Source organism: Amycolatopsis marina (genome assembly GCF_900111885.1).
Classification (GTDB): Bacteria; Actinomycetota; Actinomycetes; order Mycobacteriales; family Pseudonocardiaceae; genus Amycolatopsis; species Amycolatopsis marina.
In genome coordinates this window covers 68,025-125,695 of the sequence record NZ_FOKG01000016.1, presented here as the reverse complement: position 1 = coordinate 125,695, position 57,671 = coordinate 68,025, and the positions used below count along the sequence as shown (strand labels likewise).

Here is a 57,671-nt window from a genome sequence, read left to right as displayed (position 1 = left end):
TGGCCATCGCCCCCACTGGTGATCGAGGTGCCGACAAGTTCGGTGGCCACGGTGGCCGAGGCGGGATCGTTGAAGTCCGCCTTGACGTCGCAGACGTAGCTGGCGTGTACGTCGCCGGTGAGCACGACCGGGTTGGAGGTTCCCGAGGCGGCGAGGTGGTCGCGCACCTCGTTGCGCTCGACGAAGTATCCGTCCCAGGCGTCGTTGCTGAAGTTGGTTTCCGGTCCTGCGACGAAATCGCGCTGGGAGAAGAACACCTGCTGCGCGAGGACGTTCCACCTGGCTGTCGGGCCTGCCACCGCCTGACGTAGCCAGGACTTCTGCTCGTCGCCGAGAATGGTGCGCGACGGGTCGGTCCGCCGGGCGTCACCCACCTGGTCACTGCGGTACTGCCGGGTGTCGAGCAGGTAGAAGTCCATGAGGTCGCCGAATGTGAGGCGGCGGTAAATCTGTACGTCCGGGCCGTTGGGGCGCTGCGTGCGGCGCAGCGGCATGTGCTCGTAGTAGGCCTGGAAGGCACGCGCCCGGCGTTGACGGAACACCTGTGGGTCGGAGTCCGGCTCGCCGTCTCGCTGTGAGATCTCGTCGGCCCAGTTGTTCTCCACCTCGTGATCGTCGAACACGACCGCCCAAGGGAATGCGGCGTGCGCGGCCTGCAGGTCCGTGTCGGACTTGTACTGGGCGTGCCGAAGCCGGTAGTCGGACAGGGACCGGATCTCTCCGACGGGGTAGTGCCCCCGGCCCAGTTCGCCCTGAGCGCCGCCTTCGTAGATGTAGTCGCCCAGGAAGGCCACCAGGTCGAGGTCCTCCTCTGCCATGTGGGCATAGGCGTTGAAGAACCCGGACGGGTAGTTCTGGCAACTGGCGAAGGCGAAGGCGAAGCGGTCCAGCCGGGAATTCACTGCCGGTGCTGTCTTGGTGCGACCGACGGGGCTGAGGTCCGATTCGGTACGGAAGCGGTAGAAGTACTCGGCGCCCGGGCGCAGCCCGGTCAACTCGACGTGCGCGGAGTGCGCTTCTTCCGGCAGGGTGAGCTCGCTGCCTGCGGCGACGACACGACGGAAGTGCTCGTCCTCGGCTACCTGCCACTGGACCGGGACCGGTCGATCCGGCATCCCACCCCGGCCGTCCTCGGCGAGCGGGTTCGGCGCAAGCCGGGTCCACAGCACGACACCATCGGGGAGTGGATCACCCGAAGCCACTCCCAGGCTGAACGGACCGGTCGGCACCTGTTGCCGGATCGGATCGCTCGCCCACACCGGAAGGGAACCCAGCGCCGACGACGCGCCGAGTGCGGCCACTCCGGCCGCACCGCCCAGCAGCACCCGGCGGCGGGATACCGACCCGGAAGACGACGACGAACCGACCGGGTCTGACATGTGGGCACCTTTCTCGTGGAAATCACAGCTGTCCCACCGAGTAGGGGACGTGACCCATCAAGCCACACTGATCGTGACTCTCCAACCACCAATGAGTGAACGTTTGGATCACTCGTACGGGTGGTCGACCTGATCACATCGTGACACCGGCGACGCACGCAGTTCACCGAGTGCTGCGCCGGCATTCATGCCGGAGGGCTTAGGTGTGCGCTGTACGTTTCAGCGAGCAGAGGAGTGGTTCCCCAATGACGAAACCGCAGGCGGAGACCGGCGACGGGGTCGGGCGACGCGCGTTTCTCCGGGGCAGTGCGGCGGCCGGAGCGGCCTCGGCGTTCCTGGGGTTGATGGGGCACACTGCCCAGGCCGCACCGGCAGGCCGGGCACAGGCCCGTCCGGAGCAGGCGGCCGACAACGGCGGCTACGGGCCGCTGCAGCCCGCACCGGGCGGTGAACTCCTGCTCCCGGCGGGATTCACCTACGTCGCATTCGGACACACCGGGACCCCGATGAGCGACGGCACACCGACCCCGGGTCGGCATGACGGCATGGCCGCCTTCGACGGTGACGACGGCATGATCCGGCTGGTCCGCAACCACGAGCAGAGCGAAGGACCGGCCTTCACCACCCCCAGCTATGACCCCCTTGCCGCGGGCGGTACCACGACCATGGTCTTCGATCCGAAGGAGATGGCGCTGGTCAACACCCATCCGAGCCTGAGCGGAACGATTCGCAACTGCGCGGGCGGGCCCACCCCCTCGGGCACCTGGCTCACGTGTGAGGAAACCTTCACCGGTCTGAACCAGCCCACGCCGCACGGGTACGTGTTCGAAGTTCCCGCAGACGCCGACGGCCCGGTCGACCCCGTTCCGTACAAGCAGATGGGCCGCTTCGTGCACGAGGCGGTGGCTGTCGATCCGGCCACCGGAATCGTGTACGAGACGGAGGACCGAGGCAGCTCCGGCTTCTACCGATTCCTGCCGAACGACCGGGACGATCTCGGTGCCGGTGGGCGCCTGCAAATGCTGGCGATCAAGGACCGACCTCGTTACGACACGCGAATCGGTCAGCATGTCGGGCGGACACTGCCGGTCGAGTGGGTGGACATCGCCGATCCCGATCCCGACAGCAGTGACTCGCTGGCAGTTTTCTACCAGGGACGAGACGCCGGCGGTGCGACGTTCGCCCGGTTGGAGGGTGCGTGGTACGCGAACGGCTCCATCTTCATCAACTCGACCAGCGGCGGCGACGCGGGCCTCGGCCAGGTCTGGGAGTACCGTCCACGAGGTAACTCCGGTGGCCAGCTGGTGCTGGTGTACGAGTCGACGGATCCCGATCTGTTGCAGAGCCCGGACAACATTTGCGTTTCGCCCAACACCGGCGGACTGGTGCTCTGTGAGGACGGGGGCGGCCGTGACTTGCTACGCGGTGTCACCAACCGAGGGCAGATATTCGACGTCGCTGCGTTGAACAGCTCCAACACGAGCGAGCTCGCCGGTGCCACGTTCAGCTCCGACGGGAAGATCCTCTTCTTCAACGTGCAAAGTCCCGGTGTCACCTACGCCGTGACAGGGCCATGGGAAAAGGGCGCCCTCTAGGCTTCGCCGGGGTCCCCGAGCTGTTGTCACGCCCCCGCGGAGTACGGTCAGGGAACCGTGGGGGCGTGACCGGTGCGGCTGGTGCCGCTGTTCGGCAGTGGCGGTCACGACAGAGGCGCTGCCGTGACCTGTGGTCCAGACAGGACGGACTTCATGGCCGAGTCGTTGGGTTGCACGACATCTTCATCCTGATACACAACACGGATTCGTTCACCGAGGCGCTGAGCGCAGGGACAAGTTGGGTCCCGCGCTCGGCCATGCTCGATCGAACGCACCTCGGATGACTTCGGCACCGGCGCGGACGAGTTCCCTGATTTTTCGGCGCACCCCGTCCGGGCCGTCGACGACGACCGGCGGACGTCCACTCGTCAGGGTGTGCGACAGCGAGACCGACGACGTGGTGGCGCGCTGCTGGTCCACCTGCGTGAGCAGCTTGTTCAGCGTCTTCTCCGCACGCTTGCACGCGGCCTTGTCCGTGCCGTCGATCTTCTCGCGGAGATACGAGCGTCTTCCCGTCACGGGGGCCGTGCCCGCGTAGACCACCACGCGGAGGCCCTTGCCGTGGGGCTCGATGCGGCCACGGGAACGGCCCTCGGACCGCGCAGCAGTCATGGCCGTGAATGTACTCGTACCCACGGCCGCACCCAACGATCAACTGAGTTGATCTCTATTCGGTTATAACGCCTGGTCAGGCGCTGTGCCCCCGGTGCGACTCGAACGCACACTGGACGGATTGGCATTCTTTGAGGCAGGAGCGTCAGGAGGACGCTCTGACGTGCAACGTTAGCAGTCGTCGATGGAAGGTGCATCATCCGTCGAGACTCACTTTCAGTCGTAAGCCATGGGGTAGCTCTGGTCGAGAGTGACTGACAGTTAGCCGCCGCCGCTGCACTGCGCCGGTTCAAGTCTGTGTTCGCCGAACTGCCCAACGTTCGGTGGCGCGGGGTCATGGATGCTGCTCTGCGCGTCAGCGCCCACTGGCGACTCGAGACGCTGCCCGCCGCCGTGGCACCCGCCAACGAAGCTATCCGCACACTTCTCGAGGTTCGAGGCCCGCAGCAACTGCGACCTTCTCCGCCGAACACGTTCATGCGGAATCCCCGTCACCCCGGCGCCGCCACTCCTAACTATTGCGCGCTCCGAGAAGTGGCTCAAGGTCGACACCGTCGGCATCTACCGGTGACCGCGCGGTGAAGGCGCGCCGAGTTGCCAGCTAGGAAAGGGTTCGGTCGGCCGCGTAGACCAACGATCCGGCCAGTCGGCCGACGTCACCGACCTCGAAGTAGGACGGTCAGGGGCCCACGATACGAACTAGTCACCGCGCCATACCCCTGCAACGCTGTCTGAAATGCCGGGTTGCCGGAGAGCAGTCTGCCGCGCACGACGCTCTTACAGGCTGCGGTTAGCTCACGATCGTTCGAGGACAACCCAGTGTAGGGTTCGGACCCTTGGCTGGATCCGGTTCGGCGTCAGCGCTAAACGTTTCTCCAGGTCAGGAAGCTGATTTCAAGATCATCAAGTGGTCGAGATCGTCGCCTGGCTCTCTCGGGGAGTTCTCGTCTCACTGCTGGACGACGACGTTGAGGCGCCAACTGCCTCGGCATGACCAGCTGCCGTCCTCCTAGGGCGGTGTCGGTGTCCGATGGTTGAATCACAGTCGTGTAGTTTGGTCGCCAACTGGACGGCAGTAACTGCGACATCTCGGCTTGATCGGCTCGTGAAGTTTCGGTAGAACGTCCGTCCCGGCAGCGACCCAGTTCTGATTTCGGAGGTGGTAGTGGAGTGAACACGAAGCGGAAGGCAGTGGTCCTGCTGAGCGGCGGCTTGGACTCGGCGACGGTTCTGGCGATCGCCCGGGCCGAGGGTTACGAGTGCTACGCGTTGAGCTTTAGGTACGGGCAGCGCCACGAGGTCGAGTTGGCGGCGGCGGGGCGTGTGGCCGAAGCAGGGGGCGCAGCGGCTCATGTCGTGGCTGACATTGATCTGCGCCTGTTTGGTGGGTCGGCGCTGACTGCGGACATCGCAGTGCCGCATCACGATCGGGTGGAAGACCTGGACATTTCGGAGATCCCGGTAACCTATGTGCCGGCCCGCAACACGATTTTCTTGTCGTTCGCGTTGGCGTGGGCAGAGACGCTGGAGGCCAGCGATGTGTTCATCGGGGTGAACGCACTGGATTATAGCGGCTACCCGGATTGCCGAGCGGAGTACATCTCTGCGTACGAGACGATGGCGAACCTGGCGACGAAGGCGGGGGTCGAGGGTCGACAGCAGTTGCGGATCCACACCCCGCTGATCGAGTTGACGAAGGGACAGACGATCGAGCGCGGGCTCGCGTTGGGAGTGGATTATGCGCTTACCCACAGCTGCTATGACCCGACGGAGGATGGTCGAGCATGCGGTTCATGCGACTCGTGCTTGTTACGGAGCAGGGGTTTCGCTGAGGTCGGGTTGACGGACCCGGCATTAGCAACTTCGGCGGGCGCAGCGCGATGACGTACCAGGTGAAGGAGATCTTCTACACCCTTCAGGGTGAGGGGTCCCATGCTGGTCGACCGGCGGTTTTCTGCCGGTTTGCGGCCTGCAATCTCTGGAGCGGACGAGAGTCGAGTCGGGCGTCGGCGATCTGCCAGTTCTGCGATACCGACTTTGTCGGGACGGACGGGCCCGGAGGGGGCGCGTTCCGAACGTCGGCCGACCTGGTGCAGGCAATCACGACGACCTGGCAGGGTGATGCCCATCCGCGCGCGAAGCCGTTTGTTGTGTGCACCGGGGGTGAGCCTTTGCTGCAGGTCGATGGCGAACTGGTCAACGGCTTGCATGATGCGGGGTTCGAGGTGGCTGTTGAGACCAATGGCACGAAGCCTGCCCCGAAGGGGCTGGACTGGATCTGTGTCAGCCCGAAGGCCAACACCGAGTTGGTGCTCACAGCGGGCGACGAACTGAAGCTGGTGTTTCCGCAGGAAGGCGCCGACCCGGCGGGCTATGAGGAGTTGGACTTTCCATCGTTGCTACTGCAGCCGATGGATGGCCCCCACCTGGAGGAGTATACGAAGCGGGCGATCGAGTATTGCCTTGAACATCCGCAGTGGCGACTGAGCGTGCAGAACCACAAGTTCATCGGGATCCGCTAATGGAGATTTTCCGTGAGTTCACGTTTGAAGCAGCGCATCGGCTGCCGCACGTGCCGGAGGGACACAAGTGCGCCCGGCTCCATGGCCATTCGTATCGTGTAACGGTTCATGTCGCCGGCGAGGTCGGCACGGAATCGGGTTGGGTGATGGATTTCGCCGACGTCAAGGCCGCGATCGTGCCCCTGATGGAACAACTCGATCATCACTACCTGAACGAGGTGCCGGGGTTGGATAACCCGACCAGCGAGGTGCTGGCGCGCTGGATCTGGCAACGACTGATCGACGCGTTGCCGCTGTCCCAGGTGATTGTCCGAGAGACGTGCACCTCTGGATGTGTGTACCGGGGCGAGGAGGACTAATGCTGAAGGACGTTCAGGCTGAACCCGACTTCCGGGGTGTCGCCCTCAACGAGGTTGGTATCGACGAGTTGCGGTACCCGCTGTTGGTCGCTGATGGTCAGGGCGGTAAGCGGGAGGTCGTTGCCAGCGTCACCATGTCGGTTAGCCTCGACGCCGATGTCAAGGGTGCACATCTGAGCAGGTTCGTCGACGTCCTGCACACATGGCGTGACCAACTTGGCCCGGACACGGCGCTGGCCATGGTTGATGACTTGCGTCGGCGGATGGGCAGCGCGATCGCCCGGGCTTCACTCACGTTTCCGTATTTCTTGGAGCGACGTGCACCGGTTACTGGCAGTGTCGCGTTCATGGACTACGCCTGCACGCTCAGCATCTCCGCTGAAGCCGACGGCCAGGACCTGATTGAACAAGTCCGGGTTCCGGTTACCAGCGTTTGTCCGTGCAGCAAGGCGATCAGCGATCGCGGCGCCCACAATCAGCGCGGTTGGGTCACTATCCACGCGCGCCCGCGCGATCTGTGTGGAGATCTGTGGTTCGACGACCTGATCGACGTGGCTGAAGCCGCAGGATCCTCACCGGTTTACGCACTGCTGAAACGGCCCGATGAGCGGCACGTCACGATGGCTGGCTACGACAACCCGGTCTTCGTGGAAGACATCGCTCGCGATGCTGCTGGCGCGCTGCACAGTGACGCGCGAATCGCCAGTTACAAGGTGCGCGTAGTCAACGACGAGAGCATTCACAACCACAACGCCTACGCGCAGATCCCATGGACGAATGCGGCCCAACCAAAGAATGGGAGCGCCTCATGACTGCCACGGGGAAAGCTTCGCCGTCAACAGTGCACATCGTGGTGACCTGCACGAACCGCAAACAGGTGCCTGTTCCTGAGCACCTACGCCTTGGGGACCTGCGCGACCGCCAGCCTGGCCCCCGGTTTGCCGCATGGACGCGACGACTCAGCGCCGACGAGCCAGCCATCGCCGCGCGCGACCTGTATGGCGGCGAGCACTGGCGGGCCGCGGCTGGTCTTCCGTCGGTAGTTGGTGATTCGGCGCAGTTGTGGGTGTGCTCGGCAGGGTACGGCCTGGTCAGCGTGGACACTTTGCTGCACCCGTACGCGGCAACCTTCTCAGCCGGAACGCCGGATTCGGTCGGACGCGGAGTTGGTGAGTTGCAGCGGTGGTGGCAGCGGCTGGCCGACTGGCCGGGCCCGATGAGGGGTCAACCCCGATCGTTTGTTGAGCTCGCCCGGCGAGATCCGGAGGCATCGATTGTCGCCGTCATGTCTGAGGCATATCTGCGGGCTTGCGCCGAGGACCTTCGCGCGGCGGCCGCGAAATTATCCGATCCCGATCGGTTTGCCGTTATCGGACCGCCGCGGCTGCGTAGCGATCTTGAGGATCTCCTTGTTCCGGTCACCGCGCGGTTGCGCCCGATGGTGGGGGGTAGTCTGCACGCCTTGCACGCCAAGGCCGCGACGTATTTGATGGCACGCGCTGGCGGTGATGTGACGAGCCGGAAGCGCTTGCGGGAGATTGCACAGCAGGCCGCCGAGGCTGCGCCGGCCGATGGGAGCCGGAAACCGGGAGTGCGGCTGTCGGACGAGGAGGTGCGCGAGTACATCCGGCGCCGGGCCAGCCATGGTCGGCCGAGCGCCACCGTCTTGCTGCGAAGTTTGCGTGATGACGGTATGTCGTGCGAACAGTCTCGGTTCAAACGTCTCTATGAGAACGCGGTCAGTCGGGCGGTGTTGGCCTGATGGGTGTGGGGAAGGGCGCGCAGTTGCTGCGGAGGCGCGCGCTCTGCTTGGCTCAGACCGAGGAGTTCCCGCTGTACGTGTTCACGCTGAAGGCAGAGGAGATCCTCCAGATCGCAGACATTTCCCGCGTCAGCCGGGACGAGGCCGGCACGTTGATCGGCTATCAGCGTCCCGAGGTACGCAACCACATCAAGGAGATCGTGGACTATCTCGACAGCGACTCGCCGGTCTTTCCCAACCCGATCATCATGGCGCTGTCGTCGCGGGTCCAGTTTCAAGCCATCCGCGGCAACCGTATGCCGGGAGACGAACTCGGGATCACGGGAACGGTGACCATTCCGCTGCCGCCCTCGGGAGGCCCGAAGCCAGCGTGGATTGTCGATGGTCAGCAGCGTGCGCTCGCCTTGTCGCGGGTGAAACGGCGCGACTTTCCGGTTGCTGTCACCGCGTTCGTGGCGGACTCGGTCAACCTTCAGCGCGACCAGTTCATCCGGGTCAACAACACGCGACCCTTACCGCGTGGCTTGGTCACCGAACTGCTCCCTGAAGTCGACAGTCCCCTGCCGCCACGCCTGGCGCTGCGCAAGGCACCGTCGGCGTTGTGCGACGTCCTCAACACCGATGAGAAATCGCCTCTGTACGGCATGATAAAGCGGTCATCCACACCGAAGGAGCGGAATTCCAAGGCGGTCATCACCGACACCGGAGTAGTCGCCATGATCCAGGAAAGCCTCTCCAACTCATCTGGCTGCCTCTACCCGTATCGCGACGTCACCCGCAACGAGACCGACTTCGACGGCATCGTGCACGCGCTGACCACCTACTGGGCGGCGGTCCGCGACACGTTCCCCGAGGCGTGGGGCAAGCCAGCCAAGCGCAGCCGCCTCATGCACGGCGCCGGCATCCGTGCAATGGGCCGGTTGATGGATCACATTCTCGCGACCGTTCCTCCCCGCAAGCCCGACGCACCGGAACTCATCCGCAAGCACCTCGAATTGATCGCGTCGCATTGCCACTGGACGTCGGGCGTGTGGGACGGCATCGGGATGCGGTGGAACGAGATCGAGAACGTCAACCGGCACATCCAGGAGTTGTCGAACTACCTCATCCGCCTGTACCTCAACGCCCGGGCGGAGCTGTAATGAAGTTCTTCTTCCCGGACAGCCAAGATCAGGTCGATCCCAGCTTCGACTTCATTACGGAGGAGCGTGATCCGCGGCGGGTGCGTCAACGCGACGACCGTTATGCCCACGAAGTGCTGGCGCCCGCGCCCTATGACGGGGTGCTGGTGTCGAAGACCATTGTGGATGGCACCGCCCGGTCGACGACCGGCAAGTACACGAGCGCGCAGCGGCAACGGCTCTACAGTGAAGGTGCGGAAGCGTTCTTCCGTCTATACAACGGGGCCGATCAACTGACCATCATGGGTGATTGCGGCGCATTCTCCTACCACGCCGAGGCCTACCCGCCCTACACCGTCGATGAGGTCATTGACTTCTACGACGGCTGCGGATTCGACTTCGGCATCTCCGTCGACCATCTGATCTTCGACTATGACCAGGCGATTCCGCGCGAGGACAGCCGTGCCGAGGAGTGGGTGCGACGCCAAGACATTACGCTGGAGTTGGCCGCCGAGTTCAAGGCCCGGTGCCGTACGCGACGGGTCGACTTCACCCCGGTCGGGGTCGCACAAGGCTGGAGTCCTACCTCGTATGCCGACGCGGTGACCAAGCTCCAACAGATTGGGTATCGTCGCATCGCACTCGGCGGAATGGTGCCGCTCAGGACCCGGGACATCCTCAACTGCTTGCGCGCGATCGACGACGTCCGGTACGCCAACACGCAACTGCATCTGCTGGGGATCAGCCGGTGTGACGATGTACGAGCCTTCGCCAGCCACGGAGTGACGAGCTTCGACAGCACTTCGCCGTTCCGGCAGGCCTTCAAGGACGAGCGCGACAACTACTATGCGCCCAACCGCACCTATGTGGCCGTGCGTGTACCGCAAGTCGGCGGCAACACCAAACTCAAGAACCGCATCCAAGCTGGCGAGGTCGACCAAGGCCAAGCAATCAAACTGGAACGCGCGGCTCTGGAGTTATTGCGTCGCTACGACCGCGAGGAGATCGATGTCGAGTCGGTGCTCCAAGCCCTGCACGACTACAGTCTGCTCTGGAACGGCAAAGTCGACCGCACCGAGCAATATCGAACGACCCTCATCGACCGTCCATGGCGGCAGTGCCCCTGCACGATCTGCCGAACGGTCGGTGTCGAAGTCATTCTGTTCCGCGGTTCGGAACGTAACAAACGCCGCGGCTTTCACAACCTCTACGTCTTCGAACAACAGCTTCGGCAGGAACTCGGAAGGGAAGACACGTGACGCGCGCCAAGACCGCCGTACAGGAGACCGCAACAGGGGAGGTCACCGAACTCCGGTTGCCCGCGCTGGAGATCCAACAAGGACCCGGTCGCCGCCTGTATACGTTCGGCATCGACGGCAAACTGATCCCCGAGATAGCCACGGTCTCCCGTGTACGTCGCAACTCGAACACGGAACTACACGGCTACCAGCGCCCCGAGAACCTTGCCCACATCGCAGCCATCCGCCGTTACATCGATACCGACGACAGTCCCATGCTGCCAAACGCGATCGTGATCGCGTTCGACCAGCGCGTACGATTCGAGCGTGGCGACAACGGTGACGCATCCGTCGGCTATGCGATGCAGGGTCACCTCGTCATTCCGATTGCCCCCACGCTCGACGACGTTGACAAGCCAGGTTTCATCGTCGACGGACAGCAGCGATCCGCCGCCATCCGGGACGCACGCAGGGAGTCGTTCCCAATCTGTGTGAGCGGCTTCATCACCGATGAACCCAGCGATCAGCGCTCGCAGTTCATCTTGGTCAACTCCACCAAAGCCTTGCCGAAGGGCCTGATCCACGAGTTGCTGCCCGGCACTGTCGGAACGCTGCCGACGCCGCTCATGGTCCGCCAACTGCCTGCGACACTTCTCGAACGGCTGAACTTCGACATCGGCTCACCGCTATACCGACGGATACAAACCCCGACCAACCCCAGTGGGGTGATCAAGGACAACTCCATCCTGCGGATGCTGGAGAACAGCCTCAGCGACGGTGCGCTCTATAAGTTCCGTGGCGACAACGACCTTCCCAATGTCGGGTTCATGACGACGTTCGTATCCCACTTTTGGACAGCCGTCGCCGAGGTGTTCAGCGAAGCATGGAACAAGAAGCGGCCGCGCGACTCGCGGCTGCTGCACGGCGCTGGCATCGTGGCCATGGGGTTCCTGATGGACGAGATCGCCCGTCGTTTGCCTGAGAACCTTCCCGCCCCCGAGGACTTCGCCGCCGAACTGAAGACGATCAAGGATGACTGTGCCTGGACCGAGGGAGCGTGGCACTTCGCCGATGATAATGTCCGTAAATGGAACGACATCCAAAACACCGCCAAGGATGTCAAACGCCTCACGGATTACCTCCTGAGCAGATACCGTGCCAGAACACAGCAAGCGAGCGGGCGGGGCCGGGCTCGCCGGAACCGGAGCAGGTCGGCGTAGCCAGCCAGGTCCCACTGTGTTGCCGCCGCAGGGCCGCCATGGCAGCGTGGGTGAGCGAAGCTGATCCGCTGCCCGTCGTATGCCGTGATGACGTCGGGCGACTTGCTTCAACCGCGGTTGTCGGACTTGCCACGGCAGATGGACCCGCTTGGTCAGATGTCGGTTACCTGAGGATGCGGATCACGGGTCCGACACCGCTACTGCATGCTCAAGGGCACGCAGGAACGCGCTGGTGCCCCGTCCGGCCGGAAAGATCTGCCTGCCGCGAGGTCGGACCGCGTCAATCGCGTTTGTGGCGGCGTGTGCCGCGTGCTGTGTGTCGACGATCATGAAGTCGGCACGGGTCGCGAGCGAACTCAGGGCGGCTGTGGCAACGGTGTCAGCATTGCCTTCGATGGAGTGAGGCGAGCAGAGTAGCGAAATTCGGCGACGCAATGAGTCTGCTGCCCTCGGCAGGAGCGAATAGAGCCCGATGACTTTGCCATCGAGCGCTCGCCATATCGACTCCGTTGAGTCCGGCTCCGGTGGCACACTTGGATGCGCGAGACCGCATTCCTCACCAATGGCCGCCAATTCGGAGATTTGACGCGGGCTGAGTCGCCGATGAAACTCCTGGCAGCGGGTGAGGACCTCGGAGATGACCGAGATCCGGGCTCCAGGATCTGGGCACGGCGCGTCGAGCAGCATGTCGGCGAGGCCGGTGCCCCAATCGGCGGCGATCGGAGCGGCGATCCGCCGCCACAGCACCGCCGCGCCCCTGATGGTTTCTCCGTAGCGGGTCGCCGCCGGGCCGGCTTCGAGAATCCGTTCGAGCAGCAACAAGTAAGCGTCGCGGACCGGGGCGTTCAGGTTGTGTTGCTCGGCGAGGGTGAGCAACACGGCCTCACAAAACTCTTCTGCGCGACCGATACCAGCGGTTTCGGCGGCTGCTTGGCACAGGATGTCCAGGCCCGTGACGATCTGGTCCTGGTTGGCTCCTGTCCAGCCATTGATTAGTCCGGAAGCGGCTTCTGTCAGTTCTTCGGCGGACAGCAATGAAAGGTCGGCCCATTGTGCGCTCTGGGCGCGGAGAATCCGTTCCGCGTCCGCCCAACGCTGCGTCTGACCAACGCGTGAACACCACTCCAGCCAACCGTCGCAGGAACCGTCGACTAGCCGGGTTAGATCCGCCAGATCCCGCCGCAGTCGTCTGCCAACACGCAGCCGATTATCGGCAATGAGGGCGTTTACGACGGCGAGCACCTGGGCCGCAAATCGCGGATCATCGCTGTCCAGAACGGACTCTACCGCTAACTCGGCTGCAACTGGGTTAGGAGCATCGAGAAATGCGTCGACAACGGCCACATGCTGCCCTCTCTCAAAGAGGGTCTGTATGTCGGCGCCGACTGTTGGTTCGGGTCGCTCCCTCGCGAGGAACCGATTGAGACGGTCGACTTCCACATCGCTGGCGGCAGCGCGCACCAAACGTTCGAACCTGGGTTCGTCGCCGAGGGCTCGTGCCGCGATAGCGCCGACCGCCCTGCCCGCTTCGCTCGATGGCACATCGACCGCACCGACCAGTCCGCCGTAGCGCGCGCCGAGATCGGCGTCCTCGTAGATCTCGTGAGGAGCCCGTCCGGCGGTGACAAGAGCAGCCACCTCGGTGTGCCAGACCATCTCGAGCAAGATCTCGTTGACCGCCCGCGGCCGCCGCGCGCGCAGGAGCTCGCTCATATAGGGAAGATCCTGCAGTTCCTGCCATCGGTGGAGACGACCGAGCATCTCAACGGTTAGGAACCTTAGGTTCTCGGCGCTAAGCCGTCCAGTGAGCTGGATGGCCCCGAATACCTGGTCGGCGAGGCGGCCTTCCCGTTGCAGTAACGCCAACCTGAAGTCACGTAGAAGGTCGACGTGCGATGGTCGCACTGGGCGAGCCCTGGCTTCGCTCCCCCGAATGGTCGCCATTGCGTCCTCGAGCCGGGCAAGCATTTCTTCTGGCCCCGTTTGATCCTTTCTGCGCACCAGCGACAGATGCGTCAAGCCAGCGAGTTCGAGCAGTCGATCGATACGGTTGTCTTCCGGCATGAGGCGAGCAGTCTCAATCTGCGTCGTCGCCGGCCCGAGAAAGGCCGCGAGTACCTCGCGTCCGCGACGTTGTCCTTCCCGATCCTCCGACAACACGTAGAAGCCTTGGGGGGAGCGCTGTACGGGGATGACAAGCCAATCGCTTGAGCCGCTGACCCACGTCCGCACCTGTTCATCGAACAAGAACTCGATCCGCTCCGCCAGTCGCCCGAAGCGTGTCAGGTCGCCGAGACACTGTTGTAGCGACTCCACGTGGGTCACAGCACACCGCCGAACCTGTCGTAGGCATCCATCCGTGCCTGCGCCACATAGGAGCGTTCGGTGTGTAACTCGATCTGCTCCTCACGCAGGTTGATACCGTTCTGGGTGATGTTCATACTGCCGGCCAACGCGTAGTCATCGGCGATCATGGCCTTGGTGTGCAGCTTGCCGGTGCTGTCCACGGTGATCCTTATGCGGTCCCTCACTCGCAGGTCCATTCCAAGTTGGGACAATCGGCGAACAAAGGTGTTGTTGTGATTGTCTGGAGTGGTGGCAACAACCACGTCAACGCCGCTGGCCGCCAGCGTCACTAGCACTTCGGTCAGTCGGATTGGCCTGCGTCCGAAACGGACGAGCGCGCCATATGTGCCGACACTGTTATTGAGCACTTCAACATCGGACACCCATGGAGACACCATCCACAAGCACACGCTCGGATGGGCAAGCTCGGCAGAGAAGAGCGCGCCGAGCAGGTCCAACGCCTCGGTGGCGCTCTGTGCGTGCGACTTCCGGATGACCCTGTTCACAACGCCTCCCTTAGCAGCACCCGGCACTCAACGAACCGGGCCGAGGAACCCTGACCGACGACGACCGGGTGACACAGCAGCACCCCCACCTCGATCGGCCGCACCTGCAGATCCACAACGGCCGCGCGAAGGTCTGCGTGATCACCGTGGCCAGCACGCAATTCCACCTCACCGTGCTCCCGCAGGACGTTGTGGAGTTCCTCGCGACGCTCTTCGTCCCACGGAACCACATCGAACGTGAACGGGCCGATGTCGGCGTGCGCCCGGATCGCTTCGAACGACGGCTCGAGGTACGGCCGATACAGACTGACCGATGCGTTGGACTCGCCCCATGGCCACAGAACGTTCGCAACCGCCCGGGCCCGCCGGGGCACACTCGTGGCGCCGTCGAGGCGTAGGATCTCGTCAACGCGCTCCTCGTGCGCGAGCAGCGCGCCGACCGTCCTTGCTCCCACACCAAGCCGAGCCACGTCGGCAACACGGTCGCGCAGATCGAGCCATGTCAGCACCTCGTCGAGAAGGCGAGGGTGTGCACCAGGGCCAGCGAGTCTGGTGCTCAGAGCCGAACGGGCCGGACTGCGGAGGCTCAGACCCATCGCTCCTACGGCCTGGTCAACCAGGCGTACGGCCTCGGTGACCGCCGCGTGCCCTGCCGTCCACGCACCCCGAAGACTGTCGATCGCCTCCCGGACCGACGGAGACTCCGACCGGAGCAGCAACACGAGTTCTTCGTCCATCGTGTCCGCAGCTGTCGGCCTCAGCGCGTCCTCAAGCGCACGAGCGAACGCCTCGGATTCTTGTGCCAACACGCGAAGAAACGTCTCTACCTGGCCGGTGCCGCCGGGTGACGGCTCTGACACCCAGAACCGATCCTGATTACCGGGCGCCACGTCAACCATCAGTTCGTCGACGTCGACACCTGGGCAGAGTGCGGAAAGGGCCGCAACCACTAAATGCGCCACCGACAGCGTGTAACGCCGGCGCCACCAAGACAGCCACTCTTGTGTGCGATCGTCGGAGGAAACCTCCGCGACAGCCGCTGTCACGGCTGCCAGCAAGTCATGGTCGTGGCACCAGTCTTCCCAACGCAGGCGATTCTCGGGTGCCTGATGATCGTCGGCGTCGGCGGTGAGGCCAAGCGTTACGGCTGCATCAAGCAGAGCATCGGCCCACTCGCCTTGATTGGCGAACTCGATTCCATCAACCCGTGCCCGCGTGACCGCCAGGAACACGACCTCAGACAGCGACTCCCGGTCAAACGACGAGAGTTCTACCGGTAGGTCCGCCTCCACCAACAGGTTATGCCGCAGCCGGCTCGTCCGTTCCGCGGGCGTTGGGGCGGCGATCGATTCGGGTATCTGCGCTACACCAGCCAACGCGTCGCAGTGCACGTCAACGCCGACAGCGGCCGGTCGCCAGGAGTCACCACTGCCCACCCCGTACTGCAGTTGGACTGGTCGGCCCGTCGGATCCCATACAGTACCGCTGGCGGTGCGGGCGAACCGCATTATCCGTGCGCCACCGCCCTGTACGTGCACGTGCGCGGTCAAACCCGCCAGAATCCGGTCGGTGCGACGGCCCAAGCGGACATCGGTCCCGGTCCCGAGTTCGACCGCGTCGAACTCCCAGTCCGGCTGAACCGACGAGTAGTCCTTCACTGGTTCAGGAACTGGCTCTAAGGTGGCGGCACGCGGCGGATAGATCTCTACCTGAGTGCCGTTGATGTCCACCGTGTCAGTTGGCGATTCGACGCCGTAGAGCGTTTCCAGGTCGACACGCATCGGCGAACCGTCCGACGGGCGCGGAGGCAACGTGATCCAGTGCCGCTTGTTGGCCGCCCAGATGCCAAAGTGCCGAGTCACGTTGCCTGGGGCGAACTCACGTAATGCACGCAGGGCGGGCAGGTGCTCCACATCCGCCTGTCCCCGTCTGCCCGGAACCAGTAACTCGACATCGGGGACGAGCAGGTCGTCGAACAGGTTGCCGGGCACGAACGACCGCAGTGGCGTGCGAGTGCGCAGACCCAAGTCATCAGCCGCCGGCTCCTCGCCGCGCCACTGCTCCTCCAACTGACGGCGTATCGTCGGCACAACTGCTAGCAGCAGTGGCCTCGGCGGATCCCACAGCACGCTGTCGATGATTGACTCGTCGACCTCGCCCCCACGCAGGCTGAGCGCATTGCGCAGATGACGACGTAATCCCTGCCTCTCGGGTCCAGGGCGGAGCAGTCCCGCCAGCAATTCAGACAGACGTTGCTGACGTTGGCGGGTTTCTAACTGGCGAGCGTTGTTGTCCCGATTCAGCGCTGATGCTGGCCCAGCGAGGTCTCTCCATGTCGAATTCCAACCTGAGTAACGCAGTTCGGCTGCAAGCCAGTCCATGAGCGCGTAAACGGCCTGGATCCGCAGTACGTACAAATTCTCGATGGGCAGGTTTCGAGGCGGCAGGTCGGGATCGAACAGCGCGTCATACGCCTCCCACGCCTGCCGATCCCGGCCCCAGTCACTGAGGACAACGACGGTCCACGGCCGCGTGATCAAGTTTCGGCCCGCTCGCCCCTTGCGCTGCAGGAATTGGGCGGCGTCGTGCGGGGCCTTGTGCTGTACTACAGCACCGACGCGTTCGTCGTCGAAACCGACCTCGAGCGTCGCCGTCGCCACGACGACTTGCGCGTCGCCGGACACGCCACGATCTTGAGAGCTCACGCGGTCCACCTCTACCTGCCGATCGGCCTCTACGCCGTGACCCAGCAACTCAGGTAGCCACCACCATTGGCCATCGGGGTTGCGCGCGGTCGCGTCTTCTCGACGATCGGGCGCCACCCGGTCCTGCATCTCTGCGCGTAGGTGGGACAATGTCAGTGGTCGCTTGGAGTCCGCCGGTACATGCGGCCAACTCCATCCCTCGGCGTCGAGCAGGCTCCAGAACAAACGGTTGGTGCTATCGAGTTTGTCGGTGAAGGCAAACAATCGACTGCCGAAGATGCCTTCCGACAAGGGGGGCGGATCAAATGGGTTCGGCCTAGCGCTGTCCAGACTGCGCGCCAGCACCATGCAGGTTTGGATGCTCGTCGAGAGCGTGCCGGCTTTCGAATACGGATCGCTCCTAACTGCCAGCAAATATTCCGCACCCGAGTCCTCCAACTCTTCGGCGGCTGGCTGGACCACAGTCACTTCGCCGGCCTTAAGGTCGACCAGTCGCGCAAAGAACTCGCCCGCGTTGCGCAGGGTCGCCGAGAGCCCCACCCAGACTGGATTTCGTCTGAGGGCGTGCTTCAAGCGGCGTAGCAGCACGGCATTCTGCGCGCCTGTTGTGCCTTCGTAGGTGTGCACCTCGTCGAGCAACACGGCTTTCAGACTGGACGGCCGAACGCCGAACGCACTGAGGTTGCCTGGAGCGGAGAGTTGACGATTGAGCGACTCGGTGGTGCTCAACATCAGGTGTGCTGGGTTTCGCCGAGCGCTTTCGCGGGTGAGCCTCAGGAAACGGCCATCGACAACGCCGCTACATGATCGCGCGCTGCACACGAGTCGCTCGGCCTCGCGCTCTCGGGCAAGATCGGAATCGAGCCACAGAAGGTCGGAGTCACAGTCCAGGCAACGCAAGTAGGGGCAGACGAATCCACGCCCGCGCTTCACCCATCCCTCCGCCCGTCCCTGGCGGACCGCGTTCGCGTTCAAGGGCGTGGGACCAAACCACGTCGCCAGACTGAGCACAGGGGCCGTCGGCTCCGGAGCGGCGATACGCATGGCGTAGCCGAGCAGCGTACGCAATTGGTCCTTGAGCAACTCGTTTCGTGGATAGAGCGCAAGCGCGATTGTTGAAGCCTGCTGGCTCTGGCTGGCTCGATCGGCCAACCATGCCAGCATCGGCAGGTAGAAGGCCAGGGTCTTGCCGCTGCCGGTGCCCGCTGTGACCATGACTCCGGTCGGCTGGGTCTGTCCCAGCGCGTTCAGGACGCCAATTGCGCTCCGTTTCTGAAAGCCGGATAGCTCTGCCGGCATGAGTCTCTCGGCCGTGGTCAAGCCGATGGTTCCGAGCGAGTGGCGCAACTCCGCCAGGATTTCGCCGACCGGCACGTCACGGCGGGGACGTCGGCGGGTTCGATGCAGGAACCTGTGGTCCAAAACGAGTGGCTTGCCGTCGCTGGCGCGTTGTCCGCGGAACACCTGCCGTAGCGTGGCAATGAGGCGGACGGTCTCGGCGCTGCGGGTGCGATAGCCGCCGCTGGGCGTCTGCACTACGAGCGCCGCATCGACGAGTTGCCGGAGCATTTCGTCCGGTGGCCCGTACTCGGACAGCACGGCGAGGATCTCGCGTTGGTCCCACTCGGCCCCGACCGCGCCCCAGGAGAGCAGGCGCGCCTCGCGTAGTTCGACGGCCGTAAGGGCGTCGAGAATCGTCTCATCCACGCGCCACCTCTGGTGGCGCACCCGCAACGATCTTGAAGTTATCCAACGCGCCGTTGTCGGTCAGCCAGGCGATGACCTCGGCATCCGCGGCCCTGATCGACGCACCGCCGCGCGCTACGGCGGATACGAAAGCATTAACAGCCGGTGGCAACGCGGACTCGAATGCTTCGTATTGCGCCATGGCTTCATTGAGCCTGCGCACCGCATCAGCGTCAGGCAGGCCTCGCTGCAGGCCGTTCAGGGACTCGCGGGCCTGCCTTAGATCCCTGGCGACGTCGGCGGGGCGACTGCCTTCGGTCAGGACTTCGGCCAACTCGTGGAGCTCGGCAATATGTCCGGTACGGGCGCGCACATGATTGCTCCACGCCACTTCGAGTGAGCGCTTGGATTGTTTGACAAACGTGTTCAGCTGTTTGACCGCGGGGTTGAGTTTCCGGCTCGAAAGTTCCCGGCGTGCGACGTCCAGACCGAACCACAGTTCCGAGGGGATGTCGAGGCCAGGCCACCACTCTCCGCGACCTAACGCACTGGCCTGCCGTATTTTGGCAAGTTTCTCGAGGGCAGCGTCGAATTCTTTGAGTGCGTCGCTCAATACTGTGAGTTCCTTGTGCGCCTGCACCGCGTCGCTGGCCCGATCGACAGCAAGCTTTGTCGCGGAGATCCACTCTGGTCCGGCGTTAGGCACGATCAACCTCCGAGCTCAACGCATCGAGGTGTTGACGGATGAGATCGAGCCGGCTGCGGAGCTCCTGGCTGTGCTGCTCGATGTCGCCGGCCGTCGCATCGTTTCGGGCGCATTCGACCCGAGTCGCGGCGAGATCATCGCGCAGTAGGGCGAGCGCTCGCGCTCCACGGATGGCCGCGCGGCCCCAGCCCTGAACCAGAAGTGTTTCGTCGGCCTCGGAGCGATCGTCTCCGCCTCGCCAGCCGAGCGGAAGTCCAGCAGGCAGGCCCGCCACGTCGTCAACCGCCTCCTCGAAGTCCGCCCAGCCATCGGCCGGTCGGAACAGCCCGGTCTCAAGCGCTCGTCGGCCGACGTCGTGGGCAGCACGGGCGACTTGGACGGGTCTGCGCCCGTCCAACTCTGTCTCGAGCAAGGTCACCGCGGCCACCAGTTTGGAATGCTGCGCAGGGGCGGCCTTCTCGATCTCGGCTACCAGGTTGCGTGCCGTCAGTGCTAATGATGCGCTGGCGTCGCCAAACGTCTCGGCCACCCATCGCAGATGGCCGGTCGGGTTGCGTAGGACGTCGCTGAGGCCGCTCTCGAGTTCGACTATGTCAACAAGTTGCGGATCGCCTCCGCCTTGCCGCACAGCTGCGAACTGCCCGATCAATTCCGCCGCGGAGGCTTCGTTCACCGACTCAATCGCTAACTGATCGACGCGCTCCCACACAGCCCCATCGGCTGCCGCGTGAATCTTGGCCTGCAGGACGTCGTTGACGCCCCCGAGCTTGTCCGGTGTCACCGCTCCTGCCGCAAGCAGCGCGACAGCACGGACACCGATGGCGGCGCGTACTAGATCACGTCCGTGTACCCGGCTAACGAAGGCCTTGCGAACTTCGTCAGCCCACTCGTCGAGGCGCTGCTCCAGGGTCAGCATCAACTCGACCGGATCGGAGCCTTCTGGGAACGGCCACATCCCCTCGTTCGATTTCCAATGGCCGTGATCGGCGAACCATTTCGCGGCCATCAGTACCCGCACGTCGTCATGGCCTCGCGTGATATCGAACCGAACGCTCGACTTCGCAGGCTCTCGACCGCGAGCGTCCTCCAGGACAAAGGAATACCCGTGGAACAAGTCCTTCAACAGCACTGATCCGGTGCCACTTGCCGTGTGGAACAGGCCTTGGCTGAGGTCAACCCTGGCCGCGACCATCTTGGTGAGAATTGCCCGGTACATGTCGGCGTCGCTGTTGGGCAGTCGCTCGCCGTTCTGCCACTGAAATAGTGGCTGAAGCGGGGATGACCCGGTCGCCCTGGCCAGCCCGTCTGAGCTGGTTGCTTTCGCGGCGGGCGCTGGACTCGGCGATGGAGCGCGAGCCTTCGTCGCTGTCCGCTGTCCCACCTCAGGCGGCACGCTGAGTGAGAACGCCTCCGCCACAGTCGGTTGAAGGCTCGATTCGTCGCCCCAGACAACCAAGGCACGATAAAGCCGGTCTGCTTCCTCGCCGCTTCGGTCTCCGAGCAAGGCACCCTTCGGCATGAATGCAGTGAAGTCGAAGCGCTCGCGAACACGCGGATGCGGATAGGTGCCGTTGCTGATATGTACATCGGCCTCGATGAGTACCTCCCGGACGGAGACGTCCAAGATGTCGCGCGGCGTAGGCTTTTCCCCGCGCCCGCGCACCGCTCGGCGCAACGCCACTTCGTTGTATGGATACATCCCGACGTGCCCCAATCCGGGGACGTCCACGGCGCCGAACGCGCGGTGGCACTCATCCCGGAACTGGCACGGCAGGCCGTTGGATAAAGTGTCGCAGGCGTTGCGCAGCCAGTGGCCGTCGCGATCTGCGGCGTGGGCCTCAGCCCATGAAGATTCGACGTCAGAGCGTCCGACACGCACAAGGTTCAGGTAGCGCGCCACGAACGTCTCGTGGTCGGTGACCGCGGTCGATTCCACCCGGAACTGGTGTGTGATGCGCGTCGCGACCGTTTGCTCGAGCTTGGCGTAGGGTCCATCCGTCACCGCGAAGAGCACGCGCAGCGGCGCGAAGTCCTCGCCTGGTTGGATGACGAACTGGTCGTACAACTCGCCGTCGATGAGGCCGAACTGCGCGAGATCCTCGAAGAGCAGCACGAGTTCTTTGCCCTGCTGGCGGAGTAGTTGCCGGGACTGCCGGAACAGAATGTCGAGGGTCTCGCCGTGGTGTGTCGTCAACCCTAGTGCGCTCGGTAGCGCGTGCCGCACGGCCTCGTCGAGCAGTGATAGGGCCGGTTGTGGGTCCCGTACGACAATGCTCCACAGGTCGGCGAGTTCGGGGTTCCGGGCGAGCGCCTTACGCAGTCCGGCTTCGCGGATCGGGAGATCCTCCTCGGTGAACTCGTCCTGTTGGCCGTCGCGGCGCGAGATCTGCTCGAACACCGACCCGACGACCCGGTCCAATAGACCGTCGGTCCGCAGCATCGTCCGGTTCACCTGTGGAAGAGCGAGCAGGTCCGCCAATCCGTCGCGTCGCTTGCCCTGGTCGTCCGGGACACCGAGCAGGTTGTTTCGCTCTTCCCGAGCAGACGCCTGGTCTGCGTCCTCACCATCCTGAGGCGGATGGTGGTCCAGGGTCCACGTCAGTGCGAGTCGGATCTCTTCCAGCACGCGGTCTCGCAGTTCGCCTGGAGACTTGCTGCCCACCGCCGCGTCCACACGCTTCATGAACTCCTGCCCGCCGTCTCCGGGCAGGCCGGCGACGATGCGCCTAAGCAGTTCGCGGATCGTCTGCACCGCTCGGGGCACGTATAGAACATGGAATCGCTCGTCGACCTGGTCAAGATGCGCGTGCGCCCACCGCACGACGTGGCTCTTTCCTGCACCTGAATTACCGGTGACTGCGATCAGCGTGTTCCGATCCAGATCGCCTACGCCGGACAGGAGCGCACTGAGCACCTGCTCCTCTCCTGAGCCAGCGTCCGGCAGTTCCTCGCCCCGCAGATGGGACAAGATCATCGGCGTGTGGGCGGCGAGGAACACCGCGTCGGCGTCGGCCGGCAACTGGCCGATGTCGGAGTACACTGTCTTGCTGACCGACTCTAGCGTCCAGCACCGGAAGTTCTTCATCGTGCTGGTCATGCGCTCCCCCGTAGAACTTGGATCTGTCCGATGCGCCGCGGGTTCTTCCCCAGCGACAACACGACCGCGTCTGCGGCGTCATCGGACGCGATCAGTCGCAGCCGCCCCGACCGTTCCAACTTGTGCATCGCCAGCGCCGCAGAATCGGAGACGCCGTCGTCGACATCCTGGCTCATGGGCAGTTCCGCCACCAGGCGTGGGTCGCCGAGCAGCGGCACCATCGAGATCAGTCGCGCGAACCATTGTCTCGCCGCAGCCGTGTCGGGCATCTCATGGAGAACGTTGGCGACGGCCTCGCTGGGGTCGACGAGCACATGTTCCTTGCGGGTTCCTGACGGGATGAACGTGATCAGCCCGAGCGAGCGAGCCCACCGCAAGAACGCTAGCCAGCGCTCAGCGCCTTTGATCGTCGACCCGAGTCCCGCCTGCTTGAATGCGGTCTCCAGGCCGTCATCCCAGGTACGTCCCATGGGAGCCAGCGGATCCTGCCGGAGCAGCCAAATGAGCGCTAACGCCACATCTGGCGGACGCTTTCCTGCCTCGACGGCGGCCAAGGCCGTCGCACCCAGACGTCTCAGCACGAGGCTGCGAAAGGGGCTGGAGTCAATTGATGACGATGCCCGGATCTGGCTCGCGACCGTCTCCCGCAGTGTCCACACGCGACGGTCACCTCGACCGTCCGCCTCGAGGAGTCCGAGATCCACACCGACCTCCAGCGACGCCTTGAGGACGCCAGGTGCCGCATTGTCTTCTCTCGCCGTCACGGCGGCGGGTGCCAAGGCATCCTTCAGCGCTTCCATTGTCTCGCCGCGACGCCGTGTTGCTAGATACCGGCAGATCACGAACAAAGCTGGCACGCTGGCTAGGTTGTGCGTTGTCAAGTAGTCCATGTTCAGCTCCCGAGGATGTCCAGAGCAGTCAGCGCGTCGAGGGCGCGTAGATCGCGTCCGACGTGACGGCCGTTGATGTAACTATCGCGTTCAAGCAGCAGGACGTCGAAGGTCGTTGCAACGACCTTCCGTGGCGCCAGACGCACATTCGGGCTCAGCCATGTGCCCGAGACGCGACTGCCTGGTGGGTAGACGACGAAGGACGAGCACGGCGTCACTTCCGTCGGACCTATCGGCTCGGGGTCTCGGAACAGCCAGTCGTTGTGCGATGTCGCAGCCTCCAACAAGCCGGCGATATGCCGGACGCCCCTCCGGATCAAAGCGTGGGCCAGCGGTACGGCGAGTCGACGATGATGGTCCGTGGTCAGCAGAATCAACCCGTCTTGGGCGGAAGCCGCAGCGGCGAGATCGTCAAGGCGCACGGTCGCTTGGTCGTCTAGCGGCCAAGCCTGCGGCGGCCGCGGTGGCGGATCGTCGGGTGGCCTGATGTTGGCCTGCCGGCAGCCTGGACACCGCCCGCATGGGGTCGACGGCTCCACGCCGGCGGCTACCTGACCGAACAGTTCGTAAATACGTGAGTTAGGCCGGTACGACGCGGCGATTCCAAGGCACGCGGTCGTTGCCTGGTTTGCGAGGGAGTGTGCTGCGTCCAGTGCTTGTTTAGACCGCACGACTTCGGCCTTCTGCCATGGCTGCCATCGTTGTTCCCAGAACGCGATGTCCGACAGGTCGGATCGGCGCTTGTTAAGCGGAACCCAGTCGTGCTTTTGCCCCGCTACGATCTGCAACTCGGCCCGATCCTCGACGTCAGCCTGGACCCGGGTGATCGCATCCAGTTCGACCAGACCCTGGATCAGTTGTGCATTCCACCGACGATTGTAGGACCCGGCGCCGACTCCTCGGGTGCCCTCCAGGTCGACGAACGTCTTGTCCGCCGACTTCTTGCGGTGTGCCCAGAGATCGGCCCAGCGTTCCTGGGCGGTAGTCGGTTTCAGCACCTTCGTGCACAGTTTGGCTGCTTCTGCCCGGTCACCCGGTGCGGTCACCAGCAGCCCCACCGAAACGTCGCCGTCGCGACCGCCGCGTCCCAATTCCTGGTACCAGCGATCGACGGTTTCTGGCAGACAGGCGTGCACCACGGACCGGATGTGCGGGTTGTCAATTCCGAGACCGAAGGCCGATGTCGCCACCACAAGATCCACAGTGGATGGATCGGGTGGTGAGTGTCGCAGCCCGATCAGGGCGCGCGTTCTGTCCTCGGTGCTGGTCTCGCCGGTCACTACCGCCATGCGTTTGTAGCCACGGGCCTTCAGCCGTTGTGCCCAAGTATTGGCAATATCTGGCGAAGTTACGTAGAGCACCGCCGGTCGTGGTAAATGGGCGAGCGCCTCGAGCACGTGCTTTCCCCTGATCTGTTCGTCGGGGGCACTGCAGATCCACAGTTCTGGCTCGGCACGGAGCGCATTGGCCGCGACGAGCGTGCATGGGCCGGGGTTGCCGAACAGGGCGTGGAGATCCTCCAACTCGTAGGACCCCAACGTCGCGCTGAGTAGCAGAGTCTTCGGGCTTGGATGATTGCGGGCGGCGGCCAGGCTGAGCAAGTCACGACGCAGGTCGGCCAACGTGCGGAACTCCGGTCTAAAGTCACGCCCCCACTGGGTAACCAGGTGCGCTTCATCGATGACTAGGCCACCGAACCGTCCGATCGACGCCGATTCGACTAGAAGTGTGCGCAGCGCCCTGGTGACGGACTCCGGCGAGGTGACCAGCAACGGTTGTGTGCCGTCTCGGACAGCGGACATCAGTCGATCCCGCAACTCCGGCGGGGTGCTCGCCGTCCACGCGAAGTGTAGAGCCGACGGGTCGATCTTCGTATTGCGTTTGCCATAGTGTTCGCGGAACCGGCGCTCGAAATCGTAGGCCAGTGCGACCGTGGGCACGATAAGGAGCGTCACCGCGTGTTTGTGTTGTTCGGCCATGCAGAGGGCGACCTCAGTTTTGCCCGAGCCGGTGGGCAGCATCGCGATCACAGTGCTGCTGGCCGGGGCTGACACGACCGCGCGGCAGGCGACCCGCTGGCCGGGAGTGCGATAACGGTCGTAGCCGGTGCACCGCTCGAAGAACGGGTCCGCGGCCAACGCCTCACCGTGAAACCGCCGACCTAACTCGGCGCCGGCGGCAGCGGCCGCATCCGGCGTGCCAGACTCAAGCCAGTCGGGCCGCCACGGGTCGGCCGACCACCGGTCGGCGCGGTCCTCCCTGAGGTGCACCACGTCGGCGACTCGACGCAACCTCGCGGAAATCGTTGGTGCGCAGGTGACGTAGCTGGCGCGGTCGTCGCGCAGCGACCACCTGCGGAGTAGGTGGCGGAAAAGCACCGCGAGGTCGAGGTCGCTACCCGCGCCGGTCACACAAAGGTGCGCGAGCCGGTTGTACAGATCGTCGTCGAACCCGAACCCGGTCGTCGGTTCCTGCAACAGGTGGATGAGCACTTCGTCGTGATCCACTTCGTGATCAGCGCGGATCATGATTCGGGCCATAACACGACGGCTCCACAAGCTACGACTGACACGCTAGGTTGCTCGATGCCTTTCAATAGGGCGTTGCCGAGGCCCTCTTCGCGTGCCAATTCGGCTTGCGCGCTGGTCTTCTCAGCCTCGGTCGGCAAGCGTTGCGCCCTCGCCCGTAGCACGGCCAGTCGCGCCGACACCTCGGCGCGACCTCGCTCGGTCGCAGCCACGGGCGCGGTCGTAAGCGCCGGCATGGTGCGAACCTGGGTGAGCGCGGCCTCACCGCTTTCCGTGCACAACCGTTGCCAGTTTGGCAGTTCGGCGAGAACCTCCTCCCACAATTTTCCGTTGAGCAGGCGGTCGCTCCGGTTGTCGAACGGTCTCTCCAGTTCGACAACCAGTTCGTCGTCTGCGGGGCCGACGGTGTCAGTCCACGTTCGCACGATGACCGGCGGAAGGAGGGCGTCGCCCCTGCGGCGCAACCGTCTGCGAACACCCTCAGTGTCCGCTGGCAGGTGTGTGGCGTCGAATTCGATCAGGAAGTCGCAGGCGAGCCACATCGTCGCGACGGTATTGCCGTGATGTGGTCGCACGACAGCGCGCGCCCGTCCTCGCTCGTCGATGCGGAGGTACTGCTCGAGCCAGTCGACCATTGGGTCACCGAGTCGGAGTGGCGCGATACCGGTACGGCTTGTCGCGACGCTGCGCGCATACGCGCGAGGCTGTGTTAGCAGTGGAAGAACCTCGGCGGCAACATCGTGCGGAGTTCCGAAGATTGATCGCCCAGGCTCGGTAGGAAATCGCACCACGCCAGTGCGTGGATGCTCGGACGGCCGTAAGCCGAGACCACCACGCATCGATGTCAACTGAGTGAAGGCCGCCCGCAATTCGCCAGGGTCCTCTTCAGCTTCACGCAGTTCGGCAAAGCCTGCGTCATCGAAATCTGAAGCGGCCGTCACAGATTCCAATTCTTCCAGAAGGTCGACGTCGATGCGTTCCTCCTCGAGTTCTTTTCGCAGTTCGCCGAGGTCCATTGAGAACGCGAATCGACCCTGCTCGGGCAGTTGCTCGGTCAGGTTGCCCAGCAGTTCAGATAGTTTGCGTTGAAGGGTTGCGACTGAATCTTCAAAAATGCCGATTCCATCGGTGAACAGGCCAATGTGCGACATGACCCATTCGCTTTCGGGTTCGGTCAGCACCACAATCTCGGCAGGTTCGGTCCGGCGCGCGAACCGGTCCAATCGCCCGATCCGCTGTTCGAGTCGGTTCGGATCGAGTGGGAGATCGAGGTTGACAAGCACGTGTGCGTCCTGGAGGTTACGCCCCTCCTCGAGGGTGTGGTCGCCCACCAGCAAACGGCCCCCAAGTCCGGTGAGAAAGCAGTCGAGTTCGTCCTCTCGCTTAGTCGGATTCATGACAGCGAGATGGCGGCTGAGTTGTTCTGGCCAGCGTTCGCGCGCAGCGCCATAGAAGTCCTTGGCAACGTCAGTTGACGTTGCTACCACGACGACCTTGAGTTCATTACTGAGTCTATCGTCCACAAGGTCGAGCACCAGTTGCTGTCGAGTCTCGGTGCCGACCAGGTTCAGTTTGGCGACCGTCGCCTCGATCAGGTATCGATCGGCTGCTGGCGCGGCGGTATCGTTGGCGAGCGCGTCGAGTCGTCGTTGCATGTGACGCAGCAGCGCATGAGGTCCACCCAGTCCGTGCATCACAGTTCGACTGAATGTCATCCGGTCCGGGCATGCGGTGAGGTGGTCGCGGTATTGATCGAGAAATTCGTCGACCACCTCACGCCCCGGATCGACTATAGGAACAAACAGCGCCGACCGACCGGCCACCGGATAATCCTCGGTGGATTCAGTGTTGCGACGGTGCCGGACCATGCGGCGACTGATGCGGTAGGTTTCCCGAACATAGTTGGACAGTTCCGACCACGCTGGTGACGTTTGCAAATCGTCGTTTCGACACGTGTCGATCAATCGCATGACGACCGGATCTTTTCCATGCGAACGCAACAGTTCGTCCAGGACAGTCGACCGCTGTCGGATACTCGCTCGATGTGTGGTCAGTATCTGCAGGCTGACTGCCTCGTTTTCCCTGTCTTGTACGCGCTTCTCGAAGGCAGCGTACCCGTGCAGCGGAAACGCCAGTGGATCAAGTAGATTGAGCAGTCCGAGGAACACGTCGAGGTTCCCCCGCATCGGTGTCGCCGAGAGTAGCAACAGGCCCTTGGTGGCCTGCAGTTCCGTCCGTAACCGCGGTTGTCGTTCGAGTTGAGCCTTCAGTTTGTGCGCCTCGTCGATGACAACTACTGCGTGATCCTGCAGGTGTTCGCCCGTAGCCAACTGATCGTGCGTGATAAGCCGGACCCGTTTTGCCGACAGCGCGTGGCCGAGTAGCAAACGATTACGTAGCTCTGCATTCCATTGCTGAACCAGCGGTGTTGGAACGGAAACGAGTGCTGTCGCATCGGCGTCGTCTAGGATCAACTGGCGCACGATGAGGCCAGCTTCAACCGTCTTGCCAAGGCCTACTTCATCGGCCAGCAAGTAGCGAAGCACGGGATCGGATAATACTCGAGCAACGGTGTCGAGTTGGTGCGGAAAAAGCTCAACGGCCGCGGACAAGACTGCCGTGAATCCACGCGAAGAACTGCGCTGGCGAAGTATCTGATCGCGAAAATTGCGCCGCGCATCGTAGAACTCCGGCGAGTCGCAAAACCCGCTAGCTACAGCCATCATTGGGTCACCCAACGGGCGATTCCACCGAACTATGAACCTGTCACCGGATACCTTAAAATCACGTGAAAGTCCCGGGACGCGAATATGGTACTCACGGAACCCCGCCGCACCTGTGATTTCGCCCGCCCACCAGCCGTACGGGTCGCCTCTCAGCCAGATGCGTGTCCCTTTTGGGAGTCGAGCCGGTTCTACCTCCTCCAGTGGTACTAGCGCTCGCTCTTCCGTCACACCAGGGATATCGTGATACACGACCACCGCCTTATTGGCCGACCTCTCCCGGAAGAAGCCGTAGCCAAGATCATTCGACCGAGATTTCACCCAACTACGAACGTATTTCTGTGACGTTATGTATGTGGTCACGGGTCACACCTGCCCACGGTCGACGCCTACAGTCGAGTAGTTGCGAACTTCAACGCGGCCGAACTCGTGAGCGCGCGAATGCTTAGCCTGGGGCCCCAGATCGGGCAACGGCGAAACGATTACTCCCTCCACGCCCACAAGGTAGCCAGGTGTGCCCCCGGCCGTTGTCGGTTCAGCGGTCGTTCTTTGGCGCCGATCGCGCGACGATGTCGGCCGATTGGCGTATTCCAGTTGAGGAAATTCGCCGCGAGGAACCCCCGCGATGTCAGGCACCCTCGGCTGGTCAACCAGCGACCCTCGATCAACCAACGTCGGCGCCATCACTCCGTTCATACCCACAAGGTATCGAGAACTACTGACATCTGTTACGTAACGCAACCAGATCGATCAGCTAAGATGCCAAAGGGTTACCTCCGAGGTTGCCGCGATCGGACGGTCCGTTCGCGTGGCGACTCACCTTTGGCTGACGGTGCCGTCTCGGAGCAGACGGCATCGCTTCCTCGAGTTCCGCCGGATCGAGGCGAACTTCTCGACCTCTGATAGCCCAGATGCACTAGCCTCGGCGCAGGCATCCGTCGGCTGCTCGACCAGGCGCTGGTGCGCTCGCTAGCACCGACTCCGTCGCTGCTGAACCCGCTCATGAGGGCGTTGCGTGAGTGAGACATTGCCGTGCTCGAGGTAATGAACTTCGGGTCCGGCCGATGTCATTGAGCAGTGGATCCGATGACAAGGAGTCTTGAGTGTCAAATACCGTAGGGCGGTCGGTTCCTCAGTTGGGTCGACTGGCGACGGCGGCCCTGCGCGGGTCCGGGAGCACGAGGCCCTCGAGTTCACTGCTGGATGCTGGCCAACGCGGATGCCCTGAGCGACGCGCTGGATTGGCATTCATTGAGGCAGGAGCGTCAGGAGGACGCTCTGACGTGCAACGTTAGCAGTCGTCGATGGGAGGTGCGTTATCCGTCGAGACTCACTTTCAGCCGTAAGCCATGGGGTAGCTCTGGTCGAGAGTGACGCCGCTAGCTAGCTCGGATCGGCTGGAGAACGCCTCGGCTGGTGATCGGCGCGGGGCATCGTGCCAGACGGGCCGCGGCGGCCGATCGTGGCGGCTGTGGGTTCCCTTGGTGAGGTCCCGGTGTTGGCTGACTGGCCGGTGATGGCGAAGGCGGCCAGGCGAGGTGAGTGGTTCGTAGTGCTGTGCCCATATCTAGAGGAAAGTGCCGCGCTGGAGCGTGGCGCGAGACGCCGGGTCGCATGGCGGCTATCGTGGTTACATGGCTTCGCCCGTCGAGCACCTGCCGATCGGCGACCCGGTCCCGCCCGAGGCGGACCCGGTCGCTATCCGCGCGTGCCTCTCGCCGCGACTGGTCGCCGAGTTCGACGCGGAGTGGGAGCGCGTACTTGACCAGGCCAAGACGACGAAAGACCTCGCCGACGTGCATCGGCTGTTGGCGAAGTGGCGTCACCTGGCCTATGGCGAGCTGCGCGATCCCGGGTCGTACTACCGGGTGCTGGCCAAGGCTGAGCAGATTATGCGGACCGGCGAGAACCCGACCGCCAGCATGGTCGACGACCTGAACGACCTCATTCGGGAGCGGCTGGGCCACTAGTTTGTCGTATCGCATCGTTCCCGATCACGCAGTCCTCGAGCAGGTCGCAGCGCTGCCCGCCGCAGCCCTCGTAGCCTTCTCCGAAGTGCTCGCCGTCTTGGAGCTGACCCCTTGGAACGGCGAGCCCCAGCATGTGGGCAACCCGGACGGTCCGGTCCGGCGCTGGCCTTTCGGCCCGAACCTTGCTGGGCAGGTCGTCTACCTGGTGATGGACGACGATCGCCACGAAGTGCACCTACTGCTGGTGCAGTGGCTCGGCTGACCAGGGCAGACGGCCGCGAGGCCGTCGTCGGGTACACCGGCGACAACGTGATCAACTAGCCCGAGCCGGGGGGTGAGCATCGTGTCCAAGATGCAGCACGACACCACCCTCGCGGACGCGGAGGGCAGGGCCACCTCCGAGGTGCCGACACAGTGCGAACAGGGGTGTTCCTGCTGGAGTTGCATCCGTGGCTGCAGCGGTACCGGACGATCGACGGTGACGTCTACCGTCCATCCGGAACCACCGGTGGGTGACACGGTGTCCTCCGTCGTGACCGCCGCGGCACGCGGCTGGACCAGGGACTGCGAGTGCTGCCACGCCGCCCCGGTGTCCGAGTTGCCTTCCGGTGGCGGTGCGATGGCCCACGGCGCGAGACCGTCCTCGAAACCGCTCTCCTCGATCACCTGGCCATCGATGGTCACGGAGGTGTCGTCGAGGTGCCCATCCCGCCGGTGGAGGGGTCGGTGACGTAGCTGACCGCGATCTCGACCTGCTCTCCCGTGTACTGCGACAGGTCGAACGTGGCCGGTCCCCATCCGGAGTTCTAGCGCGTCGGCGGGGTATATGGCGACTTTCCGCACGGTCACCGGTGGTGCGTGCTGACAGAGCACCAGTTGGCATTCGCGACTGGTGATCTGCACCGGTGGTGTTGGCGTTCTCCGGCCTGCGGTTCAAGTAGGGTGCTGGCGGTGACGCGGCGTCGGGATCGGCAGGGCGGGGAACGGTACGCCGGGCGGGTTCGTGGGTGCCTGCTCGGTGGCGCGATCGGTGACGCGCTGGGCGCGCCGGTGGAGTTCTGGCCGGTCGAGCGGATACTTGCCGAGTACGGCGAGCAGGGCGTGCGGTCCTACCGGAACGGGGATTGGTGGACGATCAGTTCCCCGAGTGGCGACGCCTGCCGATCGCGGCCGTCGCCTCCGTGGGGACGGTCAACGCCATCTTCCGGATCGGTGACCGGTTCGCGGCTCGCTTTCCGCTGGAGTCCAGGGATGTCGAGTCGGTGCGGCGTTGGCTGGGTCGGAGGCGGCAGCGGCGCGCGAACTGTCGGGCCGCACGCGGTTCCCCACACCCGAGCCGGTCGCGATGGGTGAGCCCAGCTCCGCCTACCCGCTTCCGTGGTCGGTGCAGACCTGGCTGCCTGGCGTCGTGGCCGCCGAGGAGGACCCAGGCGAGTCCGTCGCGTTCGGGCACGACTTGGCCGAGTTCGTTGCCGGGGTGCGCGCCATCGACACCCGTGGCCGGACCTTCAGCGGGGATGGCAGGGGAGGGGACCTGAAAGCCCATGATCGGTGGATGCAGACCTGCTTCGCGCGCAGTGAGCAGATCCTGGACGTTTCGCGGCTTCGCCGGATGTGGCACGTGATGCGGGGCTTGCCGCGCGCTGCGAGTGGCGATGTGATGTGCCACGGCGACCTGATTCCCGGCAATGTGCTGGTGTCCGGCGGGCGTCTGGCCGGGGTCCTCGATGTCGGCGGTGTGGGGCCGGCCGACCCGGCCCTGGATTGGTGGGCGCGTGGCACCTGCTCGACGCCGGCCCCCGGCGATCGTTCCGAGACGACCTGGAGTGTGACGACCTGGAGTGGGAGCGCGGCAAGGCGTGGGCCTTCCACCAGGCGATGGGCCTCGTCTGGTACTACGTCGACAGCAACCCGGCCATGAGCCGGATGGGGCAACGCACCCTCAAACGGCTCATGGCGGACACGCCGCCAGCCTGAACCCCGGCCAGCTCACAGCTGCCCAAGCCGCCCACTCATCTGCCGCGGGTCGGTCGGTGTGAACAACCCGGGGTACTGGGTGGTCGAGGATGTGGGCGGCGGTGGGGTTGGGGAGTTGGCGTCCGAGGTAGCGGTTCTGGGTGAACGCGGGTTGGGCGTGGCCGAGGTGGTCGGCGATCTGTCGGGCGGTCTGGCCGGCCTGGTCGAGGGTGGTGGCGACGGTGCGGCGGGCGACGTGGCTGGTGAAGTGTGTGTAGCCAAGGCGGTCTCGCAGGCGACGAAGCTCGGCTTGGACCGTGGAGGGGTAACGCCAGGTCCCGGTGGGGGAGGGCAACACCGGCGCGTCACTACTGTTGTGGCTAGAGGCGCGGGCAGTGAGCCGATCGTGGAGCGAGTCGGGCAGCGGCAGGATGCGGTGTGCGGTGGGGGTCTTGGGGTCATGCCGGATGGGCCCGGCGCCGGGGTGGTAGGCGAGACCGGAGCGGATCCACACACTGCAGGCTGGGAGGAGTTGTCCGTCGACGGTGATGGGGTGGTCGGTGAGGTTGAGATCGCGCCAGCGCAGGGCGAGTGCTTCGCCGAGGCGGGCGCCGGTGCCGAACAGCAGGTGCAGCAGGTCGGGTAGGTCGGTCCGGGCGGCGTGGTGGTCGGTGTCCACCGCGGCCAGGAACTCGCGGGCCTGCTCAGGGGTGAAGGTCACGGTGGGGCGGACGGGGCCGCCGACGATGGGTTCGAGGTCGCGGACGGGGTTGTGGGGCAGTACGCCGTGGCGGACGGCGAGTTGAAGCACGCCGGAGATCACCGTGCGGATGCCGCGGCGGGTTTCGGGGGCCAGCCCGTGGACGTCGGCGAGGGTGTCGAGGAACCGTTCGAGGCGGGGCACGGTGCACTCGCTCAACAGTAGTTGCCCGAGCGCGGGTAGGACGTGGTTGCGCAGTTGGCGACGGTAGTGGTGGTAGGTGGTGGTCCGGACACGGCGGGCGACGCGATCCAGCCATAGAGTGGCGGCTTTCTCAACCCGGGAACTGGGGGAGAGGTCGATGCCGGTGCTGCTCTGGGCTCGCTGGCTGAGTTCGGTGCGGAGCCGGTACACGGCGTGGGCCTGGCTGGTGCCGGTGCGGCAGACCTGGCGGGTGCGCCCGTTCTCACCGCGGTACTGGGCGTAGGCGCGCCACGGGCGCCGGCTGTACCGGGTTTCGCATGCCCGCCCGGGCCCGGGGGCCTGCGCGGCGGTGCGGATCAGTCCCCACGTGCTCAGTGGAAGGGGCGGTCGTGCCACGGTGATCCTCCGTGCCCATATCGCATACCTAAGGCATGCCTACGGGCTACCTCACGGTCGGCAGGATCGATCCGTCACGTCCGTGACCTGGTGTTGTGGTGCCCCCGGTGCGACTCGAACGCACACTGGACGGATTTTGAGTCCGCTGCCTCTGCCGATTGGGCTACGGGGGCGGCGACGACGAACTCTACGCGATCGTCTCACGCGGTTGTATTCGGGCTACCACGAAACGGCTCCCTAGGCGGGGAGCACAGGCGGTCACTCCACGTGGTGAACGCCATCTTTCTGCTGGCCAGAGTCCCGGTAGGCTGCTGGTGTCGCGGCACGCCGCACACTCCCCATCGCCGAGCAGTGCAGGAGGACCCCGGTGACCGAACAGGCTACCGAGGCCGTCGGTGACGTCGCCGCGCCACAGCGCCGGGTGCTCGTCGCCGAAGATGAGGCCTTGATCCGGCTCGACCTCGTGGAAATGCTGCGCGAGGAGGGCTATCAGGTGGTCGGCGAGGCCGGCGACGGCGAGGAAGCTATCAAGCTCGCCACCGACCTCAAGCCCGATCTGGTCATCCTGGACGTCAAGATGCCCAAGCTCGACGGTATCGAGGCCGCCTCGAAGATCACCAGCGACCGGATCGCCCCGGTCGTGATTCTGACCGCCTTCAGCCAGCGTGACCTGGTCGAACGCGCTCGCGACGCGGGCACCATGGCCTACCTGGTCAAGCCCTTCGCCAAGCGCGACCTCGTGCCGGCCATCGAGCTCGCGGTCAGCCGCTTCGCCGAGCTGCAGGCGTTGGAGTCCGAGGTCGCGGGCCTCAACGAGCGGTTGGAGACCCGCAAGGTCATCGACCGCGCGAAGGGCCTGCTGATGACCGCGCAGAGCCTCACCGAGCCCGACGCCTTCCGCTGGATCCAGCGCACCGCCATGGACCGCCGGACGACCATGAAGGCCGTCGCCGAGGCCGTCGTCGACAGCATGGGCAAGTAGCTCCAGCCGGCTCCCAGCCAACCGCCATTTGGCCTGACTTTCCGCCAACTAGCCAGCACACCGTCACGATGTGGACACAGCGTGATCTTCCGGCTGTGCAACAGAGCGTGACGGAGCTACGTTCACCCATCGAGTTGTCACCAGCTGGGTTTCCCAGCCCGAACGAGCATGCGAGGGTGTCGTGCCACGGCAGGACGAGCGAGAGAAGCGGGGCAGTCTGTGACAGTGCGGAGCATTGTCGGGCGAGTGCTGGCACTGATGTTGCTCTGCACTCTCACCGTGCTGCTGCCTGCGGCGTCCGCCGCGGCACAGGACGGTGAGGCACTGCGCGGAACACTGCGCGGGCCCGACGGCGATCCTCTCGCCGGGGTGAGCATCACCGTCACCCAGGACGGCACGGAGATCGGCACGGCCACGAGTGCCGACGACGGCACCTGGGCGGTCGAGTTACCCGGCACCGGCGAATACGACGTCGAACTCGACCCCAGCACCGTGCCCGGCGGTCTCGTGCCCCGGCTGCCCGGCGGTGAGGTTCTGCAGGACGTCGCGGTCTCGCCCGGTCAGTCCCGGGTGGTGATCTTCCCGCTCGTCGAGCCTGGGGAGCAGGCCGCACCGGGACAGAACGACGGACCGGCACCCCCACCTCCGCCACCACCTCAACCACCGTTCGCCGAACGCTTCACCCAGACGCTGCTCAACGGCATCCAGTACGGCTCCGTGATCGCCATCAGCGCCATCGGGCTGTCGCTCATCTTCGGCACCACCCGACTGATCAACTTCGCGCACGGCGAGCTGGTCACCATCGGCGCCGTTGCCGCCTTCTTCTTCAACGCCGCCGTGGGCGGGCCCGGGCTGCCGCTGATCCTCGCCGCGGTCCTCGCGGTCGTCGTGGGCGCCCTGTTCGGCGGTGGACTCGAGCGGGTCCTGTGGCGCCCGCTGCGCAAGCGCGGAACCGGCCGGATCAACCTGTTCATCATCTCCATCGGGCTCGCGCTGCTGCTGCGCCACGTCATCCTGGTGATCTACGGTTCCCGCCCAGGGTCGTACGCCGACTACAACATCCAGCAGACCATCAGCATCGGACCCATCACCTCGACCCCACGGGACCTGAGCATCGTCGGCATCTCGGTCGTCGTGCTGGTCGGCGTCGCGCTCATGCTCCAGCGCACGCGGATCGGCACCGCGATCCGCGCCGTCTCCGACAACACCGACCTCGCCGCGTCCTCCGGCATCGACGTCAACCGGGTCATCCTCGTGGTGTGGGTGCTCGGTGGCGGACTCGCCGCTCTCGGCGGGGTGATGTTCGGCCTCGCCGAGGTCGTGTCCTGGGACATGGGCTTCAAACTGCTGCTGATGATGTTCGCCGCCATCATTCTCGGTGGCCTCGGCAGCGCGTACGGCGCGATGGTCGGCGCCTTCGTCGTCGGCATCGTGGCCCAGTTGTCCACCCTGTGGTTTCCCATCGAGCTACAGAACGCCTGGGCACTGCTGGTACTGATCGTGGTCCTGCTCGTCCGGCCACAGGGAATTCTCGGCCGCCGCGAACGGGTCGGGTGAGGGGAGCGTCATGGACTTCTCGGCAATCCTCACCAGCGCCCTCAGCGGCGCCCTGGGCCCCGTGGCAGCCGCCTACGCGCTCGCTGCGATCGGCCTGAACCTGCACTTCGGCTACACCGGCCTGCTCAACTTCGGCCAGGTGGCCTTCATGTTGGTCGGCGCATACGGCGTGGCGATCTCGGTCTCGGTGTTCGCGGCGCCGCTCTGGCTCGGGGTGATCGTCGGCGTGTTGTGCGCGATCGTCCTCGCGCTGCTGCTCGGCATCCCGACCTTGCGCCTGCGATCGGACTACCTCGCCATCGCGACCATCGCCGCGGGCGAGATCCTGCGATTGTTCTATCGGTCGAGTTTCGCCGAGCCCCTCACCGGCGGCGTTTTCGGCCTGCAGCAGTTCGCCAACGACTTCTACGAGCTGAACCCATATCCGCCGGGCACCTATGGCGTCGGACCGATCTCGTTCGGTGCGCGGGACCTGTGGGTGATCACGATGGGCTGGTCGCTCGTGGCCGTCGCCGGCCTGCTGCTCTACCTGTTGATCCACAGTCCGTGGGGCCGGGTGATCCGCTCCATCCGGGAGGACGAGAACGCCGCGCTCAGCCTCGGCAAGAACGTCTACTCCTACAAACTGCAGAGCCTCGTGCTAGGTGGCGTCATCGGCGCATTCGGCGGCATGGTGATGGTCATCAACACCCAGTCCGCCAGCGCCGACAGCTTCGACCCGCTGGTGACGTTCTTCCTCTACACACTGCTGATCCTCGGCGGTGCGGGCCGGGTGATGGGGCCGATCCTCGGTTCGGTGGTCTTCTGGTTCATCGTGGTGTTCCTGGACAACCTGCTGCGGCAGGCGATCGCCTCCGGCCTGATCCCCGCGGGCATCCTCACCGACTCCGAGGTGGGTGCCATGCGCTTCGCGCTCGTCGGGCTCGGCCTGCTGCTGCTGATGGTGTTCCGGCCGCAGGGAATCCTCGGTCGACGGGAAGAGATGGTGCTCGATGCCCGCTGAGTCACAGGCCCCGGCTGCCACCGCTCTGTCCACGGTCGCGCCGGAACCCGGGGCCGCAAAACCCGATCCGATTCTCGTCGCCGACGGCGTCACCCGCTCCTTCGGCGGACTGCACGCCGTCGCCGTCGACCATCTCGAACTGCAACGCGGCGCCATCACCGCACTGATCGGCCCCAACGGAGCGGGCAAGACCACGTTGTTCAACCTGCTCACCGGCTTCGACCGCGCCGGTTCGGGCACGTGGACGTTCGACGGCGCCAAGGTCAGTCAGCTGCCCGCCTACCGCCTGGCTCGCAGGGGGATGGTCCGCACCTTCCAGCTCACCAAGGCACTGGCCCGGCTCACCGTCCTGGAGAACCTCCAGCTCGGTGCGACCGAGCAGCGCGGCGAGCGGATGTACGCGGCGCTGATGCGCCCACTCTGGCGCGGACAGGAAGCCGACAACCGCGTGCGGGCCGAGGAGTTGCTCGAGCGCTTCAAGCTCGACCACCTCCGAGACGCACACGCGGGCACCCTCTCCGGCGGTCAGCGCAAGCTCCTGGAACTGGCCAGAGCACTGATGGTGCGGCCCTCGATGCTGATGCTCGACGAACCCATGGCCGGGGTGAACCCCGCGCTGGCGCAGTCGCTGCTGGAGCACATCGTGGAACTGCGCGACGAGGGTATGACCGTATGCTTCGTGGAGCACGACATGGACATGGTGATGGGTACCAGCGATTGGGTGGTGTGCCTGGCCGAGGGGCAGGTGATCGCCGAGGGCACGCCACGGGCGATCAGCACCAACTCGCAGGTGGTCGACGCCTACCTCGGTAAGCAGCACGGCACACCGCCCGCGGAGGAGTCCTCGTGAGCAGTATCGACGACACCGGCGACCGGTCCGAGGCGCTGCTCTCGGCCGACACTCTGGTGGCCGGCTACCTGCCTGGCGTGAACGTGCTCAACGGCTGCGACCTGCACCTGGCCGACGGGGAACTCGTCGGCATCATCGGTCCCAACGGTGCGGGCAAGTCGACCCTGGTCAAGGCGATGTTCGGCCTTGTTCCCACTCGCGAGGGCGCCGTGCGCCTGCGAGGCGAGGACATCACCAACGCGCCCGCGCACATCCTGGTGGCCAAGGGCATCGGCTACGTCCCGCAGCGCGACAACGTCTTCCCGACGCTCACCGTCGAGGAGAACCTGCGGATGGGCACCTATCTGCACCCGAAGGAGTTCGACCGCCGGTTCGAGCGGGTGGCGGCCCTGTTCGGCAGGCTGGCTGAGCGCCGTAAGCAGCGCGCGGGCTCGATGTCCGGTGGTGAGCGGCAGATGCTGGCCATGGGCAGGGTGCTGATGGCCGAGCCCGAGGTACTCCTGCTCGACGAGCCCTCGGCCGGACTCTCACCGGCGTACCAGGACCAGGTGTTCGAACAGGTCAGCCAGATCAACGCCACCGGGGTCTCCATCGTCATGGTGGAGCAGAACGCCCGCCGCTGTCTGCAGATCTGCGACCGCGGTTACGTGCTGGACCAGGGGCGCAACGCCTACACCGGAACTGGGCGCGACCTGTTGCACGACCCCAAGGTGATCGAGCTCTACCTCGGCACGCTGGCCAAGGCGCTGTAGCACCCGGACGAGAAGGGGCGGCGGCGTCAGTGGAACTGACGCCGCCGCCCCTTTCGGCTACCTGTATCAGTTGTCGAGCCTGCTGATCTCCGTGCTCACGGTCTGCAGCTTGCCCTGCTCGTCGTAGGTGTAGACCTCGATCGAGGCCTGCCCCGGCTCACCGGCATCGGTGAAGTCCAGCGGGCCGCTGACACCGTCGTAGTCGATGTCCGAGCCCGCTTCGAGCTTCGCACTGCAGTCGGCGAAGGTGGTGCACTTCTCGCCGTCCTTGGTGATCCCGACGACCTCCTTCGAGAACACCGCCGCGTCGTCGCTGTTGGCCTTCTGCGCGGCCAGGGCGAGGGTGATGACACAGTCGTACACCTGCGGCGCGAACTGCAGCTCCTCCAGATCGGGAGCGAACTTCTGCAGCTCGCCGACGAACTCGGCGTTGTCGGCGGACGCGGGAGCGGTGCCCTTCATACCGGACAGGACCCCCGGGTCGCCCTCGCTCACCAGCGAGGCGAGGTCGGTGTTGCGCAGACCGTCGGCGCCGTAGACGCCGATGTTGTCCGGCCCGAGACCGGCCTCGATCAGACCCTGCAGGATCTGCGTGCCCTCCTCGAAACCGATCACCACGGCCGCGTCGGGATTGGCGCCTTCGATCTGCTGCACCACCGGCGAGTAGTTGGTCGCCTTCGGGTCGTAGGTCTCGGCGAGCACCACGGTGGCCCCGGCACCCTCCAGCGCCGTCCTGGTCGCCTCCTGCAGCCCGCGGCCGTAGTCGTCAGCCCTGGCCACCAACGCGACCCTGCTGTGACCGTCACCGACGATGGTGTTCGCCAGCACCGGCCCCTGCAGCACATCGCTCGGTGCGGTGCGGAAGTAGAAGCCGCCGTCGTTGTAGTCGGTGAAGGTCGGCGCGGTGTTCGAGCCGGAGCACTGAGCCACCTTCGCCCCGGTCACCTTGTCGATGATCGCCAGCGACATTCCCGAGGCGGCCGCCCCGATGATCGCGTCGACACCGGCGCCGAGCACCTGGTCGGCGGACTGCGCGGCGACAGCCTCCGAGGCTGCCTCGTCGCGGCCCACCGGTGCGGGCAGTTGCTTACCCAGCAGCCCACCGGCGTCATTGATCGTCTTGATGGCGAAGTTCACGGCCTCGATCTGCGGCGGCCCGAGGAACGCCAACTGCCCGGTCTCCGGCAGTACGTAGCCGAGTTCGAACACCCCGTTCCCCGTGCCTGCACCGGCCTGCTGGTCGCCGTTCTCATTGCCCTGGCCCTCGTCCCCTCCGCCACACGCGGTGAGAACGAGTGCAGCGGCCGCCACGATGGCCCCCGCACGGACACCCGTCCTGAAGTGCACAACAGCCTCCAGTCGTCTTGCCTTCACGGAAGGGGTGGATGCCCCCCGACGGACGGCCACGGCGGGTCGCCGGGCATGCCCCTTCCGTCTGATTAGAGCGGAATCGTAGATCTCAGGGCACCCGGGTGCGACCGGTTCGACCCGATCGGGATCTTCCTGCAATGTGCAGGAGGAGAAACAGGAGTGTCAGCGCCTGTTGGTGAACTGGGGCCTGGTGCATGGTGCCCCCGAGGAACGCGCGCGGCGAAGCCCACGAGTGACGAGGCGGGGCGCATGGCTCGTAGTGGTGAGTACCGTGCGTGAGTCCGAGCTCCGCCCGCCCGTCTCCCGCCGCCACCCAGACGGAGGCGCTCCGCGCCGCTGTGCCCGCCGAGTCGATCGTGACGCGCGTTTGCCAACAGACTCAGCGCGGCGGCTGATTCCGTACCACGCAGGTCAGCCGGGCTGAGCAGCTGCGACGCCCGCGGTCATCGGTGATGACGATGTCCACCGTGACGGTTACGCGTCCGACGTGCAGGGGCGTGGCTACCCCGGTGACCGTCCCGGAACGCACCGCTCGGTGGTGGGTGCAGGACAGCTCGAGGCCCATCGCGACGCGGCCAGGTCCCGCGTTGAGCGCCGCGACCGTGGATCCGATCGCCTCGGCGAGCACCGCGTTCGCACCGCCGTGCAGCAGACCGTACGGCTGCAGGTTGCCCTCGACGGGCATCGTGGCCACCACCCGTTCCGGGCTCATCTCCACCACCGACATGCCGACCTTGTCGTTGAGCTGCTGCTTGGCGACCAACGGATCGATTCCGGCCAGCATCTCCTGCAACGGGTCGGACACGTGCTCGGTCAACGTCTGCTCCTCACTGCTCCAGTACCCACCGCCCACCTTCCGCGAACGCTCACGAAAGAGTGTCGGGGCGTCACCCTAGACTCGCCCTTGTGAGCCCCAGTCAGAACACCACAGTTGCGAACGACACAGCCCAGCAGCCCCGGCTGCTGCTGATCGACGGCCACTCGATGGCCTACCGGGCGTTCTTCGCCGTGCCCGCCGACCGGTTCCGCACCACGACGGGCCAGGTCACCAACGCTGTCTTCGGGTTCACCTCGATGCTGATCAACCTGCTGCGCGACGAGCAGCCCACGCACCTCGCGGTCGCGTTCGACCTCTCCCGTCAGACGTTCCGTTCCGAGGCGTTCGCCGACTACAAGGCCACCCGTTCGGCCACACCGGACGACTTCAAGGGGCAGATCGCGCTGATCCAGGAGGTGCTCGGCGTACTCGGCATCCCGATCCTGACCAAGGAGAACTACGAGGCCGACGACGTCATCGCCACGCTCACCACCCAGGCCGCTGCCGACGGATACCAGGTGCTCATCTGTACCGGCGACCGCGACGCGTTGCAGCTGGTCACCGACTCCGTCACGGTGCTCTACCCGAAGAAGGGCGTGTCCGACCTCGTCCGGTTCGACCCCGCGAGCGTGCAGGACAAGTACGGACTGAGCCCGGTCCAGTACCCCGACTTCGCCGCACTCCGCGGCGACCCTTCCGACAACCTGCCCGGCATTCCCGGCGTGGGGGAGAAGACGGCGGCGAAGTGGATCAAGCAGTTCGGTTCATTGGGTGAGCTGGTCGACCGGGTCGACGAGGTCAAGGGCAAGGTCGGGGACGCGCTGCGGGCCCACGTCGACGCGGTCATGCTCAACCGCCAGCTCACCGAGCTCGTGCGCGACGTCGCGCTGGAGCTGACACACGCCGATCTCGAGCTCCGGCCATGGGACCGCGACGCCGTGCACCGGCTGTTCGACGAGCTGGAGTTCCGGGTCCTGCGCGACCGGCTTTTCGCCACGTTGTCGAGCGCGGAGCCGGAGGCGGACGAGGGATTCGAGGTCAGCGGGGGCGCGCTGGGTACCGGCGAGCTGTCCGCCTGGCTGGACAAGCACGCGCGTGGCGGTCCCGTCGGCCTCTCCCTGCGCACCACGGGTGCGTCGGTACAGGCCGACCTGACCAGCGTGGCCCTGGCCGCCCCCGACGGCGAGGGTGCCTATGTCGACGTTTCGGCGATGGACGCCGCGGACGACAAGGCCTTCGCCCACTGGCTCGCCGACCCCACCGCACGCAAGGTCGGGCACGGGCTGAAGGTCGCGCTGCACGCCGTACTCGGGCGCGGCTGGACGACGGCCGGGCTCGCGATGGACACCGCGCTGGCCGCATACCTCGTGCGTCCCGGCCAACGCTCCTTCGAACTGGATGACCTGGTGTTGCGTTACCTGCAACGGGAACTGCGCTCGGAGTCCGCCGCGGACGACGGCCAGCTGTCGCTGCTGGAGCCGGACGCGGCCGAGGCGGCCGATGCCAAGCTCGTGCAGGCCGAACTCGTGCGTGCACGTGCGGTGGCCGAACTGTCCGACGCGCTGGCCAAGGAACTCGACGGCATCGGCGCCACCCGTCTGCTCAACGAGATCGAGCTGCCCCTGCTGCAGGTCATCACCGACGTCGAGGCCGCGGGCATCGCGGTCGACCTCGAGCAGCTCACCGAACTGGAGGCGCACTACGCCAGTCGCGTGCGGCAGGCCGCGGACCTCGCGTACGACGTGATCGGCAAACAGATCAACCTCGGTTCGCCGAAGCAGCTGCAGGTGGTGCTGTTCGACGAACTGGGCATGCCCAAGACAAAGCGCACCAAGACCGGCTACACCACCGACGCCGAGGCGCTGCAGACGCTGCACGAGAAGACCGAGCACCCGTTCCTGCAGCACCTGCTGGAACACCGCGACGCCACCCGGTTGCGGACCACGGTGGAGGGACTGATCAAGTCCGTCGCCGACGACGGGCGCATCCACACCACACTGCAGCAGACCATCGCCGCGACGGGCCGGCTGTCCTCGGTGGATCCGAACCTGCAGAACATCCCGATCCGGACGGAGGAGGGCAGGCGCATCCGCGACGCCTTCGTCGTGGGTGACGGTTACGCGGAGCTGATGACCGCCGACTACAGCCAGATCGAGATGCGCATCATGGCGCACCTGTCCGGGGACGAGGGCCTGATCGAGGCCTTCCACACCGGGGAGGACCTGCACACCTTCGTCGGTTCGAAGGCGTTCTCGCTGGACGCGTCCGAGGTCACCGCCGAACTGCGCTCCCGGGTCAAGGCCATGTCCTACGGGCTGGCCTACGGGCTGTCCGCCTACGGGCTCGCGCAGCAGCTGCGGATCTCCACGGAGGAGGCCAAGGCACAGATGGAAGCCTATTTCGCGCGGTTCGGCGGGGTACGCGACTACCTGCACACCGTGGTCGAGCAGGCGGGCAAGGTCGGCTACACGGAGACGATCTTCGGCAGGCGCCGCTACCTGCCTGACCTCAACAGCGACAACCGGCAGCGCAGGGAGATGGCCGAGCGCATGGCGCTGAACGCGCCGATCCAGGGCAGTGCGGCAGACATCATCAAGGTCGCGATGCTCGGTGTGCACCAGGCGCTCGCCCAGACGGACCTGCGCAGCCGGGTGCTGCTGCAGGTGCACGACGAACTGGTGCTCGAGATCGCCGACGGCGAGCGGGCGCGGGTGGAGGAGCTGGTGCGCAGGGAGATGGGCAGCGCCTACGAGCTGGCCGTCCCGCTGGAGGTCTCCGTCGGGTCCGGCCGCTCCTGGAACGACGCCGCACACTGATCTCCAGGACGAGCGGAGCGCGGCGGCCATGAGCACTCGCCCACCGGCTGTCGCGCACCTGCGCCGGGCCAGGGACTGGATGGACGCACACCACGCCGAGCCCCTGGACATCGAGCAGCTTGCCGAGGTGGCCAGGTGCTCCCGGTCCCACTTCATCCACTCCTTCGCGGCCGCGTACGGCGAGACGCCGAAGGCCTACCTCACGCGCAGGCGGATCGAGCGGGCGCAGGACCTGCTGCGGTCCGCGAACCTCACGGTCACGGAGATCTGCCTGCTCGTGGGCTTCACCAGCCTCGGCACGTTCAGCCGTCGCTTCACCGCGCTGGTCGGCCTGTCGCCGACCGCGTACCGGGCCGCCGCTCGCACCGCGCGGGCACCGCTGATTCCCGGCTGCTATCTGATGATGATGACCCGGCCCGCGCAGAAGGATTCCCGACCTTGAACAAGCTCCGGACTTCTGGATAAGCCACCTCGGCGAACACCCGCCTAGCGTTGTTCCCAGCACCGAACCAGAAAGGGAACGACCATGATCAAAAAGCTGTCCCACGCGGGGATCTACGTCCTGAGCTACGACTCCGCAAGGCAGTTCTACACCGAGAAGCTCGGCTTCGAGGTCCGGGCCGACATGAAGATGGACGACCGGTTCCGCTGGCTGACCGTGGGGCCCGCGGACCAGCCAGGGCTGGAGATCATCCTGATGGAGCCGGGTCCGCCCCAGCACGACGCGGACACGGAGCGCCAGCTTCGGGAGATCGTCGCCAAAGGAGCCCTCGGTATGGGCGCATGGGAGACCGACGACTGCCGCAAGACGCACGAGGTCCTGTCCAGCAGGGGAGTGACCTTCCTGCAGGAGCCAGCCGACCGTCCCTACGGCGTGGAGGCGGTTTTCCGCGACGATTCCGGCAACTGGTTCAGCCTGACCCAGCGGCACGAGTTCGACGAGGGCAAGGACTGGGGCTTTTCGTCCACCCGGTAGTAACGTCGATTGCATGGCGGGTGACAACGCGGTGGTCCTGTCCGGCACCGGCCTGCTTGACGACGTGGTCACCTCGCTGACCGCCGACGGCTGGAACGTCGTCCTCCCGAGCAGGCGGCACAACCCGATCGCGGCGAGGAAAGCGGGACCAGGACGTGCCTTCTGGGTGGAGGCGCAGTGGGAGCGGCCAAGGGACCTGGTCCGACGCGTCGAGCGGGCACTGCCCGGTCCCGCCGGGCTACTCGTGGCCTGGGTACACGAGTCCTATCGCCGTTCCGTGCTCGGTGCGATCGAGTCGTTGCTCGCAACCGGCGCGCCCGTGGTGGAGGTCCGCGCCTCGGCCGGCGTACTCACGAGCGCGGCGGACGCGACCCTGGCCGCACATCCCACCCAGCTCGTGCTGCTCGGCACGGCCTCCGAACGTGACCCCAGCCGGGCACTGTCGTTACCGGAAATCTCGGCAGCCGTGCTCGACGCGGTCCGCCGCGCACGCCGCGGCGGGCCGCCGTCGCTGCACCAGGTCGGGCAACGGCGGCCGGTACGCAGTTAGGCCGTGTTGAGCTACTCCTCCTCCGGGAGTTGCCTGGCGAGGCCGCGGGCCAGCAGCATCACCGAATCCCGGACCTCGGCCCGTGTCCGCTCGGGCTGGAACACCTGCCAGTCCAGCGCCACGACCAGCAGCGTGCCGAACAATCCGGCCGCGGCCACCGGGACCTGCACCCCCGCGGGCAGCCTGCCCGCTTCCTCGATGCGCCACAGCTGTTGCTTGATGATCACGATGATCTCCTCGCGCAGCAGCGTGAGCGTCTCGTGCCACTGACCCGGTGTGCGCCACAGTTCGCTCACCAGAATCTGGGAGAAGCCCGGATAGCGGCTGATGAAGTCGAGTGTCGCGTCCACCAGCGACTCGAGCCCGACGACCGGGTCCGGCTCCGCGGCACAGTCGTGCAGGCGTGTCGCGAGCAGGTCGACCCCGTACCGCAGCAGCGCGTCCACCAGCGCGTCCTTGCTGCCGAAGTTGTAGTAGACCGTGCCCTTCGCGACGCCCGCGGCGGCGGCGATCTCGTCGACGGTGATTCCGACCAGCCCCCTGCTGTCGGCCAGTTTCAGTGTCGCCGCGAACAGTTTGCGCCGCGTGGCCTCCGTGCGGGGGCTCACCGCCCGTTCACTCATCGGTCTTTCAGTCACAGTGCCAGCTCCGGCTTCAGCTGCGACACCGTCCACACGCGCCGCTTGTGCGCCGCGAACGTGGACGCCGCCAGCGCGCCACCGAGGTAGGCGAGCAGGACCAGCACGTCGCCGAGAATCTGCAGGGACGCGCCGGTGTAGAGCAGGTGCCGCAACCCGTCGATGACATAACCCATCGGCAGCACCACGTGCAGCGGGTAGAGCGCGTCCGGAATGGTCTGCCAGGGGAACGTGCCCCCCGCGCTCACCAGCTGCAGGACCAGCAGCACCAGCCCGAGGAACTTGCCCACCGCGCCGAACAGGGCGTTGAGCGCGTGCACGATGGCGGTGAACGTGAGCGAGGCGAGGACGACGAAACCGATGGCGCCGAGTGGATGCGCGACGTCGATTCCGACCAGCCACGTGACCGCGCCGAACAGGACCACCACCTGCGCGATGCCCAGCACGGCCGAGGCCAGCCACCCCCCGAGCGCCACGCGCAGGGGCGAGGCACCGGCGGTCAGCGCGCGTGTCGAGAGCGGTCGCAGCAGCAGGAACAGGACGAACGCGCCGATCCACGTCGCCAGCGCGATGAAGAACGGAGCAAGCCCAGCGCCGTAGGTCCCGGCGGAGGCCATGCCGACCGAGTTCACCGCGACCGGATCCGCGATCGTGTCGGCCGTCGCCGACCGAGTGGGATCGTCCGGGTTCGGGATCTCCTCGAGCCCTGCGCTGAGCCCGTCCCTGAGTTCGGTGGCTCCCTCGGTGAGCTGAGTCGTCCCGCTGAGGGCGCCTTGCTGACCAGTGTTCAGCTGGGTGGCGCCGTCGGCGAGCTCGCCCGCGCCGTCCGACGCGCGCTGGATGCCCTGCACCAGTGCGGGCGTGGCACCCGCGAGTCGCGCCGCACCGTCGGACACCTGCTGCGCGCCGTCGGCCAGCGTGGTGAGTTTCCCCGAGGCCTCCTGCACCTCGGCGTCCGCCTGGTCGATCGGCTGGCGCAGCTGCCCGAGCACGCCGAGTGCGTGCTCCACGTCGGAGTCGGAAAGGCCGCCCTCCCGCAGCCGCTGTGCCAGTTGGTCGTCGACGTTGTCCAGGCTGTCCTGCAGCTCTGTCGACTTGGCTGCCAGCGCGGAGCCTGCCTGGGCGACGGTGGCGTTGCCCGCCGCGACCTGGCTCGCGCCCTCGGCGAGTTCCTTGGTCTTCGCCGGAAGCTCCGCCGTGCTCTCCTTCAGCGTGGTCAGTCCGCTGGCGAGTTCGGTGCTGCCACTGGCCAGTCGCTGCGCGCCCTCGGCGAGCTGCTGCTGCCCCTGCCGCAACTCGCCCGCGCCCTTCGCCAGGGTCCCCGCGCCGTCGTGGGCTTCGCTGATCTTCGTGTGGATGGTGGAGAACCCGAGGAGGAACCGGTCGGCGGCCTCGCTGCCCACCTTCTCCGCGATCGTCGCGCGCACCTGCTCTGCGACCTGGTCGGCGATGGTGCCGGAGAGATAGTTGTTGGCGTCGTTGGTGGTCAGGGTGATCGTGGCCTGCCGCGGTTCGAAGTTGCCGCTGGAGAGCAGAGCGGCCGAGAAGTCGCGGGGGATGGTGATCGCGAAGGAGTACTCGTCGTCGCGGACGCCCGACTCGGCCTCCTCCGCGCTGGTCCCATGCCACTGGAAGGTGCCGGAATCGAGCAGTTCGCCGGTCACTTCGCGGCCGATGTTGCGCTCGTCGCCCTCGGAGTCGGTGGCTCCCGCGTCCACGGTGACCACCGCTGCGGGCAGCTTGTCCAGCCGTCCGTACGGGTCGTAGTTCGCGTACAGGTACAACGACGCGTACAGCAGGGGAACAAGGACCAGCGCCGCCATCGCCAGCTTGGGCAGCACTCCGCCGGTGAGCCTGCGCAGCTCGTTGAGGGCGATCCGGATGCCGCTCACAGCTTTTCTCCCTCGGTTGTCTCCTGCGGCTCCACCGTTTCCTCCTCGACCACCGGTTCGGCGGCATCGGTGCCCTCGGGTGTGCATCTTTGTGGCGGAGGTTGCTCGTGTGCACCGATCCGGGCCGAGGGACAGGGCAGTGCCGAGTGCGGGACCGTCGCGGTCAGCACGACGACCGCGAGCCCGCGTTCGGCGTGTTCCTGGGCGAGCATCGACCAGTTGTCGACGTCGCTGGTGTGCCGGTCCGGCCGGTCGAGCACGAGCATCCGGACGTCGCGCCTGCTCGCGGCGAGCGCGCACAGCAGCCGGGTCCGCGTTGCCGGCGCGACGTTCTCGAACCGGGTGTCCGCGTAGGCCGCCACGTCGTGCTCGGCGAGCCAGCGCAGGACGCTCTCCCGGTCTGCCTGCCGCCCGGCCAGCGCCAGTTCCTCACCGACCACCACCCGAAGCGCCAGTGCCTCCTCGGGTTCGCTGACACCGGGCGCGTCGACGACCGCGACCTGCCTGCGCAGTGCCGCCGCGTCGGGGGAGCCGTCGAGGGTGATCCGCCCGGTCGTCGGGCGCAACCGCCCGGCCAGCGCAAGGCCGAAAGCGGTCAGTCCGGTGCCGGGATCGCCGTGGACCAGCGCGAACTCACCGCTGGAGACGGTGAACGAGGTGGACGGCAGCAGCGTGCCGTGCGGGCCGTCGACGGACACGCGATCGGCGTGCACCTGCATGGGAGACTCCTTTTGAACTGACCGGTCAGTTCAAATTAGCCCTGCTGTGACTCCCTCGGCAAGCTGGCGGGGGGTGATCTGACCCCTTTGGGTGACGCGAGCGGTCAGCGCAGCGCCGAGGCCGGGCGAATCTCCCACATTGTCCACAATGGGCGGTATCCCTGGCGGTGCCAGAACACCGGTGACAGTGGGTTCGTGGGGCTGTAGAAGAGAAAAGTGCCTTCGACGTCGTCGAGGTTGAGCTGATCGTGTGCCACGGACATCAGCGCCTGTCCCACCCCGCCGCCACGGGCGGGGGCGATGACGGACAGCGTGCCGACGTAGCCCCAGCGGCCCCAGCCGAGGCGTCCCGCGATCGAGCTTCCCGCGGCGGGGGTCGTCCAGCCGCAGCTGGCGAGCCCGACGGCCGCCCCGCCGGACTCGGCGATCCAGGTACGCCCGCCGAACACCAGTCCGCGCCGTACCTCGGCGGTGATCAGCTCGGTGGCGTTCTCGCGCACCACGTTCGGCCCGACCAGCGCCGAGTAGCGGAGCTCGTTCATCCGCAACGCGATGATCTCTTCTTCGTCCACGGGACGTGCCCTGCGTACCAGCACGCCGGGAACGTCGACCTCGGGTGCGGGACGGTTGGGCCGCACGGCCAGCGCGTTCAACGGTTGCAGGCCGTGGTCGAGCAGCGCCCGCGTCGCCTCCGCGTCGCGCGAGGGCCACGCGACGGCGCAGGCCGAGTCCTGCGTGGGCGGCTCGCGATCCAGCCGTCGGCGCAGCGCTCCGAGCAGGGCTGACATTCCCTCGGCCCCGGTGTTTCCGATCAGCGGGGTGAGTTCCCAGTTCTCCCTGGCCGCCCACAGGCTCTCCGGCGACCCGGCGCCGTACACGGCCCGGTAGAGCACGCCGTGCACCTCCCTGCCGTCGGGGAGCACCGCGGTGAGGTGCTCGCCCTCGGGAAGGTCGGTCACCGGCGGCAGCAACGGGTCGATCCGGGCGAAGTGCTCCGACTGCTCGGCCGTCCGGTCGGTCACGTTTGCCGCTCTTTCACCGTGTGGAAGATCGCGGTGCCCGGAAACAGCTTGCCGCGCAACGGGCTCCACTGTCCCCAGGTGCGGGTGTGCCCTTCCGGCCATTCCGGTTCGATCAGGTCCGTCAACCGGAACCCGGCCGCGGCCAGCGCGCGGACGTAGTCGCCCATCGTGCGGTGATACTCCACATAGGTGGCGCGGCCGTCGGCGTCGACCTCGACGTAGGGCGTCCGATCGAAGTACGGCTGTGTCGCGGTGAGTCCGGTGGGGCCGGGATCGTCCGGGAAGATCCAGCGCATCGGGTGGGTCACCGCGAACACCCAACGGCCGCCGGGGCGGAGCACCCTTGCGACCTCGGCGAAGAGTGTCTCCACGGAGGCGACGAACGGCACGGCGCCGAACGCGGAACACGCGGTGTCGAAACTGTCGCCGGCCAGTGGCAGCCGCTCGGCGTTGGCCTGGACCAGCGGCACCCGGATCCCGGTGCGCTCGCCCGCGGCGAGACCGTGACGCAGCATGCCGCCCGAGAGGTCGACGCCGACGGCCCGGGCGCCCTGGGTGTGCAGCCAGCGGGTGCACGGCGCCGAGCCGCAACCGACCTCGAGCACGTCGGTGTCCCGGACCTCGCCGAGCAGGCGCGCGTCGGCTTCCAGCAGCCCCTCCGGGCACCAACGGAAGTCGCTCTCGCCGAGGAACTCGCCGTGGGTCGCGTGGTAGTCGTCCGCGTCGGCATCCCACCAGGCGAGGTTGGCCGAGGCCGCTTCGGCGGAGTCGACCGGCCGGTACGCGACCCCGGCTGTGTGCAGGCGTTGCTCGGCCCGCTCGTGCCGGTCGGCGGCGGGCGCTGTCTGCGGTGTTGGCGGCGTCCGCGGTGTTGGCGGCGGGGGAGTGACCACGCCCGCTATCCTGCCGGGTAGTCCGTGTCGTGGCCGCGCCGGGGACGAGGGTGACCCTCGTTGTGCCCGCGTCGGAGCGCCGCGTAGGATACGTGTTAGCGCAGTGGGTTCGCGCTGCCTTTGACTCAGCAGTGTTCGTGCTGGACGGAGTTCTTGCTGGTTGTGGGTCGCGCTCCTCGGGTGATGCTTGCGACCGTTCCTCGCCGAACGCGTTTTCGTCGTCGCCCTTGACTCCCACGGCGCGCGCAAACTGCACACCCACTAATCCCAAGCCGTTACCGGAGCAACCCGCCTAATGACCACCGACACAACCACCGCCCCGACCGCCACCGCCCCGGCGCAGCAGGTCGCGATCAACGACATCGGGACGGAGGAAGACTTCCTCGCAGCCATCGACAAGACCATCAAGTACTTCAATGATGGCGACATCGTTGAAGGCACCATCGTCAAGGTCGATCGCGATGAAGTGCTGCTCGACATCGGGTACAAAACCGAGGGCGTCATCCCCTCGCGCGAGCTTTCCATCAAGCACGATGTCGACCCGGCCGAGGTTGTCACCGTCGGTGATGAGGTCGAGGCCCTCGTTCTCCAGAAGGAGGACAAGGAAGGCCGCCTGATCCTGTCCAAGAAGCGCGCGCAGTACGAGCGCGCCTGGGGCACGATCGAGGAGCTCAAGGAGAAGGACGAGCCGGTCAGCGGCACCGTCATCGAGGTCGTCAAGGGTGGTCTCATCCTGGACATCGGCCTCCGTGGCTTCCTGCCCGCGTCGCTCGTCGAGATGCGCCGCGTTCGCGACCTGCAGCCGTATGTGGGCCGCGAGCTCGAGGCCAAGATCATCGAGCTGGACAAGAACCGCAACAACGTGGTGCTTTCCCGTCGCGCCTACCTGGAGCAGACCCAGTCCGAGGTCCGCAGCGAGTTCCTCAACGCGCTGGCCAAGGGGCAGGTCCGCAAGGGCGTTGTCTCCTCGATCGTCAACTTCGGTGCGTTCGTGGACCTCGGCGGCGTCGACGGCCTGGTGCACGTTTCCGAGCTGTCCTGGAAGCACATCGACCACCCGTCCGAGGTTGTCGAGGTCGGCCAGGAGGTCACGGTCGAGGTGCTCGACGTGGACATGGACCGCGAGCGCGTGTCCCTGTCGCTGAAGGCCACCCAGGAAGACCCGTGGCGCCAGTTCGCCCGTACTCACGCGATCGGTCAGATCGTGCCGGGCAAGGTCACCAAGCTCGTTCCGTTCGGCGCGTTCGTCCGCGTCGAGGAGGGAATCGAGGGCCTGGTGCACATCTCCGAGCTGGCCGAGCGCCACGTGGAGATCCCGGAGCAGGTCGTCCAGGTCAACGGCGATGTGATGGTCAAGGTCATCGACATCGACCTCGAGCGTCGCCGCATCTCGCTGTCGCTGAAGCAGGCCAACGAGGGCCTCACCACCGACGCCGAGTTCGACCCGACGCAGTACGGCATGGCCGCCGACTACGACGAGCAGGGCAACTACATCTACCCCGAGGGCTTCGACCCCGACACGCAGGAGTGGCAGGAAGGCTACGACACTCAGCGTGAGGAGTGGGAGCGTCAGTACGCCGAGGCACACGCTCGCTACGAGCAGCACATGAAGCAGATCGCCAAGGCCGCCGAGGCCGACGCGGAAGCGGCTGCCCAGGCGATCGCCGGCGGTGGCGAGAGCAGCAGCGGCGGTGGCGGGGAGCAGAGCTACTCCTCCACGCCGTCCGACTCGGCGCCGAAGAGCACCGGTGGGACGCTGGCCAGTGACGAGCAGCTCGCCGCGCTGCGTGAGAAGCTGTCCGGTGGCGCGTGAGGCCCTGAGCGCCTGACAAACGACACCACGAGAGAGGCCCCGGTCCATATCGGACCGGGGCTTCCCCCGTGCGCACCCCACGTTTCAGGACTTGGAGTGTCTGCAAGTACCACCAAGCAAGATCGACATCGCCGCCAACTGCTACCGAGGCATGCGGGTTGGCGGCAGCTGACGACGCTCTTGATCTTGCTTGGTGGTACTTGCAGGCGCACCAAGCTTGGTGAGGGCAGGTGGACGCGGGAGTGCGGCCAGGAATGAGCCGGGGTTGAGCCGGAGAGAGCCGCGACCTGGGTCAGGTGGTGGCGGGAGCCCAGGCGTGCTCGTGAGCGGCGGCGCGAGCCCTGCGACGCAGGCCGGCGAGGCTGTGCTTGGCCGGCACCAGAAGTGCGGTCAGCCAGGTGCGGCGATACTCGGTCAACGCCTCTGCGACGGGACGATGCATGACGCAATGCACCAGCCCCGGCGTTCCGAGCCGGTGCTTACCAGTGTGCCTGCTGTCTGGCATCGTTCCTCCGAGTGGGCGATTGCCTACGCCGCGCACGGTACGCAATCGGGAAGCCAAATGGTGTGAAATTCCCGGCGTGTCACCCACTTCAGTTGCATAACGTCTCGTGATGTGCCTCTGAGTGGGCCCGAGCACGGGAACATCACCGCCTTCGCGGATGTTGTCCGGGGCTGATTGAATGCCCGTCATGCTGCGAGTGGGACTCACCGGCGGGATCGGTGCCGGAAAATCGACCGTCGCGACCAGGTTGGTCGAGCATGGTGCGGTACTGATCGACGCGGATCTCCTCGCCAGGGAGGTGGTGGAGCCCGGCACGGAAGGTCTCGCCGAGATCGTCGAGGCCTTCGGCCCGGATGTGCTGACCAGGGACGGCGCGCTGGACCGGGCCGCGCTGGCGGCGCGGGCGTTCGCCGACGAGCAGTCGCGACGGAGGCTGAACGGCATCGTCCATCCCAGGGTCGGCGCGCGGACCGCCGAGCTGATGCGGAACGCGGCGCCCGACGCGATCGTGGTGCACGACATCCCGTTGCTGGTCGAGGGCGGGCTCGCCCCGCACTACCACCTCGTCGTCGTCGTCGACGCCGACGAGGAGGTCCGGGTGCGCAGGCTCGTGGAGGCCCGCGGCATGTCGGAGGCGGACGCCAGGGCCAGGATCGCGGCACAGGCGAGTGTCGAACAACGCCGAGCCGCCGCCGACGTGTGGCTGGACAACGGCGGGGCACGGGACATCGTGCTGGCGGAGGTCGACGCGCTGTGGGCGGACAGGCTGGTGCCGTTCGAGGCGAACCTGCGGCTGCGTAAACCGCGTCCACCCCGTTCTCCGCTGGTATCTCCCTACGACGAAACCTGGCCAGGTCAGGCCGAACGCGTGCTCGGCAGGGTGCGGGCAGCGGCGGGGGACAGAGCCGCGCGGGCCGATCACATCGGCTCCACCGCGGTCCCCGGCCTGCCGGCCAAGGACGTACTCGACCTCCAGTTGACCGTGCCGACGCTGGATGTCGCGGACGAGCTCGCCGACGCCTTGTCCGACGCGGGGTTCCCCAGGGCGGAGGGGCACTGGTTCGACGATCCGCAGGACGGTACGGCCGGTTCCGCCGTCTGGGACAAGCGGTTCCACTTCGGCGCGGATCCGGTCCGTCCGGTGAACCTGCACGTCCGAGCCGAAGAAGGGCCGGCGTGGCGCCTCGCGCTGCTGTTCCGGGACTGGCTGCGGGCGAATCCACCGGAGCTTGCCGCCTACGCGGAGGTCAAGCGGCGGCTGGCAGGCGCGCATGCGGGCGATGGCACGACACAGCCGTACGCGGAGGAGAAGCAGGACTGGGTCAACGACGCGTTCACCCGGGCCGAGGAGTGGGCGGAGCGGACCGGGTGGAGTCCCGCCTGACGGCCGCGGAACTGCCAACTCGGGCTCCGGAACTGCAAACTCGGGCCGGCGGTTAGTGGCGCTGCCAGGTCAGGGTGATGTCCATCGTGCGCAGCCATTCCTGCAGGCGGTAGCCGTGGCGGGCGAGGCCGTCGACGGTGGTGAACGTGGTATCCAGTGCCTGGCGTGCCGTGTAGGCTGGTAGCAGGTCCGCGCTGGTGGCGGCGAGCAGCTCGTCGGAGTCGAGTACGTCGAGGCCGCGGGCGTCGCGGAGCACGATGTCCAGGTAGAGGTCGGTGGCCCGCCACCGGTCATCGTGGCGTTCGATGTCCACGACGTCGAGGTAGAAGTCCTGGTCGTGCTCGTGCCCCTCGGTGAACCAGAAGTCCGTGATCCGCAGGCCAAGGCCGGGCAGCAGCCACGACTCCAGGTAGTGGAACTGGCGCCTGCCCGGAGTCGGCCTGGCCATGTACAGCCCGAACGACTCGACCTGGAACCGTTCGACGTCGCGGACGATCCCCTTCGGGTCGGTGTTGCTCATGCCGGGCACGTCGAAGATCTCGGTCTTGGGTGGGTGCAGGTCGGGCATGCCGCCCATCCTGCCGGGTCCGCTCGCAGCTCGACGGACACCACCGGCTGAAACTGTCGGTGGGCGCGCCTACCCTGGAGACGTGGCTTTCGCAACCGAACATCCCGTGCTCGCGCACTCCGAGTTCCGCCCGGTCTCCGACGTCCCCAGGTCGGACGGCAAGTTCACGGTGGTCAGTGACTACCAGCCCGCGGGCGACCAGCCCAAGGCGATCGACGAGCTGGAGCGCCGGATCAGGGCGGGAGAGAAGGACGTCGTCCTGCTCGGCGCCACCGGTACGGGCAAGTCGGCGACCACAGCCTGGCTGATCGAGCGGGTGCAACGGCCGACGTTGGTGATGGCACCCAACAAGACACTCGCCGCGCAGCTGGCCAACGAGCTGAGGGACCTCTTCCCGAACAACGCGGTCGAGTACTTCGTCAGCTACTACGACTACTACCAGCCAGAGGCATATATCGCGCAGACCGACACCTACATCGAGAAGGACTCCTCGGTCAACGACGACGTCGAGCGGCTGCGGCACTCCGCCACGATGAACCTGCTCTCCAGGCGGGACGTGATCGTGGTTGCCAGCGTGTCGTGCATCTACGGCCTCGGCACCCCGCAGTCCTACCTCGACCGCTCCAGCAGCCTCAAGGTCGGCGAGGAGGTGGACCGGGACACCTTCCTGCGGGCACTGGTCGACGTGCAGTACACCCGCAACGACCTGGCTTTCGCCCGCGGCACCTTCCGCGTCCGGGGGGACACCGTGGAGATCATCCCGGCCTACGAGGAGCTGGCGATCCGGGTCGAGTTCTTCGGCGACGAGATCGACAAGCTGTACTACCTGCACCCGCTGACCGGCGACATCGTGAACGAGGTCGCCGAGGTGCGGATCTTCCCCGCCACGCACTACGTCGCCGGGCCGGAGCGGATGGAAAAGGCGATCAAGACCATCCAGTCCGAGCTGGAGGACCGGTTGGCCACGCTGGAGAAGCAGGGCAAACTGCTCGAGGCCCAGCGGCTGCGCATGCGCACCAACTACGACATCGAGATGATGCAGCAGGTCGGGTTCTGTTCCGGCATCGAGAACTACTCGCGGCACGTCGACGGCCGCCCCGAGGGCTCCGCGCCCGCGACCCTGATCGACTACTTCCCCGAGGACTTCCTCCTGGTGGTCGACGAGTCGCACGTGACCGTCCCGCAGATCGGTGGCATGTACGAGGGCGACATGTCCCGCAAGCGCAACCTCGTGGAGCACGGCTTCCGGCTGCCCAGCGCGATGGACAACCGGCCGCTGACCTGGGAGGAGTTCTCCGACCGCATCGGTCAGACGGTGTACCTCTCGGCGACGCCGGGGCCGTACGAGATGGGGCAGACCGGCGGCGAGTTCGTCGAGCAGGTCATCCGGCCGACCGGCCTGATCGATCCCGAGGTGGTCGTCAAGCCGACCGAGGGGCAGATTGACGACCTGGTGCACGAGATCAGGACCAGGGCCGACAAGGACGAGCGGGTGCTTGTCACCACGCTCACCAAGAAGATGGCGGAGGACCTCACCGACTACCTGCTCGAGCTGGGTATCCGGGTGCGCTATCTGCACTCCGAAGTGGACACCCTCCGGCGGGTGGAGCTGTTGCGGCAGCTGCGGTCCGGCGACTTCGATGTGCTGATCGGCATCAACCTGCTCCGCGAGGGGCTCGACCTGCCCGAGGTGTCCCTGGTGTCCATTCTGGACGCCGATAAGGAGGGCTTCCTGCGCAGCGGAACTTCGCTGATCCAGACGATCGGCCGTGCCGCGCGAAACGTGTCCGGTCAGGTGCACATGTACGCGGACCGGATCACCGACTCGATGCAGCACGCCATCGACGAGACGAACCGCCGTCGCGCCAAGCAGATCGCCTACAACACGGAACGAGGCCTCGACCCACAGCCGCTGCGGAAGAAGATCGCCGACATCCTCGACCGTGTCTACGACGAGGCGGAGGACTCCGAGGACGTGGCGATCGGCGGTTCCGGACGCAACTCCTCGCGTGGGAAGAAGCCCGAGCAGGGCGGTGGAGTGCGCAGCTCGGGGATGCTGGCGGACAAGGACGTCGGCGCGATGCCAAGGGCGGAACTGGCGGACCTCATCCAGCAGATGACCGAGCAGATGATGCAGGCGGCCCGCGACCTGCAGTTCGAGCTGGCGGCCAGGCTGCGGGACGAGGTCGCGGACCTGAAGAAGGAGTTGCGCGGAATGGACGCCGCGGGCATCAAGTAGGACCGGGAGGGTTATTCACAAGTGAGTTGGCGGGGCCCGCCCCGAAGGGCCCCCGCTGTGGCAGGCTTTTTGTGCCACAGTAGGAAGGGCCCCCGCTGTGGCA

General features: G+C 65.9%; 45 protein-coding genes, 1 tRNA gene and 1 pseudogene (1 of these 47 only partly in view). 26 read left to right on the top strand and 21 right to left on the bottom strand.

Annotated features, from left to right (window positions below; translation table 11 throughout):
- Positions 1-1,379: the 5' portion of an alkaline phosphatase D family protein gene (locus BM199_RS24090; protein ID WP_091675736.1), read on the bottom strand. Its footprint begins 214 nt before the window's first position; 1,379 of the gene's 1,593 nt are visible here — the first part of the coding sequence; its start codon is at positions 1,377-1,379; its stop codon lies beyond the left edge, outside the window.
- Between the two features lie 245 nt (positions 1,380-1,624).
- Here BM199_RS24090 and BM199_RS24085 point away from each other — a divergent pair, with 245 nt between their 5' ends.
- Positions 1,625-2,974 carry an alkaline phosphatase PhoX gene (locus BM199_RS24085; protein ID WP_091675733.1) on the top strand — a complete coding sequence of 450 codons (1,350 nt, stop codon included), beginning with the start codon at positions 1,625-1,627 and terminating at the stop codon, positions 2,972-2,974.
- Positions 2,975-3,184: 210 nt separating this feature from the next.
- Here the strand turns inward: BM199_RS24085 and BM199_RS33980 are convergent, their stop codons facing one another.
- Positions 3,185-3,586 carry a hypothetical protein gene (locus BM199_RS33980; RefSeq protein WP_091675730.1) on the bottom strand — a complete coding sequence of 134 codons (402 nt, stop codon included), beginning with the start codon at positions 3,584-3,586 and terminating at the stop codon, positions 3,185-3,187.
- Positions 3,587-4,756: 1,170 nt separating this feature from the next.
- On the opposite strand from BM199_RS33980, the gene queC reads away from it, so the two are divergent.
- The 8 genes from queC to dbpB (BM199_RS24040) are packed head-to-tail and all read left to right on the top strand — an operon-like array spanning position 4,757 to position 11,808.
- On the top strand, positions 4,757-5,470 hold the full coding sequence (gene queC / locus BM199_RS24075) for a 7-cyano-7-deazaguanine synthase QueC (RefSeq protein WP_091675728.1): 714 nt from the start codon (positions 4,757-4,759) through the stop codon (positions 5,468-5,470).
- A gap of 8 nt (positions 5,471-5,478) precedes the next feature.
- Positions 5,479-6,108: a 7-carboxy-7-deazaguanine synthase gene (gene queE / locus BM199_RS24070; protein WP_245788610.1), complete on the top strand. Its 630-nt coding sequence runs from the start codon at positions 5,479-5,481 to the stop codon at positions 6,106-6,108.
- Positions 6,108-6,467 (top strand): 6-carboxytetrahydropterin synthase QueD, encoded by a 360-nt coding sequence (gene queD, locus BM199_RS24065; RefSeq protein ID WP_091675723.1) that lies wholly within the window; start codon positions 6,108-6,110, stop codon positions 6,465-6,467. Before queE ends, queD begins: the two co-directional genes overlap by 1 nt.
- Complete coding sequence (gene folE2, locus BM199_RS24060; protein ID WP_091675720.1) at positions 6,467-7,279, top strand: GTP cyclohydrolase FolE2; 813 nt, start codon at positions 6,467-6,469, stop codon at positions 7,277-7,279. The genes queD and folE2 overlap by 1 nt, the downstream gene beginning before the upstream one ends.
- Positions 7,276-8,229, top strand: coding sequence for a hypothetical protein (locus tag BM199_RS24055; protein WP_218160421.1), 954 nt, complete (start codon positions 7,276-7,278; stop codon positions 8,227-8,229). The genes folE2 and BM199_RS24055 overlap by 4 nt, the downstream gene beginning before the upstream one ends.
- Positions 8,229-9,371: a DGQHR domain-containing protein DpdB gene (gene dbpB, locus BM199_RS24050; RefSeq protein WP_091675717.1), complete on the top strand. Its 1,143-nt coding sequence runs from the start codon at positions 8,229-8,231 to the stop codon at positions 9,369-9,371. The genes BM199_RS24055 and dbpB (BM199_RS24050) overlap by 1 nt, the downstream gene beginning before the upstream one ends.
- Positions 9,371-10,609, top strand: a complete 1,239-nt coding sequence (gene dpdA / locus BM199_RS24045) for a tRNA-guanine transglycosylase DpdA (RefSeq protein ID WP_091675715.1) — start codon at positions 9,371-9,373, stop codon at positions 10,607-10,609. Before dbpB (BM199_RS24050) ends, dpdA begins: the two co-directional genes overlap by 1 nt.
- Positions 10,606-11,808, top strand: a complete 1,203-nt coding sequence (dbpB, locus tag BM199_RS24040; RefSeq protein WP_091675712.1) for a DGQHR domain-containing protein DpdB — start codon at positions 10,606-10,608, stop codon at positions 11,806-11,808. The genes dpdA and dbpB (BM199_RS24040) overlap by 4 nt, the downstream gene beginning before the upstream one ends.
- A gap of 180 nt (positions 11,809-11,988) precedes the next feature.
- Here the strand turns inward: dbpB (BM199_RS24040) and dpdD are convergent, their stop codons facing one another.
- Genes dpdD through dpdE form a run of 8 tightly spaced genes read right to left on the bottom strand, consistent with a single transcriptional unit; the run spans position 11,989 to position 29,316 of the window.
- Positions 11,989-14,133, bottom strand: a complete 2,145-nt coding sequence (gene dpdD, locus BM199_RS24035) for a protein DpdD (RefSeq protein WP_091675709.1) — start codon at positions 14,131-14,133, stop codon at positions 11,989-11,991.
- Positions 14,130-14,660: a phospholipase D-like domain-containing protein DpdK gene (gene dpdK / locus BM199_RS24030; RefSeq protein ID WP_091675707.1), complete on the bottom strand. Its 531-nt coding sequence runs from the start codon at positions 14,658-14,660 to the stop codon at positions 14,130-14,132. The genes dpdD and dpdK overlap by 4 nt, the downstream gene beginning before the upstream one ends.
- The gene (gene dpdJ, locus BM199_RS24025) at positions 14,657-19,072 is read right to left on the bottom strand and encodes a protein DpdJ (RefSeq protein ID WP_091675704.1); all 4,416 of its coding nucleotides are present in this window, start codon (positions 19,070-19,072) and stop codon (positions 14,657-14,659) included. Before dpdJ ends, dpdK begins: the two co-directional genes overlap by 4 nt.
- Positions 19,065-19,757, bottom strand: coding sequence for a hypothetical protein (locus BM199_RS24020; RefSeq protein WP_143101899.1), 693 nt, complete (start codon positions 19,755-19,757; stop codon positions 19,065-19,067). The genes dpdJ and BM199_RS24020 overlap by 8 nt, the downstream gene beginning before the upstream one ends.
- Positions 19,750-22,854, bottom strand: coding sequence for an ATP-binding protein (locus BM199_RS24015; RefSeq protein WP_091675699.1), 3,105 nt, complete (start codon positions 22,852-22,854; stop codon positions 19,750-19,752). The genes BM199_RS24020 and BM199_RS24015 overlap by 8 nt, the downstream gene beginning before the upstream one ends.
- Entirely contained in the window at positions 22,851-23,744 is an 894-nt protein-coding gene (gene dpdG / locus BM199_RS24010; protein ID WP_143101898.1) for a protein DpdG, read from the bottom strand. Before dpdG ends, BM199_RS24015 begins: the two co-directional genes overlap by 4 nt.
- A gap of 2 nt (positions 23,745-23,746) precedes the next feature.
- Positions 23,747-26,284 carry a protein DpdF gene (dpdF, locus tag BM199_RS24005; RefSeq protein WP_091675693.1) on the bottom strand — a complete coding sequence of 846 codons (2,538 nt, stop codon included), beginning with the start codon at positions 26,282-26,284 and terminating at the stop codon, positions 23,747-23,749.
- A complete protein-coding gene (gene dpdE, locus BM199_RS24000; protein WP_281245747.1) occupies positions 26,269-29,316 on the bottom strand; it encodes a protein DpdE in 3,048 nt (1,015 codons plus the stop codon). Before dpdE ends, dpdF begins: the two co-directional genes overlap by 16 nt.
- A gap of 1,313 nt (positions 29,317-30,629) precedes the next feature.
- On the opposite strand from dpdE, the gene BM199_RS23995 reads away from it, so the two are divergent.
- From BM199_RS23995 to BM199_RS34645, 5 genes and pseudogenes are all read left to right on the top strand, one after another.
- The gene (locus BM199_RS23995; protein ID WP_091675688.1) at positions 30,630-30,965 is read left to right on the top strand and encodes a DUF6247 family protein; all 336 of its coding nucleotides are present in this window, start codon (positions 30,630-30,632) and stop codon (positions 30,963-30,965) included.
- A gap of 85 nt (positions 30,966-31,050) precedes the next feature.
- On the top strand, positions 31,051-31,227 hold the full coding sequence (locus tag BM199_RS33975; protein ID WP_177242762.1) for a hypothetical protein: 177 nt from the start codon (positions 31,051-31,053) through the stop codon (positions 31,225-31,227).
- 596 nt (positions 31,228-31,823) lie between these two features.
- The gene (locus tag BM199_RS35110) at positions 31,824-32,318 is read left to right on the top strand and encodes an ADP-ribosylglycohydrolase family protein (RefSeq protein WP_342741728.1); all 495 of its coding nucleotides are present in this window, start codon (positions 31,824-31,826) and stop codon (positions 32,316-32,318) included.
- Positions 32,236-32,673 (top strand): annotated as a pseudogene (locus tag BM199_RS35230) (phosphotransferase); the annotation flags it as partial. The gene BM199_RS35110 and the pseudogene BM199_RS35230, both read left to right, overlap by 83 nt.
- Positions 32,674-32,732: 59 nt before the next feature.
- Positions 32,733-32,942, top strand: coding sequence for a hypothetical protein (locus tag BM199_RS34645; RefSeq protein WP_245788608.1), 210 nt, complete (start codon positions 32,733-32,735; stop codon positions 32,940-32,942).
- Here the strand turns inward: BM199_RS34645 and BM199_RS23975 are convergent.
- Together BM199_RS23975 and BM199_RS23970 are read right to left on the bottom strand one after the other, a co-directional pair.
- Positions 32,917-34,221 carry a site-specific integrase gene (locus tag BM199_RS23975; RefSeq protein WP_091675676.1) on the bottom strand — a complete coding sequence of 435 codons (1,305 nt, stop codon included), beginning with the start codon at positions 34,219-34,221 and terminating at the stop codon, positions 32,917-32,919. The two genes, BM199_RS34645 and BM199_RS23975, sit on opposite strands and share 26 nt — an antisense overlap.
- Before the next feature lie 96 nt (positions 34,222-34,317).
- Positions 34,318-34,394, bottom strand: a tRNA-Leu gene (locus BM199_RS23970).
- Between the two features lie 194 nt (positions 34,395-34,588).
- On the opposite strand from BM199_RS23970, the gene BM199_RS23965 reads away from it, so the two are divergent.
- From BM199_RS23965 to BM199_RS23945, 5 genes are all read left to right on the top strand, one after another.
- Positions 34,589-35,203, top strand: a complete 615-nt coding sequence (locus BM199_RS23965; RefSeq protein WP_091675674.1) for an ANTAR domain-containing response regulator — start codon at positions 34,589-34,591, stop codon at positions 35,201-35,203.
- Between the two features lie 225 nt (positions 35,204-35,428).
- Positions 35,429-36,760 carry a branched-chain amino acid ABC transporter permease gene (locus BM199_RS23960; protein ID WP_218160419.1) on the top strand — a complete coding sequence of 444 codons (1,332 nt, stop codon included), beginning with the start codon at positions 35,429-35,431 and terminating at the stop codon, positions 36,758-36,760.
- A gap of 10 nt (positions 36,761-36,770) precedes the next feature.
- On the top strand, positions 36,771-37,763 hold the full coding sequence (locus BM199_RS23955; RefSeq protein ID WP_091675671.1) for a branched-chain amino acid ABC transporter permease: 993 nt from the start codon (positions 36,771-36,773) through the stop codon (positions 37,761-37,763).
- On the top strand, positions 37,753-38,613 hold the full coding sequence (locus tag BM199_RS23950; RefSeq protein ID WP_091675668.1) for an ABC transporter ATP-binding protein: 861 nt from the start codon (positions 37,753-37,755) through the stop codon (positions 38,611-38,613). The genes BM199_RS23955 and BM199_RS23950 overlap by 11 nt, the downstream gene beginning before the upstream one ends.
- On the top strand, positions 38,610-39,365 hold the full coding sequence (locus BM199_RS23945) for an ABC transporter ATP-binding protein (protein WP_091675665.1): 756 nt from the start codon (positions 38,610-38,612) through the stop codon (positions 39,363-39,365). Before BM199_RS23950 ends, BM199_RS23945 begins: the two co-directional genes overlap by 4 nt.
- Positions 39,366-39,431: 66 nt before the next feature.
- On the opposite strand, the gene BM199_RS23940 is transcribed toward BM199_RS23945, so the two are convergent.
- A complete protein-coding gene (locus tag BM199_RS23940) occupies positions 39,432-40,712 on the bottom strand; it encodes an ABC transporter substrate-binding protein (RefSeq protein ID WP_177242761.1) in 1,281 nt (426 codons plus the stop codon).
- Positions 40,713-41,115: 403 nt separating this feature from the next.
- Positions 41,116-41,520, bottom strand: coding sequence for a PaaI family thioesterase (locus tag BM199_RS23935; RefSeq protein ID WP_091675812.1), 405 nt, complete (start codon positions 41,518-41,520; stop codon positions 41,116-41,118).
- A 122-nt stretch (positions 41,521-41,642) separates the two neighbouring features.
- Between BM199_RS23935 and polA the strand changes: the two genes are divergently transcribed.
- From polA to BM199_RS23915, 4 genes are all read left to right on the top strand, one after another.
- Positions 41,643-44,369 carry a DNA polymerase I gene (gene polA, locus BM199_RS23930; protein WP_091675662.1) on the top strand — a complete coding sequence of 909 codons (2,727 nt, stop codon included), beginning with the start codon at positions 41,643-41,645 and terminating at the stop codon, positions 44,367-44,369.
- A 28-nt stretch (positions 44,370-44,397) separates the two neighbouring features.
- A complete protein-coding gene (locus BM199_RS23925) occupies positions 44,398-44,811 on the top strand; it encodes a helix-turn-helix domain-containing protein (protein WP_091675659.1) in 414 nt (137 codons plus the stop codon).
- A gap of 84 nt (positions 44,812-44,895) precedes the next feature.
- Positions 44,896-45,345 (top strand): VOC family protein, encoded by a 450-nt coding sequence (locus BM199_RS23920; RefSeq protein ID WP_091675657.1) that lies wholly within the window; start codon positions 44,896-44,898, stop codon positions 45,343-45,345.
- A gap of 13 nt (positions 45,346-45,358) precedes the next feature.
- Positions 45,359-45,895, top strand: a complete 537-nt coding sequence (locus BM199_RS23915; protein WP_245788604.1) for a Rossmann-fold NAD(P)-binding domain-containing protein — start codon at positions 45,359-45,361, stop codon at positions 45,893-45,895.
- Between the two features lie 11 nt (positions 45,896-45,906).
- On the opposite strand, the gene BM199_RS23910 is transcribed toward BM199_RS23915, so the two are convergent.
- The 5 genes from BM199_RS23910 to BM199_RS23890 all read right to left on the bottom strand — a co-directional run bounded on the left by BM199_RS23910 (position 45,907) and on the right by BM199_RS23890 (position 50,969).
- Positions 45,907-46,503 carry a TetR/AcrR family transcriptional regulator gene (locus BM199_RS23910; protein WP_177242768.1) on the bottom strand — a complete coding sequence of 199 codons (597 nt, stop codon included), beginning with the start codon at positions 46,501-46,503 and terminating at the stop codon, positions 45,907-45,909.
- 26 nt (positions 46,504-46,529) lie between these two features.
- Positions 46,530-48,425, bottom strand: a complete 1,896-nt coding sequence (locus BM199_RS23905; protein ID WP_091675652.1) for a YhgE/Pip family protein — start codon at positions 48,423-48,425, stop codon at positions 46,530-46,532.
- Positions 48,422-49,144, bottom strand: a complete 723-nt coding sequence (locus BM199_RS23900) for an ATP-binding cassette domain-containing protein (protein ID WP_091675649.1) — start codon at positions 49,142-49,144, stop codon at positions 48,422-48,424. Before BM199_RS23900 ends, BM199_RS23905 begins: the two co-directional genes overlap by 4 nt.
- Before the next feature lie 104 nt (positions 49,145-49,248).
- Entirely contained in the window at positions 49,249-50,166 is a 918-nt protein-coding gene (locus BM199_RS23895; protein WP_091675646.1) for a GNAT family N-acetyltransferase, read from the bottom strand.
- Positions 50,163-50,969 (bottom strand): class I SAM-dependent methyltransferase, encoded by an 807-nt coding sequence (locus tag BM199_RS23890; protein WP_245788625.1) that lies wholly within the window; start codon positions 50,967-50,969, stop codon positions 50,163-50,165. The genes BM199_RS23895 and BM199_RS23890 overlap by 4 nt, the downstream gene beginning before the upstream one ends.
- 385 nt (positions 50,970-51,354) lie before the next feature.
- On the opposite strand from BM199_RS23890, the gene rpsA reads away from it, so the two are divergent.
- Positions 51,355-52,872, top strand: a complete 1,518-nt coding sequence (gene rpsA, locus BM199_RS23885) for a 30S ribosomal protein S1 (protein WP_091675640.1) — start codon at positions 51,355-51,357, stop codon at positions 52,870-52,872.
- A 292-nt stretch (positions 52,873-53,164) separates the two neighbouring features.
- On the opposite strand, the gene BM199_RS23880 is transcribed toward rpsA, so the two are convergent.
- Entirely contained in the window at positions 53,165-53,377 is a 213-nt protein-coding gene (locus BM199_RS23880) for a hypothetical protein (RefSeq protein ID WP_091675638.1), read from the bottom strand.
- A 187-nt stretch (positions 53,378-53,564) separates the two neighbouring features.
- Between BM199_RS23880 and coaE the strand changes: the two genes are divergently transcribed.
- Complete coding sequence (gene coaE, locus BM199_RS23875; RefSeq protein ID WP_091675634.1) at positions 53,565-54,761, top strand: dephospho-CoA kinase; 1,197 nt, start codon at positions 53,565-53,567, stop codon at positions 54,759-54,761.
- Positions 54,762-54,813: 52 nt separating this feature from the next.
- Here the strand turns inward: coaE and BM199_RS23870 are convergent, their stop codons facing one another.
- A complete protein-coding gene (locus BM199_RS23870; RefSeq protein ID WP_091675633.1) occupies positions 54,814-55,329 on the bottom strand; it encodes a ribonuclease FAU-1 family protein in 516 nt (171 codons plus the stop codon).
- Positions 55,330-55,411: 82 nt separating this feature from the next.
- Between BM199_RS23870 and uvrB the strand changes: the two genes are divergently transcribed.
- Complete coding sequence (gene uvrB, locus BM199_RS23865) at positions 55,412-57,568, top strand: excinuclease ABC subunit UvrB (RefSeq protein WP_091675631.1); 2,157 nt, start codon at positions 55,412-55,414, stop codon at positions 57,566-57,568.
- Positions 57,569-57,671 lie beyond the last annotated feature (103 nt).

Coding starts and splice junctions, on each gene's coding strand:
- BM199_RS33980 (WP_091675730.1), bottom strand. CDS start 3,586: ATGACTGCTGCGCGGTCCGAGGGCCGTTCCCGTGGCCGCATCGAGCCC.
- BM199_RS23915 (WP_245788604.1), top strand. CDS start 45,359: ATGGCGGGTGACAACGCGGTGGTCCTGTCCGGCACCGGCCTGCTTGAC.
- BM199_RS23900 (WP_091675649.1), bottom strand. CDS start 49,144: ATGCAGGTGCACGCCGATCGCGTGTCCGTCGACGGCCCGCACGGCACG.
- BM199_RS23920 (WP_091675657.1), top strand. CDS start 44,896: ATGATCAAAAAGCTGTCCCACGCGGGGATCTACGTCCTGAGCTACGAC.
- dpdA (WP_091675715.1), top strand. CDS start 9,371: ATGAAGTTCTTCTTCCCGGACAGCCAAGATCAGGTCGATCCCAGCTTC.
- dbpB (WP_091675717.1), top strand. CDS start 8,229: ATGGGTGTGGGGAAGGGCGCGCAGTTGCTGCGGAGGCGCGCGCTCTGC.
- BM199_RS24085 (WP_091675733.1), top strand. CDS start 1,625: ATGACGAAACCGCAGGCGGAGACCGGCGACGGGGTCGGGCGACGCGCG.
- dpdG (WP_143101898.1), bottom strand. CDS start 23,744: ATGGACTACTTGACAACGCACAACCTAGCCAGCGTGCCAGCTTTGTTC.
- BM199_RS23995 (WP_091675688.1), top strand. CDS start 30,630: ATGGCTTCGCCCGTCGAGCACCTGCCGATCGGCGACCCGGTCCCGCCC.
- BM199_RS23880 (WP_091675638.1), bottom strand. CDS start 53,377: ATGCCAGACAGCAGGCACACTGGTAAGCACCGGCTCGGAACGCCGGGG.
- coaE (WP_091675634.1), top strand. CDS start 53,565: ATGCTGCGAGTGGGACTCACCGGCGGGATCGGTGCCGGAAAATCGACC.
- BM199_RS23950 (WP_091675668.1), top strand. CDS start 37,753: ATGCCCGCTGAGTCACAGGCCCCGGCTGCCACCGCTCTGTCCACGGTC.
- queD (WP_091675723.1), top strand. CDS start 6,108: ATGGAGATTTTCCGTGAGTTCACGTTTGAAGCAGCGCATCGGCTGCCG.
- BM199_RS23925 (WP_091675659.1), top strand. CDS start 44,398: ATGAGCACTCGCCCACCGGCTGTCGCGCACCTGCGCCGGGCCAGGGAC.
- dpdF (WP_091675693.1), bottom strand. CDS start 26,284: ATGGCCCGAATCATGATCCGCGCTGATCACGAAGTGGATCACGACGAA.
- BM199_RS24055 (WP_218160421.1), top strand. CDS start 7,276: ATGACTGCCACGGGGAAAGCTTCGCCGTCAACAGTGCACATCGTGGTG.
- BM199_RS23935 (WP_091675812.1), bottom strand. CDS start 41,520: ATGCTGGCCGGAATCGATCCGTTGGTCGCCAAGCAGCAGCTCAACGAC.
- folE2 (WP_091675720.1), top strand. CDS start 6,467: ATGCTGAAGGACGTTCAGGCTGAACCCGACTTCCGGGGTGTCGCCCTC.
- BM199_RS23870 (WP_091675633.1), bottom strand. CDS start 55,329: ATGCCCGACCTGCACCCACCCAAGACCGAGATCTTCGACGTGCCCGGC.
- rpsA (WP_091675640.1), top strand. CDS start 51,355: ATGACCACCGACACAACCACCGCCCCGACCGCCACCGCCCCGGCGCAG.
- BM199_RS24015 (WP_091675699.1), bottom strand. CDS start 22,854: ATGACCAGCACGATGAAGAACTTCCGGTGCTGGACGCTAGAGTCGGTC.
- BM199_RS23955 (WP_091675671.1), top strand. CDS start 36,771: ATGGACTTCTCGGCAATCCTCACCAGCGCCCTCAGCGGCGCCCTGGGC.